The sequence below is a fragment of the Streptomyces sp. NPDC042346 genome (assembly GCF_055581845.1).
Map to the genome: position 1 here is coordinate 1,119,256 of NZ_JBVJEH010000001.1, position 56,400 is coordinate 1,175,655.

General features: G+C 71.3%; 54 protein-coding genes (2 of these 54 cut by a window edge). 35 read left to right on the top strand and 19 right to left on the bottom strand.

Translation table 11 applies throughout. The annotated features are described in order from the left end of the window. The 4 genes in view from ACZ6K0_RS05365 to ACZ6K0_RS05380 are tightly spaced (at most 45 nt apart) and all read right to left on the bottom strand, a layout consistent with a single transcriptional unit that may run on beyond the window. Positions 1–103, bottom strand: partial view of a glycoside hydrolase family 1 protein gene (locus tag ACZ6K0_RS05365; protein WP_469227792.1) — the beginning only. 1,106 nt of this gene lie to the left of the window's left edge; 103 of the gene's 1,209 nt are visible here — the first part of the coding sequence; its start codon is at positions 101–103; its stop codon lies off the left edge, out of view. A 45-nt stretch (positions 104–148) separates the two neighbouring features. Beyond that, positions 149–1,018 carry a carbohydrate ABC transporter permease gene (locus tag ACZ6K0_RS05370; protein WP_469227791.1) on the bottom strand — a complete coding sequence of 290 codons (870 nt, stop codon included), beginning with the start codon at positions 1,016–1,018 and terminating at the stop codon, positions 149–151. Beyond that, on the bottom strand, positions 1,015–2,049 hold the full coding sequence (locus ACZ6K0_RS05375) for a carbohydrate ABC transporter permease (RefSeq protein WP_469227789.1): 1,035 nt from the start codon (positions 2,047–2,049) through the stop codon (positions 1,015–1,017). The genes ACZ6K0_RS05370 and ACZ6K0_RS05375 overlap by 4 nt, the downstream gene beginning before the upstream one ends. A gap of 5 nt (positions 2,050–2,054) precedes the next feature. Continuing rightward, positions 2,055–3,299 carry a sugar ABC transporter substrate-binding protein gene (locus ACZ6K0_RS05380; RefSeq protein ID WP_469227788.1) on the bottom strand — a complete coding sequence of 415 codons (1,245 nt, stop codon included), beginning with the start codon at positions 3,297–3,299 and terminating at the stop codon, positions 2,055–2,057. A gap of 224 nt (positions 3,300–3,523) precedes the next feature. Here ACZ6K0_RS05380 and ACZ6K0_RS05385 point away from each other — a divergent pair, with 224 nt between their 5' ends. Then, complete coding sequence (locus ACZ6K0_RS05385; protein ID WP_469227786.1) at positions 3,524–4,525, top strand: acetylxylan esterase; 1,002 nt, start codon at positions 3,524–3,526, stop codon at positions 4,523–4,525. Positions 4,526–4,592: 67 nt separating this feature from the next. Here ACZ6K0_RS05385 and ACZ6K0_RS05390 read toward each other — a convergent pair whose 3' ends face one another. Next, entirely contained in the window at positions 4,593–5,642 is a 1,050-nt protein-coding gene (locus ACZ6K0_RS05390; RefSeq protein WP_376402323.1) for a LacI family DNA-binding transcriptional regulator, read from the bottom strand. A 189-nt stretch (positions 5,643–5,831) separates the two neighbouring features. Here ACZ6K0_RS05390 and ACZ6K0_RS05395 point away from each other — a divergent pair, with 189 nt between their 5' ends. Further along, positions 5,832–6,707 carry a transglutaminase domain-containing protein gene (locus ACZ6K0_RS05395; RefSeq protein ID WP_469227785.1) on the top strand — a complete coding sequence of 292 codons (876 nt, stop codon included), beginning with the start codon at positions 5,832–5,834 and terminating at the stop codon, positions 6,705–6,707. On the opposite strand, the gene ACZ6K0_RS05400 is transcribed toward ACZ6K0_RS05395, so the two are convergent. From ACZ6K0_RS05400 to ACZ6K0_RS05415, 4 genes are read right to left on the bottom strand one after another with little or no spacing between them, the layout of a single operon-like run. After that, positions 6,688–7,458, bottom strand: coding sequence for a succinate dehydrogenase/fumarate reductase iron-sulfur subunit (locus tag ACZ6K0_RS05400; protein ID WP_376402328.1), 771 nt, complete (start codon positions 7,456–7,458; stop codon positions 6,688–6,690). The two genes, ACZ6K0_RS05395 and ACZ6K0_RS05400, sit on opposite strands and share 20 nt — an antisense overlap. Then, a complete protein-coding gene (locus ACZ6K0_RS05405) occupies positions 7,455–9,350 on the bottom strand; it encodes a fumarate reductase/succinate dehydrogenase flavoprotein subunit (RefSeq protein ID WP_376402331.1) in 1,896 nt (631 codons plus the stop codon). Before ACZ6K0_RS05405 ends, ACZ6K0_RS05400 begins: the two co-directional genes overlap by 4 nt. Before the next feature lie 17 nt (positions 9,351–9,367). Then, positions 9,368–10,189 carry a hypothetical protein gene (locus tag ACZ6K0_RS05410; protein WP_469227783.1) on the bottom strand — a complete coding sequence of 274 codons (822 nt, stop codon included), beginning with the start codon at positions 10,187–10,189 and terminating at the stop codon, positions 9,368–9,370. A gap of 32 nt (positions 10,190–10,221) precedes the next feature. Then, positions 10,222–10,449, bottom strand: a complete 228-nt coding sequence (locus ACZ6K0_RS05415; protein ID WP_376402336.1) for a hypothetical protein — start codon at positions 10,447–10,449, stop codon at positions 10,222–10,224. Positions 10,450–10,697: 248 nt separating this feature from the next. Here ACZ6K0_RS05415 and ACZ6K0_RS05420 point away from each other — a divergent pair, with 248 nt between their 5' ends. From ACZ6K0_RS05420 to ACZ6K0_RS05515, 20 genes are all read left to right on the top strand, one after another. After that, positions 10,698–13,142 (top strand): ABC transporter family substrate-binding protein, encoded by a 2,445-nt coding sequence (locus tag ACZ6K0_RS05420; RefSeq protein WP_469227782.1) that lies wholly within the window; start codon positions 10,698–10,700, stop codon positions 13,140–13,142. Between the two features lie 360 nt (positions 13,143–13,502). Then, the gene (gene typA / locus ACZ6K0_RS05425; RefSeq protein WP_187622338.1) at positions 13,503–15,404 is read left to right on the top strand and encodes a translational GTPase TypA; all 1,902 of its coding nucleotides are present in this window, start codon (positions 13,503–13,505) and stop codon (positions 15,402–15,404) included. Positions 15,405–15,883: 479 nt separating this feature from the next. After that, complete coding sequence (locus ACZ6K0_RS05430; protein WP_376402342.1) at positions 15,884–17,524, top strand: peptide ABC transporter substrate-binding protein; 1,641 nt, start codon at positions 15,884–15,886, stop codon at positions 17,522–17,524. 174 nt (positions 17,525–17,698) lie between these two features. After that, complete coding sequence (locus ACZ6K0_RS05435; RefSeq protein WP_376402396.1) at positions 17,699–18,631, top strand: ABC transporter permease; 933 nt, start codon at positions 17,699–17,701, stop codon at positions 18,629–18,631. Continuing rightward, the gene (locus ACZ6K0_RS05440; RefSeq protein ID WP_376402344.1) at positions 18,624–19,577 is read left to right on the top strand and encodes an ABC transporter permease; all 954 of its coding nucleotides are present in this window, start codon (positions 18,624–18,626) and stop codon (positions 19,575–19,577) included. Before ACZ6K0_RS05435 ends, ACZ6K0_RS05440 begins: the two co-directional genes overlap by 8 nt. A gap of 14 nt (positions 19,578–19,591) precedes the next feature. After that, positions 19,592–20,650, top strand: a complete 1,059-nt coding sequence (locus tag ACZ6K0_RS05445) for an ABC transporter ATP-binding protein (RefSeq protein WP_376402347.1) — start codon at positions 19,592–19,594, stop codon at positions 20,648–20,650. Beyond that, the gene (locus ACZ6K0_RS05450) at positions 20,643–21,731 is read left to right on the top strand and encodes an ABC transporter ATP-binding protein (RefSeq protein WP_376402350.1); all 1,089 of its coding nucleotides are present in this window, start codon (positions 20,643–20,645) and stop codon (positions 21,729–21,731) included. The genes ACZ6K0_RS05445 and ACZ6K0_RS05450 overlap by 8 nt, the downstream gene beginning before the upstream one ends. Positions 21,732–22,049: 318 nt before the next feature. Next, complete coding sequence (locus ACZ6K0_RS05455; RefSeq protein WP_376402353.1) at positions 22,050–22,481, top strand: DUF2690 domain-containing protein; 432 nt, start codon at positions 22,050–22,052, stop codon at positions 22,479–22,481. 80 nt (positions 22,482–22,561) lie between these two features. Then, entirely contained in the window at positions 22,562–22,975 is a 414-nt protein-coding gene (locus ACZ6K0_RS05460) for a DUF2690 domain-containing protein (protein WP_469227777.1), read from the top strand. Positions 22,976–23,039: 64 nt separating this feature from the next. Continuing rightward, on the top strand, positions 23,040–23,453 hold the full coding sequence (locus tag ACZ6K0_RS05465; protein ID WP_376412674.1) for a DUF2690 domain-containing protein: 414 nt from the start codon (positions 23,040–23,042) through the stop codon (positions 23,451–23,453). A gap of 30 nt (positions 23,454–23,483) precedes the next feature. Continuing rightward, positions 23,484–23,909 (top strand): DUF2690 domain-containing protein, encoded by a 426-nt coding sequence (locus tag ACZ6K0_RS05470; protein ID WP_469227775.1) that lies wholly within the window; start codon positions 23,484–23,486, stop codon positions 23,907–23,909. A 12-nt stretch (positions 23,910–23,921) separates the two neighbouring features. Further along, complete coding sequence (locus ACZ6K0_RS05475) at positions 23,922–24,998, top strand: peptidoglycan recognition protein family protein (RefSeq protein WP_469227773.1); 1,077 nt, start codon at positions 23,922–23,924, stop codon at positions 24,996–24,998. Between the two features lie 47 nt (positions 24,999–25,045). Continuing rightward, on the top strand, positions 25,046–26,035 hold the full coding sequence (locus tag ACZ6K0_RS05480) for a peptidoglycan-binding domain-containing protein (RefSeq protein ID WP_469227771.1): 990 nt from the start codon (positions 25,046–25,048) through the stop codon (positions 26,033–26,035). 43 nt (positions 26,036–26,078) lie between these two features. Then, positions 26,079–27,002, top strand: coding sequence for a peptidoglycan-binding domain-containing protein (locus ACZ6K0_RS05485; RefSeq protein ID WP_469227769.1), 924 nt, complete (start codon positions 26,079–26,081; stop codon positions 27,000–27,002). A 245-nt stretch (positions 27,003–27,247) separates the two neighbouring features. Continuing rightward, positions 27,248–28,876 (top strand): peptide ABC transporter substrate-binding protein, encoded by a 1,629-nt coding sequence (locus tag ACZ6K0_RS05490; protein ID WP_376412660.1) that lies wholly within the window; start codon positions 27,248–27,250, stop codon positions 28,874–28,876. 122 nt (positions 28,877–28,998) lie between these two features. After that, positions 28,999–29,922 carry an ABC transporter permease gene (locus ACZ6K0_RS05495; RefSeq protein ID WP_376412657.1) on the top strand — a complete coding sequence of 308 codons (924 nt, stop codon included), beginning with the start codon at positions 28,999–29,001 and terminating at the stop codon, positions 29,920–29,922. Beyond that, a complete protein-coding gene (locus tag ACZ6K0_RS05500) occupies positions 29,915–30,901 on the top strand; it encodes an ABC transporter permease (RefSeq protein ID WP_469227765.1) in 987 nt (328 codons plus the stop codon). Before ACZ6K0_RS05495 ends, ACZ6K0_RS05500 begins: the two co-directional genes overlap by 8 nt. Before the next feature lie 6 nt (positions 30,902–30,907). Next, a complete protein-coding gene (locus tag ACZ6K0_RS05505) occupies positions 30,908–31,891 on the top strand; it encodes an ABC transporter ATP-binding protein (RefSeq protein ID WP_376412651.1) in 984 nt (327 codons plus the stop codon). Further along, positions 31,884–33,020: an ABC transporter ATP-binding protein gene (locus ACZ6K0_RS05510; RefSeq protein WP_469227764.1), complete on the top strand. Its 1,137-nt coding sequence runs from the start codon at positions 31,884–31,886 to the stop codon at positions 33,018–33,020. Before ACZ6K0_RS05505 ends, ACZ6K0_RS05510 begins: the two co-directional genes overlap by 8 nt. Before the next feature lie 191 nt (positions 33,021–33,211). Further along, positions 33,212–34,174 (top strand): hypothetical protein, encoded by a 963-nt coding sequence (locus ACZ6K0_RS05515; RefSeq protein WP_469227762.1) that lies wholly within the window; start codon positions 33,212–33,214, stop codon positions 34,172–34,174. 1 nt (position 34,175) lies between these two features. On the opposite strand, the gene ACZ6K0_RS05520 is transcribed toward ACZ6K0_RS05515, so the two are convergent. Beyond that, complete coding sequence (locus tag ACZ6K0_RS05520) at positions 34,176–36,365, bottom strand: S9 family peptidase (RefSeq protein WP_469227760.1); 2,190 nt, start codon at positions 36,363–36,365, stop codon at positions 34,176–34,178. Positions 36,366–36,534: 169 nt separating this feature from the next. On the opposite strand from ACZ6K0_RS05520, the gene ACZ6K0_RS05525 reads away from it, so the two are divergent. The 4 genes from ACZ6K0_RS05525 to ACZ6K0_RS05540 all read left to right on the top strand — a co-directional run bounded on the left by ACZ6K0_RS05525 (position 36,535) and on the right by ACZ6K0_RS05540 (position 40,465). Continuing rightward, positions 36,535–36,729, top strand: coding sequence for a hypothetical protein (locus ACZ6K0_RS05525; RefSeq protein ID WP_024756440.1), 195 nt, complete (start codon positions 36,535–36,537; stop codon positions 36,727–36,729). Between the two features lie 37 nt (positions 36,730–36,766). Further along, positions 36,767–37,657 (top strand): N-acetyl-1-D-myo-inositol-2-amino-2-deoxy-alpha-D-glucopyranoside deacetylase, encoded by an 891-nt coding sequence (gene mshB, locus ACZ6K0_RS05530; protein WP_376412639.1) that lies wholly within the window; start codon positions 36,767–36,769, stop codon positions 37,655–37,657. Continuing rightward, the gene (locus tag ACZ6K0_RS05535; protein ID WP_469227758.1) at positions 37,654–38,079 is read left to right on the top strand and encodes a DUF6113 family protein; all 426 of its coding nucleotides are present in this window, start codon (positions 37,654–37,656) and stop codon (positions 38,077–38,079) included. The genes mshB and ACZ6K0_RS05535 overlap by 4 nt, the downstream gene beginning before the upstream one ends. 175 nt (positions 38,080–38,254) lie before the next feature. Further along, positions 38,255–40,465, top strand: coding sequence for a peptidoglycan binding domain-containing protein (locus tag ACZ6K0_RS05540; protein WP_469227756.1), 2,211 nt, complete (start codon positions 38,255–38,257; stop codon positions 40,463–40,465). 73 nt (positions 40,466–40,538) lie between these two features. On the opposite strand, the gene ACZ6K0_RS05545 is transcribed toward ACZ6K0_RS05540, so the two are convergent. The 4 genes from ACZ6K0_RS05545 to ACZ6K0_RS05560 form a co-directional block, all read right to left on the bottom strand. Next, positions 40,539–42,113, bottom strand: a complete 1,575-nt coding sequence (locus ACZ6K0_RS05545; RefSeq protein ID WP_469227753.1) for a serine/threonine-protein kinase — start codon at positions 42,111–42,113, stop codon at positions 40,539–40,541. Further along, on the bottom strand, positions 42,110–43,675 hold the full coding sequence (locus ACZ6K0_RS05550) for a serine/threonine-protein kinase (RefSeq protein ID WP_469227752.1): 1,566 nt from the start codon (positions 43,673–43,675) through the stop codon (positions 42,110–42,112). Before ACZ6K0_RS05550 ends, ACZ6K0_RS05545 begins: the two co-directional genes overlap by 4 nt. A 100-nt stretch (positions 43,676–43,775) precedes the next feature. After that, positions 43,776–44,603 carry a transglutaminase-like and tetratricopeptide repeat-containing protein gene (locus ACZ6K0_RS05555; RefSeq protein WP_376412683.1) on the bottom strand — a complete coding sequence of 276 codons (828 nt, stop codon included), beginning with the start codon at positions 44,601–44,603 and terminating at the stop codon, positions 43,776–43,778. A gap of 64 nt (positions 44,604–44,667) precedes the next feature. After that, positions 44,668–45,669 carry a GNAT family N-acetyltransferase gene (locus ACZ6K0_RS05560; RefSeq protein WP_376412626.1) on the bottom strand — a complete coding sequence of 334 codons (1,002 nt, stop codon included), beginning with the start codon at positions 45,667–45,669 and terminating at the stop codon, positions 44,668–44,670. Between the two features lie 112 nt (positions 45,670–45,781). On the opposite strand from ACZ6K0_RS05560, the gene fdxA reads away from it, so the two are divergent. Both fdxA and ACZ6K0_RS05570 read left to right on the top strand, forming a co-directional pair. After that, on the top strand, positions 45,782–46,102 hold the full coding sequence (gene fdxA / locus ACZ6K0_RS05565) for a ferredoxin (RefSeq protein ID WP_015035968.1): 321 nt from the start codon (positions 45,782–45,784) through the stop codon (positions 46,100–46,102). An 85-nt stretch (positions 46,103–46,187) separates the two neighbouring features. Then, entirely contained in the window at positions 46,188–47,282 is a 1,095-nt protein-coding gene (locus tag ACZ6K0_RS05570) for a bifunctional succinyldiaminopimelate transaminase/glutamate-prephenate aminotransferase (RefSeq protein WP_376412623.1), read from the top strand. 126 nt (positions 47,283–47,408) lie between these two features. On the opposite strand, the gene ACZ6K0_RS05575 is transcribed toward ACZ6K0_RS05570, so the two are convergent. Continuing rightward, positions 47,409–47,858 carry an ATP-binding protein gene (locus tag ACZ6K0_RS05575; protein ID WP_376412620.1) on the bottom strand — a complete coding sequence of 150 codons (450 nt, stop codon included), beginning with the start codon at positions 47,856–47,858 and terminating at the stop codon, positions 47,409–47,411. A 302-nt stretch (positions 47,859–48,160) separates the two neighbouring features. Continuing rightward, positions 48,161–49,159 carry a VldE C-terminal domain-containing protein gene (locus ACZ6K0_RS05580; protein ID WP_469227750.1) on the bottom strand — a complete coding sequence of 333 codons (999 nt, stop codon included), beginning with the start codon at positions 49,157–49,159 and terminating at the stop codon, positions 48,161–48,163. Between the two features lie 29 nt (positions 49,160–49,188). Here ACZ6K0_RS05580 and dapE point away from each other — a divergent pair, with 29 nt between their 5' ends. Beyond that, on the top strand, positions 49,189–50,283 hold the full coding sequence (gene dapE / locus ACZ6K0_RS05585) for a succinyl-diaminopimelate desuccinylase (protein ID WP_376412615.1): 1,095 nt from the start codon (positions 49,189–49,191) through the stop codon (positions 50,281–50,283). Positions 50,284–50,368: 85 nt separating this feature from the next. Further along, positions 50,369–51,118 (top strand): LOG family protein, encoded by a 750-nt coding sequence (locus ACZ6K0_RS05590; RefSeq protein ID WP_376412613.1) that lies wholly within the window; start codon positions 50,369–50,371, stop codon positions 51,116–51,118. Between the two features lie 154 nt (positions 51,119–51,272). Here the strand turns inward: ACZ6K0_RS05590 and folP are convergent, their stop codons facing one another. After that, positions 51,273–52,133, bottom strand: a complete 861-nt coding sequence (gene folP / locus ACZ6K0_RS05595; protein WP_469227748.1) for a dihydropteroate synthase — start codon at positions 52,131–52,133, stop codon at positions 51,273–51,275. 102 nt (positions 52,134–52,235) lie between these two features. Between folP and ACZ6K0_RS05600 the strand changes: the two genes are divergently transcribed. After that, positions 52,236–52,559, top strand: coding sequence for a hypothetical protein (locus ACZ6K0_RS05600; protein WP_469227746.1), 324 nt, complete (start codon positions 52,236–52,238; stop codon positions 52,557–52,559). Continuing rightward, on the top strand, positions 52,556–53,143 hold the full coding sequence (locus ACZ6K0_RS05605) for a DNA-3-methyladenine glycosylase I (RefSeq protein WP_376412607.1): 588 nt from the start codon (positions 52,556–52,558) through the stop codon (positions 53,141–53,143). The genes ACZ6K0_RS05600 and ACZ6K0_RS05605 overlap by 4 nt, the downstream gene beginning before the upstream one ends. Before the next feature lie 37 nt (positions 53,144–53,180). Here ACZ6K0_RS05605 and chcB read toward each other — a convergent pair whose 3' ends face one another. Next, the gene (chcB, locus tag ACZ6K0_RS05610) at positions 53,181–53,984 is read right to left on the bottom strand and encodes a 2-cyclohexenylcarbonyl CoA isomerase (RefSeq protein ID WP_376412599.1); all 804 of its coding nucleotides are present in this window, start codon (positions 53,982–53,984) and stop codon (positions 53,181–53,183) included. Positions 53,985–54,296: 312 nt separating this feature from the next. On the opposite strand from chcB, the gene ACZ6K0_RS05615 reads away from it, so the two are divergent. Then, positions 54,297–54,464 (top strand): DUF3117 domain-containing protein, encoded by a 168-nt coding sequence (locus ACZ6K0_RS05615; RefSeq protein ID WP_017239934.1) that lies wholly within the window; start codon positions 54,297–54,299, stop codon positions 54,462–54,464. A gap of 136 nt (positions 54,465–54,600) precedes the next feature. Here the strand turns inward: ACZ6K0_RS05615 and ACZ6K0_RS05620 are convergent, their stop codons facing one another. Beyond that, positions 54,601–55,266: an O-methyltransferase gene (locus tag ACZ6K0_RS05620; RefSeq protein ID WP_024759307.1), complete on the bottom strand. Its 666-nt coding sequence runs from the start codon at positions 55,264–55,266 to the stop codon at positions 54,601–54,603. A 142-nt stretch (positions 55,267–55,408) separates the two neighbouring features. On the opposite strand from ACZ6K0_RS05620, the gene sigE reads away from it, so the two are divergent. Next, positions 55,409–56,167 carry an RNA polymerase sigma factor SigE gene (sigE, locus tag ACZ6K0_RS05625; protein ID WP_125745465.1) on the top strand — a complete coding sequence of 253 codons (759 nt, stop codon included), beginning with the start codon at positions 55,409–55,411 and terminating at the stop codon, positions 56,165–56,167. After that, on the top strand, positions 56,164–56,400 hold the 5' end (the start) of the coding sequence (locus tag ACZ6K0_RS05630; protein ID WP_469227743.1) for an anti-sigma factor family protein. The gene runs 699 nt beyond the window's last position; the window shows 237 of its 936 coding nt (coding positions 1–237); its start codon is at positions 56,164–56,166; its stop codon lies beyond the right edge, outside the window. Before sigE ends, ACZ6K0_RS05630 begins: the two co-directional genes overlap by 4 nt.

A 56,400-nucleotide genomic window follows, 5' to 3' on the forward strand; every position in this document is an offset into this window, starting at 1 on the left:
TCACCCACCAGTCGCTGTTGGTGTTGTTGCCCTCGATCTGGTGGGCCGCGGTCGAGGCGCCCCACAGAAAGCCCTCGGGGAACGGGTACGGGGTGTGCGTCATCGGCATGTCTCTCTGAGGGGATGTGCGTACGTCGGAAGGGGGCGGCTACTTCATGCCGGCGGTGGCGATGCCCTGGGTGAAGTGGCGCTGCATCACGAGGAAGAGCAGCAGGACCGGCAGGACGACCAGGAGAGACCCGGCCATGAGCATGCCGTTGGAGCCCGCCGACTTGTTGGGGTCCGTGGCGAAGGTCGCCAGCGCCACCGGAAGCGTGTACTTGTCGGGGTCGTTGGTCGCGATCAGCGGCCAGACGAAGTTGTTCCAGGACCCGAGGAACGTGAAGATCGACAGGGCCGCGAGGGCCGGTTTCACCAGCGGCATCACGATCCGCCAGAAGATGTACCACTCGCGGGCCCCGTCCATCCGGGCCGCTTCGATGAGCTCGTCGGGGATCGACTGCATGAACTGGCGCATGAGGAAGACCCCGAAGGCCCCGGCGGCGAAGGGCAGCACCAGACCCGCGTAGGTGTCGATCAGCTGGAGCTTGCTCATCAGGACGAAGAGCGGCAGCAGCATCAGATTGCCCGGCACCATGAGGGCGCCGAGGACGAGCCCGAAGAGCTTGTTGCGGCCGGCGAACCTCAGCTTGGCCAGGGCGTAGCCGAGCATCGAGCAGAAGACGAGGTTCGCGACGGTGACGAGCACGGCCACGATCAGCGAGTTCATGAAGTACAGCGGCAGGTCCAGCTTGTCGAGCAGCCGCGAGAAGTTGTCGAGCGTCCACTCGGTGGGGATCCACACCGGGGGACTGGCCGTCAGCTCGCTGCTGGTCTTGAAGGCCGAGAGGGCCATCCACAGGAACGGGGCGGAGAAGACGAGCAGGCCGAGGGAGAGCAGCAGATAGACGAGGGACTTCTTGAGCCGGGAGGCCGGGGCCGGGGCCGGGGCGGGCGCGGAGGCGCGGGTGAGGCTCATTCGGTGTTGTCCTTCAGCAGACGGAGCTGGAGCACCGTGACGGCCATGATCACGACGAAGAGCACGTAGGCCATCGCGCTCGCGTAGCCCATGTGGAAGAAGTTGAAGCCCTCGCGGTACATGTGGAGCGAGACGGTGAGGGTGGAGTCCGACGGGCCGCCCTGCATCATCACGAAGGGCTCCTCGAAGACGTTGAGGTAGCCGATGGTGGTGATCACCGTGGCGTAGAGCAGCGTCGGCCGCAGCAGCGGGACGGTGATGTGGCGGAACTCCCGCCAGCCGCCGGCGCCGTCGAGCCGGGCGGCCTCCCTGACCTCGGTCGGGATGGCCTGGAGTCCGGCGATGATCAGCACCATGACCGTGCCCGTGTTCCGCCACACGGCCATGGCGATCATCGACGGCATGGCGAGTTTCTCGGAACCGAGGAAGTCGGGTGAGGTGAGCCCCACTTCGCTGAGGAGCCCGGCGATCAGGCCGTCGGAGGGGTCCAGGACGAAGCGCCAGACCACGGCCACCGCGACGATCGTGGTGACCACGGGGGCGTAGAAGCCGACCCGGAAGAAGGTCCTCGCCCGGTCGATGCCGTTGTTGAGGAGGACGGCGACGGTCAGACCGAGCAGCAGGGTCAGCGGGACGCCGATCACCACGAAGTACGCGGTGTTGAAGAGCGACTTGAGGAACTTCTCGTCGCCGAACAGCTTGGCGTAGTTCTCGAAGCCGACGAAGTTCGCCTCGAACGGGCGGGTGACGTTGCGGAGCCCGAAGTCGGTGAAGCTCATCGCCAGCGTGGCGACGATCGGGAACGCCATGAAGACCGCGAAGAGAGCGAGGAAGGGAGTGGAGAACAGCCAGCCGGCGCGGTTCTGCGTGCCGAGCGAGGCCCTCCCGGGCCCGCGCCCGGAGCGGGCGGCGGTGGCCGGTCCGCCGGCCGGGGGCGTCGCGGCCCCCGGCACGGCGGCCCCCGGCCCGGCGGGCGCCGGGGTCTTCTGTCCCTTGGCCGCGCGGGCGGCCGGTCCGGTCGTGGTGCCCATGTCTCCTACTTCACGAGGCCTTCGACCTCGGACTGCGCCTTCTCGGCGGCGTCCTCGGCGGAAGCCTTGCCCTGGGTGACGGACTCGATCGCCGCGTCGACCTTGGAGGTGATCTCGGACCACTTGGGCAGGGCGGGGGAGACCTTGGCCGTCTCCATCTGCTTGCGGAAGACCTGGAGGCCGGCGTCCTCGGCCAGCGCGCCGGTCTTCCAGGCGGCGGTGTTGGCGGGGAGGTCGCTGGTGCGCTCGTACCAGTCGGCCTGGCCCTTGGCGTCGGTCAGGTAGCGGATGAACTCCTTGGCGGCGGCCTTGTGCTCGCTGTCCTTGGAGATCACCAGGCTGGACCCGCCGGCCATGGAGACGGACGTCTTGTCGGAGGGCACGGGGCCGACGGCCCACTTGCCGTCGAGCTGCGGGTACTGCTCCTTGAGGATCGACATGATCCAGGGGCCGGAGAAGAACATCGGGACGTCACCGGTGTTGAAGTCCTTCAGGACGTCGTAGCCGGGCTGGACGCTCTTCTTGGTGAGGCCCTTGTCGAAGTAGGAGCCGTACTCCTTGAGGGCGCGGACCGAGGCGGGGCTGTCGAGGACCGCCTTCCCGTCCTTGTCGACGATCTCGCCGCCGGCGGAGTAGAGGAAGGGGTAGAAGCTCTGGACGGTGTCGAGGCCGTTCCCCTGGACGTAGAGGCCCCACTTGGTGCCGGCCTTCTTCTGGTAGCCGGTGGCGGCGGCCTGGAGGTCGGACCAGTTGGCCGGGGCTTTGGTGACGCCGGCCTTCTGGGCGAGGTCGGTGCGGTAGTAGAGGACGCGGGTGTCGACGTACCAGGGGACGCCGTAGGCGGTGCCGTCGACCTCGCCCTGCTCCCAGCCGGCCGGGAAGAAGTCGGCCTTGTGGAAGGCCTGGGTGTCGACGGGTTCGAGGACGCCGAGCTCGGCGAACTCGCCCAGGTAGGAGCCGCCCATCTGGGCCACGTCGGGGAGGGTGCCGGCCGCGGCGGCGGAGACCAGCTTCTGATGGGCGACGTCCCAGCCGACCGGGGTGACCTGGACGGTCACGTTCGGGTGGGCCTTCTGGTACTCCTTCGCCACGTCGCCGAGCTTCTCGCCCTCGGCACCCATCGCCCAGACGGTGAGCGTCTGCTTCTCGTCGGCGGCGGCCCCGCCGCCCGACGAGGATCCGCAGGCGGTGATGCCGAAGGCCGTCGCGAGGGCGATGGCTGCCGTGAGGGTTCTGGCGGCGCGATGCATGGACGGCTCCTCCTTGAGCTCCGACCGGATGTATGCGCTGTCTGTAAGCGCATACATCACTGTGCTGCGGCGTCCCGGGGCTTCGCAAGAGGGGGTTGGGTCACATTCCTGCAACATGCGCGACACCCGGATGTGTCGTCCCCGTCGCCCTCCGCACCGTAAGCGTGATGTGTGGCCTATGAAAGTATTTGTGACCCATTCGTCGTCGGCTAGGTTCGTCGCCCGTGGACATCACAGAGACCCCGGGCGCGACGGCGCTCGCGCACGACTTCCCCTTCGATCCGGGCTACGGATACGGGCTCGACCGGCTCCTCCGGGTGCCGGCGCCACCGGAGCCGGAGGGGTTCGAGGCGTACTGGCGCGAGCGGTACGAAGCCGCGCTCGCGGTCGATCCCGCGCCCGAACTCGGGGCGCTTGAGGAGGTGCGGGACGGCGTCCGGATCCACGGGGTGACCTTCGCCTCCGTCGGCGGTGTACGGCTCGGGGGCTGGCTGGCCCTGCCCGAGGAAGGTCCGGCGGAGCGGGGCTTCGTGATCGGGCACGGCTACGGGGGCCGCGACCGGGTCGGGCCGGACGTCCCCCTGCCGCTGCCGCGCTCGGCCGCGATCCTCCCCTGCGTGCGGGGCATGGGCGAGCGGGGCCGGGTGCCGGGCATCCCCGACGTCGCCTTCCGGCACGTCCTGGAGGGCATCACGAGCCGGGAGACGTACGTCGTCGCGGACTGCGCGGCGGACCTGTGGTGCGCGGCGACGGCGCTGCGCGCGCTCGTCCCCGAGGTGGCGGAGCGACCGCTCGGCTATCTCGGCGGGAGCTTCGGCGGCGGGCTCGGCGCGCTCGCCCTGCCCTGGGACGCGCGCTTCGGTGCCGCCCGGCTGACCGTGCCGACCTTCGGCAACCACCCGCTCCGGCTGACCCTGGCGTGCGTGGGCAGCGGGCAGTCGGTACGCGGGTACGCCGCCCGGCATCCCGAGGTGGTCGAGGTCCTGGCGTACGCGGACGCGGCGATCGCGGCGCGGCGGATTCGGGTGCCGGTGCTCGTCGCGGCGGCGCTGTTCGACCCGGCGGTGCCGCCGCCGGGTCAGTTCGCGGTGCACAACGCGCTCGGCGGCCCGAAGGAGCTGCACGTCCTGACGGCGGGCCACTTCGAGCACGCGGGCCTCGCGGAGGAGACGGCGGCGCTCGGCGGGGCGACGACGGCGTTCTTCGAGCGGACGCTGGGGGCGTAGCGCCCGGGGCCTACGCCGGGGGAGTAGAGGCCCCCGGGGGCCCACGCCCCGACCCCTCAGGCGGTGATCAGCAGCCGCAGCTCTGGCGCTTGGCGACGGTCACCGGGAGCATCAGGGACTCCGGGGTCCGCTCGCGGTCGCCCAGGCGCTGGACGAGGAGCTCGACGGCCTCCTCGCCCAGCCGGCGCATCGGCTGGCGGACCGTGGTGAGCGTGGGCCGGACCAGCCGGCTCAGCGGGATCCCGTCGAAGCCGGTCACGGCGATGTCGGCGGGGACCCGCAGCCCCCGCCGCTCCAGCGCCTGGAGCGCGCCGACCGCCATCTGGTCGTTGGCGAAGACCATCGCCTGCGGCGGCTCCCCGCCCCGGTCGAGCAGGGCCTCGGCCGCGCGGGCACCCTCGGCCTGGGTCATCAGGGACGCCCGTACGTCAGGGGCGTCCGGCACCGGGAGCCCGGCGTCGCGGCAGGCGGCGGCGAACCCCGCGAACCGCGCCTCGACGTCCGGCGACTCCTCGGCCGCGCCGACGAAGACCAGGCGCCGCAGCCCGTGGTCCTCGATCAGGTGCCGGGTGAGGGCGCGCTGCCCGTCGGCGTTGGCGACCTCGATGTGGTCGAGGTGGTCGATCTCCCGGGGACCGGCCAGCATCACGACCGGCAGGCGGCGCGAGATGACGTCCAGCTCCTCGGTCGGCACGGTCTGCGCGAGGACCGCGAAGCCGTCGACCCGCCCCGCGACCTGGTTGACGAGCGTCTGCGGCCCGCCCTCCAGGGAGGCGGCGATCAGCAGCGCGTACCCGTGCCGCCGGGCCGCCCGCTCCATGCCGCGGATGATCTGGTCGCTGTAGAGCATGGCCGCGTCGTCGTCCTCGACGCCGTCCTCGATCCCGATCGTGTCCGGGTCGGAGTAGTCGGGGAAGCAGAGCCCGAGCACGCCGGTGGTCCGGCTGGCCAGGCCGCGCGCGCTGCCGCTCGGGACGTAGCCCAGCCCGCGGGCCGCCTCCAGGACCCGGTCGCGGGTCTGCTCGCGTACCGAGTCGGGGTTGCGGTACACCCGCGACACCGTGGCAATGGAGACGCCCGCGCGCTCGGCGACGTCGTACACAGTGGGGGCACTCACCGGCCGACCATCCGTCCTCTTCGTTGCAGTCGTGTTGTCGCAGTCGACTTGTTGCAGTGTGAAAGCGCATTCACACTAGGGCGGCGCGCGCCCGGGCGGCAACTGTGCCCCCGCGCGCCGGTGCTCCGCGGCGCGGAGGAGGATGAGGCCGTCGGCCCACTGAGCCGCCGTACCGAGGGGGAGTACGCCATGACCAGTCGTCTGCTGATGCCCGTCAGGACCGCGAACAGGACCGCGGACCGGACCGCGAACAGGACCGCGAACAGGACCGCGAACAGGACCGCGAACGGGACCGCGGACCGGACCGCCGGCCGGGGCGCGGGCCCCGGGCTCTCGCCGGAGCCCGCCGGGTCCACCCGCCCCACGCCGATCCTGGACCTGGAGCACCCGCGGGTCGTCGCGTTCGTGGCGAGGGTCCTGCGGGAGGCGGACGAGCGGGGCGCGGTGACGGCGCGCGACCGGCTCCGGACGGCCCACGGGATCATCGTCCCGACCGTCCGCCCGGTGTACTCGGTGGAGGACCGGCGCCGTGTGTCCCGGACGCTGCGCCTCGGCCGCGGGTCGTGCAGCCAGCGCATGGCGGTCCTTGAGGCGGTGGCCCGCTCGCTCGGCGTGCCGACCCGCGTGCGGGGCCTGCTGGTCGACGGCACCTTCTGGTACCCGCGCTTCCCGAGGCTGCGTCCGTTCGTGCCCGAGGAAGTCCTGCTGGCCTGGCCGGAGTTCCTGCTCGACGGCGCGTGGGTGCCGGTGGCGGAGCTCTTCGGGACCCAGGACACGCGTACGGCGGACGGCTTCACCAACTCCGGCCCGGAGACGCTCTTCGAGGCCGTGGCCCGGACCTCGGTGGACTGGGACGCGCCGGCCGCGTGCGCGGGCTCCACCGCCCCCTGCGACCTCTCCGCCCACCTCCGTACGGACCTCGGCCGCTTCGACTCGCGCGACGCACTGTTCGCGCGGCACGGCCAGACGCTGTGCCGCCCCGCCCGCGCCCTCGCCGAGCCCGTCCTCGGCCGGTGGAGCGCGGGGGCGGCACCCCTGTCGTCCGCTACCCCTTCCGCCGCCTGATCGTGTTGCCGAGCCACACCAGCGGGTCGTACTTGCGGTCCACGACCCGCTCCTTCAGCGGGATCAGCGCGTTGTCGGTGATCCGGATGGACTCCGGGCACACCTCCGTGCAGCACTTGGTGATGTTGCAGTAGCCGAGCCCGTGCTCCTCCTGCGCGCTCCGCCGCCGGTCGATCCCGGCCTCCTCGGCCGCGTCCAGCGGGTGCATGTCGAGCTCCGCGACCCGCATGAGGAAGCGGGGCCCGGCGAAGGCCTGCTTGTTCTCCTCGTGGTCGCGGACCACATGACAGGTGTCCTGGCACAGGAAGCACTCGATGCACTTCCTGAACTCCTGCGAGCGGTCCACGTCCTCCTGCCGCATCCGGTACTCGCCGGGGCCGAGCCCGGCGGGCGGGACGAAGGCCGGGATCTCCCGGGCCTTCGCGTAGTTGAAGGAGACGTCCGTGACCAGGTCGCGGACGATCGGGAAGGCGCGCATCGGGGTCACGGTGATCACCTCGTCCCGCGCGAAGACCGACATCCGGGTCATGCAGAGCAGCCGGGGCCGTCCGTTGATCTCCGCCGAGCACGAACCGCACTTGCCCGCCTTGCAGTTCCAGCGCACCGCGAGGTCCGGCGCCTGGGTGGCCTGGAGGCGGTGGACGACGTCGAGGACGACCTCCCCGTCGTGCACCTCGACCGTGTAGTCGGTCAGCTCGCCGCCGTCCGTGTCGCCCCGCCACACCCGGAACCGCGCGTCGTACCCACTCATGACCCCAGCTCCCCTTCCAGTTCGCCGTCGGCGAGGTACTTGGCCAGCTCCTCCTGCGCGAAGAGGGCGAGCAGGTCCGGACGGATGGGCTCGGTACGGACCCGTTCGAGCCCGATGCCGTCGCCCTCGGCACGGCACAGCAGGTTCACCGGGCGCCAGTCCCGCACCATCGCGGGGTGGTCCTCACGGGTGTGACCGCCCCGGGACTCGGTGCGCTCCAGGGCCGCCCGGGCCACGCACTCGCCGACGAGGAGCATGTTCCGCAGGTCGAGGGCGAGGTGCCAGCCCGGGTTGAACTGCCGGTGCCCCTCGACGGTGATCCGGCGGGCCCGCTCCCGCAGGGCGGCGATCCGCTCCAGGGCCTCGGCCATCTCGCCCTCCCGCCGGATGATCCCGACGAGGTCGTTCATCGTCTGCTGGAGTTCCTGGTGGAGCGTGTACGGATTCTCCGTGGGTCCCGGGGCGGCGCCGCCGAACGGGGTCAGTGCCTCCACGGCCGCCGCGTCGACCTCGGACGGTACGACTCCGCCGCCCGCCCCGGACATCGCGTACTGCGCCGCGTAGAGCCCGGCGCGCCGGCCGAAGACGAGCAGGTCGGAGAGGGAGTTGCCGCCGAGCCGGTTGGAGCCGTGCATGCCGCCCGCGACCTCGCCGGCCGCGAAGAGCCCCGGCACGCCGACCGTCGCCGCCGTCTCGGAGTCGACGGCCACGCCGCCCATCACGTAGTGGCAGGTCGGCCCGACCTCCATGGCCTCCGCCGTGATGTCGACGTCGGCCAGCTCCTTGAACTGGTGGTACATCGAGGGGAGCCGCCGCCGGATCACCTCCGCCGGCATCCGCGTCGACACGTCGAGGAACACCCCGCCGTGCGGGGAGCCGCGCCCCTCCTTCACCTCGGAGTTGATGGCCCGCGCCACCTCGTCGCGCGGCAGCAGCTCGGGCGGGCGCCGGTTGTGGTCGGGGTCCTCGTACCAGCGGTCGCCCTCCTCCTCCGTCTGCGCGTACTTCTCCTTGAAGACGTCGGGGACGTAGTCGAACATGAACCGCTTGCCCTCGGAGTTCCGCAGCACCCCGCCGTCGCCGCGTACGGACTCGGTGACGAGGATGCCCTTCACCGAGGGCGGCCAGACCATCCCGGTCGGATGGAACTGCACGAACTCCATGTTCACGAGTGGTGCGCCCGCGAGCAGGGCCAGGGCGTGCCCGTCGCCCGTGTACTCCCACGAGTTCGAGGTGACCTTGAAGGACTTGCCGATGCCGCCGGTCGCGAGGACGACCGAGGGCGCCTCCAGGACCAGGAAGCGCCCGCTCTCCCGCTCGTAGCAGAAGACGCCGGCGACCTGCCCGTTCGCGCCCTTGAGGATCCGCGTGACGGTGAACTCCTGGAAGACCTTCAGCCGCGCCTCGTGGTCGCCGGTCTCGCGGTGGTCCTCCTGCTGGAGGCCGACGATCCGCTGCTGGAGGGTCCGGATGAGTTCGAGGCCGGTCCGGTCGCCGACGTGCGCGAGCCGCGGGTACTCGTGCCCGCCGAAGTTGCGCTGCGAGATCCGGCCGTCCGGGGTCCGGTCGAAGAGGGCGCCCCAGGTCTCCAGCTCCCAGACCCGCTCGGGGGCCTCCTGGGCGTGCAGCTCGGCCATCCGCCACTGGTTGAGGAACTTCCCGCCGCGCATGGTGTCGCGGAAGTGCGTCTGCCAGTCGTCGTGCTCGTTGGCGTTGGCCATGGAGGCGGCGATGCCGCCCTCGGCCATGACGGTGTGGGCCTTGCCGAAGAGGGACTTGCAGATCACGGCGGTACGGGCGCCCGCCCGGCGCGCCTCGATCGCGGCCCGCAGCCCGGCCCCGCCGGCCCCCACCACGACCACGTCCCACTGCTGTCGTTCCACCACTGCCATCTCAGAAGAACCTCACGTCAGAAGAACCTCGGGTCGTCGAAGGCGCCGGTCGCGAGCAGGTACACGTACAGGTCGCACACGGCGACGCTGATCAGCGAGGCCCACGCGAGCTGCATGTGCCGTCGGTTCAGCCGCCCGGTCCAGGTCCACAGCCGGTAGCGGACGGGGTGCTTCGAGAAGTGCCGCAGCCGCCCGCCGACGATGTGCCGGCAGGAGTGGCAGGACAGGGTGTACGCCCAGATGAGGACGATGTTCACGAGGAAGACCAGCGTCCCGAGCCCCGCGTGCCCCCAGGCGTACGAGGCGTCGCGGAAGGTCAGCACGGTGTCGTACGTGAGGATTCCGGCGACCGGCACCGCCGCGTAGAAGAAGTACCGGTGGATGTTCTGCAGGATCAGCGGGAAGCGCGTCTCGCCCGTGTACGTGCGGTGGGGCTCGGCGACCGCGCAGGCCGGGGGCGACGCCCAGAAGCCCCGGTAGTACGCCTTGCGGTAGTAGTAGCAGGTCAGCCGGAAGCCGAGCGGGAAGATCAGGATGAGCAGGGCGGGGGAGAGCCCCCACCAGCTACCGAAGATCTCCCAGTTCGGCCCGCCCTTCATGGGGACGCAGTTCGACGCCAGACAGGGCGAGTAGAACGGCGAGACGTAGGGGGCCGCGTAGTAGTCGGCGGCGGCGAAGGCCCGCCAGGTCGAGTACGCGACGAAGGCGAGCAGTCCGGCCGCGGTGGCGGCGGGGGAGAGCCACCAGCGGTCGGTGCGCAGATGGCGGGCGGCGATGGCGGCGCGCCCCGGGGAGCGCACCCCCGTCGCGGAGCCGGGCGGTTCCGTACCTGTGGCCAACAGGCCCTCCTACGGTCGGTTGCCGGTACGTCCTACGGCGCGTGGCGGTCGCTCGCTCCCAGCCCCTCGTCGTCCACGTCCTTCCACAGCCCGCTGTCGTACGGGGCGTCGGGGATGGTCACGAGGCTCTCGGCGCGGCCGGCGGACGGCGTCGGGGGAGTGCCCCGCTCCGCGGCGATGCCGCGCTCCAGCTGGCCGACCGTGCGGACCAGGTCTTCGAGGCAGCGCTTGACGGCCGCCAGATCGTCCTGAACGGACATGGGTTGCCCTCACTTCCGCGAGCGGCTTCCGCAGGAGTGTCGCGCGTCACATCGCGCTTGGGAAGCCATGTGCACCGGATTCCACTCGTCCGGAGCGCACCGGCCCCGGGGTGTTGGGCCGCACGAGTGGGGTTTTCCGGACGTGCCGCCGTGTCGCCGTGGCCGGATCCGATCCGTCCTTTTCAGTGTATGAGCAATAGGTCTGATCATCTCCAAATGGCATAAATCTGGACGAAGGGGTACAAGTCATGTCCCAGTTCGGCGCCCCTCGCGGGAGGACATGCTCCAGGAGCCCCCGCTCCCGCACGCTCCGCTCCGTCGCCACCCTCACCAGTGCGGTCCTCGCCGTCACCGTGCTCGCCGGCTGCAGCTCCGGCGACGACGCCGACGAGGCCCAGGCCGCAGCGCAGGACAACGCCCCCGCCAAGCGCGACGCGGTCGCCGACGGCGGCACCCTGCGCTGGGCCGTCGACGCGCTGCCCACCACCCTCAACAGCTTCCAGGCCGACGCCGACGGCACCACCGCCCGCATCGCCGGAGCCGTGCTCCCCTCCCTCTACACGCTCGACGGGCGGGGTCGGCCGCAGCTGAACCCGGACTACCTGGAGTCAGCGCGGGTCGTCGAGACCGAGCCCAAGCAGGTCGTCCTCTACAAGCTCAACCAGCAGGCCGTGTGGAGCGACGGCCGCGAGCTCGGGGCCCCCGACTTCGTCGCCCAGTGGCGGGCGCTGAGCGGCCGCGACACCGCGTACTGGACCGCCCGCAACTCCGGCTACGAGCGGATCGAGAAGATCGAGCGGGGCAAGAACGACCTGGAGGTGCGGGTCACCTTCTCCAAGCCCTACGCCGACTGGCAGTCCCTCTTCACCCCGCTCTACCCGAAGCAGGTCATGGGGTCCCCGGCCGCCTTCAACGACGGGGCGCGCACCACCCTCAAGGCCACTGCAGGACCGTTCCTGCTGAAGTCGATCGACCGCGGGAGCGGCGACGTCACCCTGGCCCGCAACCCCCGCTGGTGGGGGCAGTCCGCCAAGCTCGACAGCCTCGTCCTCAAGGCCGTCCCCCGCGCCGACCGGGCCGCCGCCCTCGCCGCGGGCAAGCTCGACCTGGCCGAGATCGACCGCTCCACGGCCGAGCGGATCGCCCTCGCGCTCCGGGACGCCCGCGCCGGCCGGAACGGCGCCCAGGCGGCCCTCGCCCACGGCCCCGGCTCGGCGATCACGCCCTCCAAGGCCCTGAAGTCCTGGGCCCTCGCGTACGGCTCCGACGAGGAGAAGGCGGAGGAGGTCCAGGCCGCCCGCCAGAAGAACCAGCAGGCCATCGCCCAGTACGCGAGCCAGCAGAACACCCTCGCCGGCTTCGTCGTCCGCAAGTCCCTGGAGCCCGCCTACACCCAGCTCTCGCTGAACGGCGAGTCCGGCGCGCTCGCCGACGAGCGGGTACGACGGGCGGTGGCCCGCGCGATCAACCGCCAGGAACTGGCCGAATCCGTACTCAAGCCGCTCGGCCTCCCGGCGACGCCCCCCGGCAGCCACCTGGCCCTCGCCGGGCAGGCGGCGTACGCGGACAGCAGCGACGCGCTCGGCGACCAGGACACCAAGGAGGCGAGGGCACTCCTCGCCGACGCGGGCTGGGTCCCGGGCGGGGCGGTCCGGAAGCCGGCCGGCACGAAGGACGGCGCCGAGGCCGGCAGCGAGGCCGAGAAGGCGGAGAAGGCCAAGAAGGAGAAGACGGAGCAGGAGAAGAAGGCGGAGCAGGAGAAGAAGGGGACCAAGCCCGGCGAGAAGGCCGACGGCTCCTCCACCGACGCCAAGAAGAAAGCGAACGACACCGCCTCCGACGAGGGCCTCTACATCGTCGGCGACGACAAGCCCGGCGACCCCAGGGCCCTCCCCGCCCCCGTCATCGGTGCCGCCGGCCCCGAGAACGGCACCGGCATCCTCACCCCGGCCCCCGCCGCCGCGCGCCAGAGCGCCGCACTCCTCGCCCGGGCCGAGGCACTCGACACCGGGGCGGGCTCCGGCGCCCAGGCCGCCCACCCGGTCGCGAAGCCGGACCGGGGAGCGGCCGGGGCCTACGCCCCGCTCGGCACCGCCGCCCCCGTGACCGCGCCGCAGGCCACGCGGGCCCTCGGCAAGGACGGCAAGGAGCTCAGCCTCCGCTTCGTCCTGCCCTCCGGGCCCGGCTCCGAGGCGCTGCGCGCCGTCGGCGACCGGATCGTCCGGATGCTCGACGCGGTGGGGATCCGTACGCAGGTCACCAAGGTCTCCGACGACAGCTTCTTCAAGGACCACGTCGCCGCGGGCGACTACGACCTGGCCCTCTACTCCTGGCCCGCCTCCGCCTTCCCGGCGACCGACGCCCGGCCCATCTTCGCCAAGCCCGAGCCCGCCTCGGACGGCTCGCTCCTGGTCGAGCAGAACTACTCGCGGGTCGGCACCGACCGCATCGACCAGCTCTTCGACCAGGCGGCCGGGACGCTCGACGAGGAGGAGTCCCGCGAACTCGTCCGCCAGGCGGACGCCCGGATCTGGGCCGCGGCCGGATCCATCCCCCTCTACCAGCGCCCGCAGCTCGTCGCGGCGAAGGCCGAGATCGTGAACGCGGGGGCCTGGGGCCTCGCCGCGCCCCGCTACCAGGACATCGGATTCAAGAAGCCCGAATCCTCCAAGGGAGCAGAGCGAAACCGCTGAAAGCTCCAAAGTCTCCGAAACCGCTGGTCACAACCTCAGAAGCAGCTCAAGTTCCTTGCCCGCCGGTGACCCCGGCGGGCAGGATCGCGTCGGCCGCTTGACCCGGCCAGTCCGCTGTCACACCGCAGTCGCACCACAGCACGTTCAGACGCGGTGCCCGGAGCGTCCCCAGCGCGGCCGGGCACACAACGAAGCCCCCTGAACACCCACCGAAACCCCCTAGTAGACCCTCTCGGATCCGGGCGGGGAAGCCCCTTGCGCGGCAGCCCCGTACCATAGGACATAGCCGTGGCGCGTCCGCCCGGCGGGCGTACGAGGAACTGACGCCAATCCCACGATCCGAGAGAAGCGCAAGCACCCATGCCCACGCGCCACGACATCCGTAACGTCGCCATCGTCGCCCACGTCGACCATGGAAAGACGACCATCGTCGACGCCATGCTCAAGCAGGCCGGTGCCTTCGCCGCCCACCAGCAGCTCGACGACCGCATGATGGACTCGAACGACCTGGAGCGTGAGAAGGGCATCACGATCCTCGCCAAGAACACGGCGGTGAAGTATCACCCCAAGGACGGCGGGGCCCCGATCACGATCAACATCATCGACACCCCGGGCCACGCCGACTTCGGTGGCGAGGTCGAGCGCGGTCTCTCGATGGTGGACGCGGTCGTCCTCCTCGTGGACGCCTCCGAGGGTCCGCTCCCGCAGACCCGCTTCGTGCTGCGCAAGGCCCTCCAGCAGCGCAAGCCCGTCATCCTCTGCATCAACAAGACGGACCGCCCGGACTCCCGGATCGACGAGGTCGTCAACGAGACCTACGACCTGTTCCTCGACCTGGACGCGGACGAGGACCAGATCGAGTTCCCGATCGTCTACGCCTGCGGCCGTGACGGCATCGCCTCGCTGACCAAGCCGGAGAACGGCACGGTCCCCGCGGACAGCGACAGCCTGGAGCCGTTCTTCTCCGCCATCCTGGAGCACGTCCCGGCCCCGGTGTACGACGAGGAGGCGCCCCTCCAGGCGCACGTCACCAACCTGGACGCCGACAACTTCCTCGGCCGCATCGCGCTGCTCCGCGTCGAGCAGGGCGAGCTCCGCAAGGGCCAGACGGTCGCGTGGATCAAGCGTGACGGCACGATCTCCAACGTCCGCATCACCGAGCTGATGATGACCGAGGCGCTCACCCGCAAGCCCGCCGAGGTCGCCGGCCCCGGTGACATCTGCGCCGTCGCCGGTATCCCCGACATCATGATCGGCGAGACCCTGGCCGACCCGGAGAACCCGATCGCGCTGCCGCTGATCACGGTCGACCAGCCGGCCATCTCCATGACCATCGGCACCAACACCTCGCCGCTCGTCGGCCGCGGTGGCACGGGCAAGGGCGCGGAGGCCAAGTCCGCGGTCAAGCAGCGCAAGGTCACCGCCCGCCAGGTCAAGGACCGTCTGGACCGCGAGCTCATCGGTAACGTCTCGCTCCGCGTGCTCGACACCGAGCGCCCGGACGCCTGGGAGGTCCAGGGCCGTGGTGAGCTCGCGCTCGCCATCCTGGTCGAGCAGATGCGCCGCGAGGGCTTCGAGCTCACCATCGGCAAGCCGCAGGTCGTCACCAAGCAGGTCGACGGCAAGACGCACGAGCCCGTCGAGCGCCTCACGGTCGACGTCCCCGAGGAGCACATGGGCGCCGTCACGCAGCTCATGGGTGTCCGCAAGGGCCGCATGGACAACATGTCGAACCACGGCTCCGGCTGGGTCCGCATGGAGTTCGTCGTTCCGTCCCGTGGCCTCATCGGCTTCCGTACGGAGTTCCTCACCAACACCCGTGGCACGGGCATCGCCCACTCGATCCACGAGGGCCACGAGCCGTGGTTCGGCACGCTGACGACCCGTAACAACGGTTCGCTGGTCGCCGACCGCGCCGGCGCCGTCACCGCCTTCGCGATGACGAACCTCCAGGAGCGCGGCGTCCTGTTCACCGACCCCGGCACCGAGGTGTACGAGGGCATGATCGTCGGCGAGAACTCGCGCTCCGACGACATGGACGTGAACATCACCAAGGAGAAGAAGCTCACCAACATGCGCTCCGCCTCCGCCGACTCCTTCGAGGCGATCGTCCCGCCGCGGAAGCTCTCCCTGGAGCAGTCCCTGGAGTTCTGCCGCGACGACGAGTGCGTCGAGGTCACCCCGGAGGCCGTGCGTATCCGCAAGGTCATCCTGGACCAGAACGCGCGTGGTCGTGCGTCTTCCCGCGCCAAGAACGGCTGAGTAAGGTCGCATACGGCCGAGCGCGGCGGGGTAGGTCATCGACCTGTGATCTTCGCCGCTCTCGACTGACATAGCGTCAGCACCAGAGCCCGGGCCCCCACAGATATCTGTGGGGGCCCGGGCTTTTCGTCAAGTTCAGTCAACTCCATTTCGACGGCCAGGTGTCCGGATATCGGCCATCGCTCTCCGGTACGTGTGTTAACGGTCCGTTTCGGGGGTGTCTGTCTGTGCTCAGTTTGTCCGGATTTCGGTATCTGGGGCCTTGGTGATGTTGTCAAAACGAGACCACTTAAGTGTGGTTTACAGCCCGGGCGTACTTAATAGTTGGCTCCATTGAGCTCGGGTCAATGGGTCACGCACTGTGGGGAGTGCCGACTCACGAGCACACTCGGGGCACTTGAGTGCTAGCCGTCAGGGGTGTCGGCAAAACTCGGAGTGCCCCTCTTGTAGTGACAAAGTGGACTCATGAGGAGGAACCCATGCGCGGTGCCAAGAGCGCCAAGTGGGTAACGGGCGCGATCATCGTCGCCCTTGCTGCGACCGCCTGTGGCGGGGGTAAGAGCGACGGCGGCAGCGACGCCAAGGGCGCTGTTGACCCGAACGGAATTTTCTCCATCGAGCTGGGCGAGCCTGAGAAGCCCCTGCTCACCGGTGACACGATGGAGTCCAACGGCTCCGCGGTCATGGCCGGCCTGTTCTCGACCCTGGTCGACTACAAGGCCGACGGCTCGCTGGAGATGATCAACGCCGAATCGGTCACCACGACCGACTCGAAGACGTGGACCGTCAAGCTCAAGCCGGGCTGGACCTTCCACGACGGCACCCCGGTGACCTCCAAGTCCTACGTGGACGCGTGGAACTGGAACGCCAGCCTGAAGAACGCCCAGGGCCTCGCGTCCTGGTTCGGGGACATCAAGGGCTACGACAAGGTCCACCCGGACGCCGAGGGTGCGAAGCAGACCGCCGACAAGCTCGAGGGTCTGAAGGTCGTCGACGAGACCACCTTCAAGATCGAGCTCTCGAAGGCCGTCCCGTACTTCGGTCACAAGCTCGCCTACATCGTCTTCGCGCCGATGGCCGAGTCCTTCTACAAGGACCCGACCGCGGGCGGCCAGAAGCCGGTCGGCAACGGTCCCTACAAGTTCAAGAGCTGGGACCACAAGAAGAAGATCGAGATCACGCGGTTCGACGGCTACAAGGGCCCGAACAAGGCGAAGAACGGCGGTGTGGTCTTCAAGAACTACACCACCCTCGAGGCCGCGTACGAGGACCTGAAGTCGGGCAACGTCGACGTTCTGCGTCAGATCGCGCCGAAGGACCTCCCGGTCTACCGCCAGGACCTCGGCGACCGCGCCGTGGACCAGCCGTACTCCGCGATCCAGACCATCGCCATCGCCTTCTACGCGGACCAGTGGAAGAAGCCGAAGGCGATCGACCCCAAGGTCATCCAGGGTCTGTCGATGGCGATCGACCGTGCCACCATCACCAAGACGGTGCTGCAGGGTACGCGTGAGCCCGCGACCGGCTGGGTCGCCAAGGGTGTCCTGGGCTTCCAGGAGGACGGTGGCGCCGGCGTCACCAAGTTCGACCCGGCGAAGGCCAAGGAGCTCATCACGGCCGGCGGCGGCGTCCCCGGCAACAAGATCTCCATCCAGTTCAACGCCGACGGTGGCCACAAGGAGTGGGTGGACGCTGTCTGCAACTCCATCACCCAGGCCACCAGCGTCCAGTGCGTCGGCGACGGCAAGCCGGACTTCCAGGCCGACCTGACCGCTCGCAAGACCAAGCAGGTCAAGTCGATCTACCGCTCCGGCTGGGTGCTCGACTACCCGGTGAACGCCAACTTCATCTCCGACCTGTTCCGCACGGGTGCGGCGGGTAACCAGGGCGACTTCTCCAACAAGACGCTGGACGCGAAGATCGCCAAGGCCGACTCGGCCGCGACGCTCGACGAGTCCGTGAAGCAGTTCCAGGCCATCGAGAAGGACCTGGTCAACTACATGCCGTCGATCCCGCTCTGGTACTACAAGGTCAACGCGGGCTACTCCGAGAAGGTTTCGGGCGTGGCTTACGGTCAGGACGGCGACCCGATCCTGACCGGCGTCGAGGTCAAGAAGTAATCACCCAAGCGTAGTCCGCACGCCGTCACGGGACTGACGGATCGTCAGTCCCGTCTCGGTGCCTTACGCAGTGGCTGGGGGGCCCTTCCACGACATAGCCGTGCCCGATCGAGGGCATAGCTGTGCCATGGGAGGGCCCGTCGGTTGCCGCTGTCACATCTCAACGGAGGCATGATGGGGCGTTATGTCGCACGACGACTGCTCCAGATGATCCCGGTTTTCCTCGGGACGACCCTGCTGATCTTCCTCATGGTGCACAGCCTGCCCGGTGACCCCGTGCTGGCGATGTTCGGCGACAAGGGCGCCGACCCGGCGACTCTCGCCGCGAAGCGCCATGAGCTCGGTCTCGACAAGCCGGAATGGCAGCAGTACCTGTTCTATATGCGGGACATGATCCTGCACCTGGACTTCGGCACCCAGATCCGCAACGGTCTGCCGGTCACCGAGGTGCTGGGCGACGCGTTCCCCATCACGCTCCAGCTGGCCGCCCTGGCGTTCGCCATCGAGCTGATCTTCGGCATCGGCCTGGGCATCATCGGTGGCCTGCGCGCCGGCCGCTTCGCGGACAACCTGATCCTGATCTTCACCCTGCTGATCATCTCGATCCCGGTGTTCGTCCTCGGCTACATCATCAAGATGGTCTTCGCCTTCAACCTGGGCTGGATCGACCCGAACGTGAGCACCGAGCCGCAGCTGAGCGAGATGCTCGCTCCCGCCATCGTCCTCGGCGGTCTCTCCCTTGCCTATGTGGCGCGGCTCACCCGCACCTCCATGGCGGAGAACCTGCGCGCCGACTACATGCGTACGGCCGTCGCCAAGGGCCTGCCGCGGCGCCGGGTCATCGGCGTCCACCTGATGCGCAACTCGATGATCCCCGTGGTCACCTTCCTCGGCACCGACATCGGCGCCCTCATGGGCGGCGCGGTCGTCACCGAGGCGATCTTCAACATCAAGGGAATCGGTGGCGTCATCGCCGAATCGATCTCCCGTCGCGAAGGCTCCACCCTGGTCGGCCTGGTCACCATCCTGGTGATCGTCTACCTCGTCACCAGCCTGCTCATCGACCTGCTGTACGCGGTCCTGGACCCGAGGATCCGGTATGCCTGACGTGACCAAGACCGCCACCGCAGTCGAGGACGCCGTCGCCACCCCCTCGGTGGACGCGTCCGTCCCGGCGGCAAAGCAGGAGAAGGCCCGCAGCCTCTGGGGCGACGCCTGGGCCGACCTCCGCCGCAACCCGTACTTCATCGTCTCGTCGGTGCTGATCGCGCTGCTGCTGCTGATCTCGGTGTGGCCGACCCTCTTCACCAGCGCGTCCCCGACCGCCGGTGACCTGGTCCACCACTTCCTGAGCAAGCCCGAACTGGGCAACATCGGCTCGCCGGAGTGGCTGGGCTACGACCAGCAGGGCCGCTCCGTCTACGCCCGACTGATCCACGGCACCCGCGCCTCGATCATCGTCGGCGTCTGCGTCACCGCGATCGTCACCGTCGTCGGCGGCATCATGGGCATGATCGCCGGTTACTTCGGCGGCATCGTCGACGCGATCCTCTCCCGGATCACCGACGTCTTCTTCGGCATCCCGTTCCTGCTCGGCGCCATGGTCGTCCTGCAGTCGTTCGTCGAGCGGACCGTCTGGGTCGTCGTCTTCGCCCTCGCGTTCCTCGGCTGGACCCAGATCACCCGCGTCATGCGCGGTGCCGTGATCACCGTCAAGCAGGCCGACTACGTCCACGCGGCGAAGGCCCTCGGCGCCGGCACGATCCGGATCCTCTTCCGGCACATCCTGCCGAACGCCATGGCTCCCGTGATCGTCGTCTCGACCATCGCGCTCGGCGGCTACATCTCGGCCGAGGCCACCCTGTCCTTCCTGGGTCTGGGCCTTGCCGCCCCGACCGTCTCGTGGGGTGTCGACATCTCCGCGGGTGTCGCCCAGATCCGAGTGGCCCCGCACGTCCTGCTCTGGCCCTCGATCATGCTGAGCCTCACCGTTCTGGCGTTCATCATGCTCGGCGAAGCCGTCCGCAACGCCCTCGACCCCAAGCTGCGCTGAGGAGGGCGTAAAAGATGAGCATCATCGACAAGACCGCGACCGTCCCGGCGCCGCGCGGCGGAGCCGACTACAACGGTCCCCTGCTCGAAGTCCGCGACCTGCACGTCGAGTTCCACACCCGTGACGGTGTGGCCAAGGCGGTCAACGGAGTCAACTACTCGGTGAACGCCGGCGAGACCCTCGCCGTCCTCGGCGAGTCCGGCTCCGGCAAGTCCGTCACCGCGCAGGCCATCATGGGCATCCTCGACATGCCGCCGGGCAAGATCCCGCAGGGCGAGATCCTGTTCCGCGGCGAGGACATGCTGAAGATGTCCGAGGAGGAGCGCCGCAAGGTCCGCGGCCGGAAGATCGCCATGATCTTCCAGGACGCGCTGTCCTCCCTCAACCCGGTCCTCACCGTCGGCTACCAGCTCGGCGAGATGTTCCGCGTGCACCACGGCATGTCCAAGAAGGACGCCAAGGTCAAGGCCATCGAGCTGATGGACAAGGTCAAGATCCCCGCCGCCAAGGCGCGGGTCTCCGACTACCCCCACCAGTTCTCCGGCGGTATGCGCCAGCGCATCATGATCGCCATGGCGCTCGCCCTGGAGCCGGACCTGATCATCGCCGACGAGCCCACCACGGCTCTCGACGTGACCGTCCAGGCCCAGGTCATGGACCTCCTCGCGGAGCTCCAGCAGGAATACAACATGGGCCTGATCCTGATCACCCACGACCTCGGCGTCGTCGCCGACGTCGCGGACAAGATCGCCGTGATGTACGCCGGCCGGATCGTCGAGCAGGCTCCGGTGCACGAGCTGTACGGGCGCCCCGCGCACCCGTACACCCGAGGCCTCCTGGACTCGATCCCGCGCCTGGACCAGAAGGGCCAGGAGCTCTACGCGATCAAGGGCCTGCCGCCCAACCTGCTCCGCGTGCCCACCGGCTGTGCCTTCAACCCGCGCTGCCCCAAGGCCGACGACATCTGCCGTACGGAGATCCCGGCCCTGGCGCCGGTCACCGAGCAGGACGGCGCGGATCTCCCGGGCCGTAAGAGCGCCTGCCACTTCTGGAAGGAGACGATCCATGGCTGACCTCAGCAAGAACGACGAGGCCGTGGCCGCCGCCGTCGAGGCCCCCGTGGGCCGCGGCGAGCCGATCCTCCAGGTGCGCAACCTGAAGAAGCACTTCCCGCTGACGCAGGGCATCCTCTTCAAGAAGCAGGTCGGCGCGGTCAAGGCCGTGGACGGGGTCTCCTTCGACCTCTTCCAGGGCGAGACCCTCGGCATCGTGGGCGAGTCCGGCTGTGGCAAGTCCACGGTCGCCAAGCTCCTGATGAACCTGGAGCGGGCCACCGCCGGCGAGGTCTTCTACAAGGGCCAGGACATCACCAAGCTGTCCGGGCGCGCGCTGAAGGCCGTCCGCCGCAACATCCAGATGGTGTTCCAGGACCCGTACACCTCGCTCAACCCGCGGATGACGGTCGGCGACATCATCGGCGAGCCGTACGACATCCACCCCGAGGTGGCCCCGAAGGGCGACCGGCGCCGCAAGGTGCAGGAGCTCCTCGACGTCGTCGGTCTGAACCCGGAGTACATCAACCGGTACCCGCACCAGTTCTCCGGCGGTCAGCGCCAGCGCATCGGCATCGCCCGCGGCCTCGCGCTCAACCCGGAGATCATCATCTGCGACGAGCCGGTCTCGGCCCTGGACGTCTCCGTCCAGGCGCAGGTCATCAACCTGATGGGGAAGCTCCAGGAAGAGTTCAACCTCTCCTACCTCTTCATCGCGCACGACCTGTCGATCGTCCGGCACATCTCGGACCGCGTCGGCGTCATGTACCTCGGCAAGATGGCCGAGATCGGTACGGACGAGCAGATCTACGAGCACCCGACGCACCCGTACACGCAGGCGCTGCTCTCCGCGGTGCCCGTGCCGGACCCGGAGGCCCGCGCGCACCGCGAGCGGATCATCCTCACCGGTGACGTCCCCTCGCCGGCCAACCCGCCGTCGGGCTGCAGCTTCCGCACCCGTTGCTGGAAGGCGCAGGAGAAGTGCTCGCAGGAGACCCCGATCCTCGCGGTCCCGCAGCGCTTCCAGGGCCAGGACACCCCGGCCGCCCACTTCTCGGCGTGCCACTTCGCCGAGGAGAAGCAGGTCGTCCCGGTGCACTGACGCACTGACGCGCCGTCCGGTCCGGTCCGTCCGGACACCGAGAGGCCCCCGCCACCCGCAAGGGTGGCGGGGGCCTCTCGCGTTGCCGGGGAGTCCCGTTCCCGTCCCGCGTCCCACGGCCCGTCCCGTGAGGCCGACGGGATGCCGGCCCCGTCCGGCGCCCCTGCCTCGACCGTCGCCGGCACACCGCCCCACCACGCCCGCCCCGGGACGGGTCCCAGGCGCCGGGACACCCGGGAAGGCCCCCAGGGACTGGCAGCGTGTGCGGCGGCGCAGCCCACCGCGCCGCCCGCCGCCACCTCAGGACAAGGGGTCTCCGTGAACGCACTCACCCGCAGGTTCGCCACCGTCGGTTCGGCTCTCGCGATGGCCGCGTCGAGCCTGCTGCTCGCCACGTCGCCGGCCTCGGCGGCGGAGTCCTGCTACGCGGCCCAGTGCGAGGGCAAGGACCCGGCCGCGACCGTCTGCCAGAGCGACGCGCGCACCGTGGGCACCACCGAATGGAACGTGGAGCTGCGCTACAGCCCCACCTGCCGGACGGCCTGGGCGCGTTACAGCGGCGGCGTGAGCTTCGCCCTCACGGTCACGGTGGAGCGCCGGAACGGCGACGGGTCCTACACGCCGTACTACTCGACGCCCTACCGCGGCAACGGGGCCTCCGTCTGGACACGGATGACCAACGACGCGGGCTACCTGTCGCGTGCCTGCGTCCGCTTCGACTCGGGCTTCAGCTGCACCGCCCCGTATTAGGGAGTGTCGTGTCGATCAAGCCGGGCTCGCGGCGCCTGATGCCCAAGACACCCCCTGGACCGCAGAAGGAGCACGTCACCGTGAACACGCTCACCCGCAAACTCGCGACCGCCGGTTCGGCGCTGGCTCTCGCCGCGTCGAGCCTGCTGCTCGCCTCGTCGCCGGCGTCCGCCGCGGCGTACTGCAACGGGCCCGACTGCACCGGCAAGGACCCGAGCACCACCGTCTGCCAGAGCGACGCCCGCACGGTCGCCAGATCGAGCTTCGGCACCGAGCTGCGCTACAGCCCCACCTGCCGCGCCGCCTGGGCGCGGCAGAGCGGCGACACCGCGATGACGATCTGGGTCGAGAGCAACACCGGCCTGGAGCAGTCCGCTTACCACTCCGGCAACGGCACCGTGTGGACCGCGATGATCGACGACAGGGGCATCATCGCCAGGGCCTGCGGTCACATCATGGGATTCGAGCAGTCGGCGTGCACGACCTGGTACTAGGGCGCTCCCTGATCCGGCCTGATCGACAAGACACCCCCTAGACCCCTCAGAAGGAGCACCCGCCATGAAGGCGCTCACCCGCAAGCTCGCCACCGTCGGTTCGGCGCTGGCCATGGCCGCGAGCGGCCTGCTGTTCGCCTCGTCCCCCGCCTCCGCCGCCGAGATCTGCCACGCGGAGACCTGCCACGGTCGCGACCCGGCGACGACGATCTGCGCCGACGACGCCCGGACGGTGCTGTGGGACCGCACCGGCAGGGTCGAACTGCGGTACAGCCCGCAGTGCCGGACCGCCTGGGCCCGGCAGGCGTTCGGCGGGGCGGGCCGGATCACGGTCAACAACTCCCAGGGAGCCGTCTTCGCGGCGGACTACGTCGGCATGAACCCCGTGTGGACCCGGATGGTGAACGACAAGAACATCACCGCCTGGGCCTGCGGGAACTGGACCGACGGGCAGTACGGCTGCACGAACAGGTACTGACCCCTCGTCATCCCGCACCCAGGAGCCCTCATGCGCACCTCCGTCGTCTCCCGGCTGGGCGCGTTCGCCTCGGCGTCGGTCCTCGCCGCGACCGCCCTGATCTCGGGCGCATCCCCGGCCTCCGCCGCCACTCCCTGTCAGGGGAGCGGCTGCGCCGGCCTCGACCCCGCCACCACCGTCTGCCAGAGCGACGCCCGCACGGTACGGACCGCCGACTGGGGTGTCGAGCTGCGCTACAGCCCCACCTGCCGGGCCGCCTGGGCGCGCAAGACCTCCGGCGCCTCCTTCGACACGGTCATCCGGGTGCACAACTCCCAAGGGGCCTCGGAGAGTGTCTATTACGGCGGCAACGGAACGGCGTACACCGCGATGGTCAGCGACAAGGACATCCTCGCCTGGGCGTGCGAGGTGCGCGCCTACGAGACCCTCCAGACCCACTGCACCGGCAGTTACTAAGGACGAGCGCCCATGACCACGGTCACCGGACCGAACCCCCGCCGCCGTACCCTCCTCACCGGCGCCTTCGCCCTCGGCGCCGCTACCGTCCTGCCCGTAGGCCTCGCCGACCGGGCGCGGGCCGCCACCGGCGTCCCGGTGATCGCGGACTGCGCCGCCTGGGGCGCCCGCCCCGCGAGCAGCCCCCTCACCATCCTGCCCACCCCGCCCGTCAAGATCATCGTGCACCACACGGCCACGCCCAACGTCACCGACTACTCGCAGGGTCAGGCCTTCCAGCTCGCCCGCTCCATGCAGAACTGGGCGATGGACGACCGGAGTTGGATCGACACCGGGCAGCACTTCACCGTCAGCCGCGGCGCGTACATCACCGAGGGCCGCCACAGCAGCCTCGCCGAACTCCAGCGCGGCACCCGGACCGTCGAGTCCGCGCACTGCACCGGCCAGAACACCGTCGCCATCGGCATCGAGAACGAGGGCACCTACACCTCGGTCGACCCGCGCGGCGCGCAGTACGCGGCGCTGGTCGACCTCTGCGCCCACATCTGCCGCCAGTACGGCCTGCGGGCCTACCAGATCTACGGACACCGGGACTTCAACGCGACCGAATGCCCCGGTGACCGCCTGTACGCGCTGCTCCCGCAGCTCCGGCGGGACGTCGCCGCGCGGATCGGCGGCGACCCGACGGCCCCCGTCTGGCCGCTGCTGCGCACGGGCGACACCGGCGACCGGGTGCGGGCGCTCCAGCACCACCTGATCGGGCGGGGCGCCGTGCTCACCGCCGACGGGTCGTTCGGCCCGGCCACGGAGAAGGCCGTACGCGACGTCCAGAGCCTGACGCGGGCGACGGCCGACGGCCTGGCCGGCAACCAGACCTGGCACCAACTCGTCGCGCCCGTACGGCGGGACGAGTCGGGGGAGGCCGTCAAGGCCGTCCAGGTCCTGCTCGGCGCGCGAGGGGTCCCCACCACGGTGGACGGCGTCTTCGGATCCGGCACCCAGGCGGCGGTCACCACCTTCCAGACGGGCGCGGGACTTCCCGCCGACGGTCTCGTCGACGCCCGTACCTTCGGCCGCCTGCTCGGCTGATCCAAGCGACAGCCGGACTTCCCACCTCGCAGGAGGAGCACTCAGTCATGCCCTCGCACACTCTCCCCGCCGGCCGATGGGCGGTGCTCCTCGCCGCCGTCGTCGCCCTGCTCGTCGGCCTCGTCTCCCCGGCCCAGGCCCTGGGCGGCGCCTTCGCCCCGACCCAGAGCAAGGGCAACCGCGGCTCGGACGTCGCCGCACTCCAGTACCTGCTCAACGCCCAGGGCGCCGGGCTCACCGCCGACGGCGTCTTCGGCGCCGGCACCGACTCGGCGGTCCGTTCCTTCCAGACGGCCAAGAGCCTCGACGCCGACGGGATCGTCGGCCCCAACACCTGGAAGGCGCTCACGCCCACCGTGCGGGAGGGCAACCAGGGCGAGGCGGTGAAGGCCCTCCAGCACCTGCTCAACGCCAAGCGCGGAGCCGGCCTCACCGTCGACGGCGCCTTCGGCCCCGGCACCGCCTCGGCCGTACGGACCTTCCAGGGCCACGCGGGCCTGGGCGCGGACGGCGTCGTGGGCCCGGACACGTGGACGAACCTGCTCTGGCATTACGAAGCCATCGACTACGCCTACAACGCCGGCACGCTCTGCAACCAGAGCCCCGACGGCAACACCTCCGCCGACTGGGGCACCGCGGCCGCCGTCGCCCAGCTCGAAGCCGCCGCCCGCAGCTTCTCGGCCCTCGGCCGCGGCAAGGTGCCCGTCGGCGACGTGGGCTTCGAGCACGGCGGCACCATCAACGGCCACGCCAGCCACCAGGTCGGGCTCGACGCCGACCTCTGGCCCGTCCGTACGGACTCGGCCCAGTGCGGCGGCTCCCGGATCACCTGGCAGTCGGCCGCCTACGACCGCGGCGCGACCCGCGAGCTGGTCAAGGCCCTGCTCGCGGCGGCTCCCGGCCACGTGAAGTTCGTGTACTTCAACGACCCGCAGCTGATCGCGGAGGGGCTGACGGTCCAGTACCCCAACCACGACAACCACCTGCACATCCGGTACTGCGAGCCGGTCCACCCGAACGCCTCCTACCAGTGCTGACCGCTGCCGCCACGGCAGTCGTGACCCCGAGGAAGACGACACGATGAGAAGAATCCCGGGCTTGGCGGCCACGCTGCTCGCCACCCTGATGGCCGCGCTGACGGCCGGGCTGCTCTCGGCGGGCCCCGCCCTCGCCGCCGACTGGCCCCTCGTCCGCAAGGGCGACTCCGGCGTCCAGGTGACGACCGTCCAGCACCTGCTGACGGCCCGCGGCTACGCCACCGGCGCCGACGGCGCCTTCGGCGACGGCACCGAGGGCAAGGTGAAGAGCTTCCAGAGCGCCTCCGGTCTCTCCCCGGTGGACGGCATCGTCGGCGCGGACACCTGGTCCAAGCTGATCGTCACCGTCCGCAAGGGCGACAACGGATCCGCCGTCAAGGCCGTGCAGACGCAGCTCAACCGGTACGGAGCGGGCCTCGCCGTCGACGGCGACTTCGGCGACGGCACCGACGGCAAGGTCAAGAGCTTCCAGGGCTCCAAGGGTCTCGACGCGGACGGCATCGTCGGCCCCGACACCTGGCGCGCCCTGGTCACCGGCACCTCCGGCGGCAGCGGCGGCAACAGCGGCCTGCTGACCCACTCCGGGGCGGCCGCGATCTTCACCTCGGCCGGCGGCATCAACTGGACCTCCTCCGGTAACTGCTCCAACCGCAACAGCACCACCTGCACCTCGTTCGACGGCCTGCGCCGGTCCTCCGCCGACGGCACCGTCACCCTGCGCAGGGCGAGCGGCTGCGCCCTGACCATCACCGGCGGTACGGAGGCCGGGCACATGAGCGGCACGTACAGCCACTGGAACGGCTACAAGATCGACTTCAGCCCGACCGCCTGCCTGAGCAACTACATCACCGGCACCTTCCCCAGGACCGGGACTCGCGCGGCCGACGGCGCGGCGCTCTACACCGCCCCCTCGGGCAACATCTACGCCCGTGAGAGGGACCACTGGGACGTGACCTTCCTCAACTGACGTCACCTCATCCCGAGCGATCCCGAGCGATCCCCAGCGATTCCGAGCGAATTCCGGCGACGGCGGCCGGTCGCGGCGCAGCATGCCGCGGCCGGCCGCCGTCGCGCCATGTCTCCCGTACCGCGTCTCCCGTACCGCCTCCGCGCCGCCTCGCCCCACCAACGGGTGCCGAGAACATGCATGCCTTCTGATTTCGGGTCATATTGAGCTCTAAGTCACACTTAGGGACATATGGGAGGCACTCCATGCGCGGAGCCACGCACGCCAAGTGGGCCGCACTGGCCACCGCAGTCGCCCTCGCGGCGACCGCTTGTGGCGGCGGCGACGACAGCGGCGGCGGCGGAGGGGCCGACGGCATCGTGACCTCCTCGTGGGGAGACCCGCAGAACCCACTGGAGCCGGCCAACACCAACGAGGTGCAGGGCGGCAAGGTCCTCTCCATGATCTTCCGGGGGCTCAAGCAGTACGACCCGAAGACCGGCGAGGCCAAGGACATGCTCGCCGAGAAGATCGAGACCACCGACTCGACCAACTTCACCATCACGGTCAAGGACGGCTGGACCTTCTCCAACGGCGAGGCGGTCACCGCCAAGTCCTTCGTCGACGCCTGGAACTACGGCGCCCACCTGAAGAACAACCAGAAGAACGCCTACTTCTTCGGCCAGATCCAGGGGTACGACCAGGTTCACCCCGAGAAGGGCGAGCCCACGGCCGAGACCATGTCCGGCCTCAAGGTCACCGGCGGCCAGACCTTCACGGTCAAGCTCACCCAGAAGTTCTCCACCTGGCCCATCACCCTCGGCTACGCGGCCTTCTCACCGTTGCCCCAGTCCTTCTTCGACGACCACGCCGCCTGGCTCTCGAAGCCGGTCGGCAACGGCCCGTACACGGTCAACTCGTACTCCAAGGGCTCCGAGATGGCCCTCAAGCGCTGGGACGGCTACCCCGGCACCGACAAGGCCCAGAACGGTGGCATCACCCTCAAGGTCTACACCGACAACAACACGGCCTACACCGACCTGACGGCCGGGAACCTCGACCTCGTCGACGACATCCCCGCCGCCCAGCTCAAGAACGTCTCCGCCGACCTCGGCGACCGGTACATCAACGTCCCCGCCGGCATCATCCAGACCCTGTCGTTCCCCTTCTACGACCCCGCCTGGGACAAGCCCGGCCAGGAGAAGCTCCGCCAGGGCCTCTCCATGGCGATCGACCGCGACCAGATCACCGAGACGATCTTCCAGAAGACCCGCACCCCCGCCGTCGACTGGACCTCCCCGGTCCTCGGCGAGGAGGGCGGCTTCAAGGACATCTGCGGCGACTTCTGCAAGTACGACGCGGCCGAGGCGAAGAAGCTCGTCGCCGAGGGCGGCGGCATCCCCGGCGGCACCATGAAGATCTCGTACAACGCCGACACGGGCTCCCACAAGGAATGGGTCGACGCGGTCTGCAACTCCATCAACCGCGCCCTCGGCAATGACAAGGCCTGCGTCGGCAACCCCGTCGGCACCTTCGCCGACTACCGCAACCAGGTCACCTCGCAGAAGCTCACGGGCCCCTTCCGTGCCGGCTGGCAGATGGACTACCCGCTCATCCAGAACTTCCTGCAGCCGCTGTACTACACGAACGCCTCGTCCAACGACGGCAAGTGGTCGAGCCCCGAGTTCGACAAGCTCGTCAACCAGGCCAATGCCGAGCCCGACATCGCCAAGGCCGTCGGTCTCTTCCAGCAGGCCGAAGGCGTCCTCCGCGACGACATGGGCGCCATCCCGCTCTGGTACCAGAACGGCAGCGCCGGCTACTCGGAGAAGGTCACCAACGTGACCCTGAACCCGTTCAGCGTCCCGGTCTACGACCAGATCAAGGTCAACTGACGTCGTAGGAGGTCGGCGGCGTACGGCCCGGCCCGCGGACACCACCGCGCCGGGCCGTACGCCTTCCCCGCACACCTCCCCGGAGCCATCCCCCTACCCGGAGCCAACCCCCGGAGCCCCCCATGGGTCGTTATGTGATCCGGCGACTGCTGCAGATGATCCCGGTCTTCTTCGGCGCCACGCTGCTGATCTTCCTGATGGTGAACGTGATGGGCGACCCCATCGCCGGTCTGTGCGGCGACCGCCAGTGCGACCCGGCGACCGCGGCGCAGCTCGAGAAGGAGTACGGACTCGACAAGCCCGTCTGGCAGCAATACCTGATCTACATGGGCAACGTCTTCACCGGCGACTTCGGCACGGCCTTCAACGGTCAGGAAGTCACCGAGCTGATGGCCAGCGCCTTCCCGGTCACCATCCGCCTCACCCTCGTCGCCATCTTCTTCGAGATCATCATCGGCATCAGCCTCGGTGTCCTCACCGGCCTCAAGCGCGGCCGCCCCGTCGACACCACCGTGCTGCTGCTGACCCTGGTCGTCATCTCCATCCCGACCTTCGTCACCGGCCTCCTCCTCCAGCTCCTCCTGGGCGTGAACTGGGGCTGGATCAAGCCGGCCGTCTCCAGCGACGCCCCACTGAACGAGCTGATCGTCCCGGGCCTCGTCCTCGCCTCGGTCTCCCTCGCGTACGTCACCCGGCTCACCCGGACCTCGATCGCCGAGAACAAGCGGGCCGACTACGTCCGCACCGCCGTCGCCAAGGGCCTGCCCCGCCACCGGGTCATCACCCGCCACCTGCTGCGCAACAGCCTCATCCCGGTGGTGACCTTCATCGGCACCGACATCGGCGCGCTCATGGGCGGAGCCATCGTCACCGAGCGGATCTTCAACATCCACGGTGTCGGCTACCAGCTCTACCAGGGCATCCTCCGCCAGAACACCCAGACCGTGGTCGGCTTCGTGACCGTCCTCGTCCTGGTCTTCCTGGTGGCGAACCTGCTCGTCGACCTCCTGTACGCCGTCCTTGACCCGAGGATCCGCTATGCCTGAGCAGCCTCAGCCGTTCGACGACGGCCGCGCGATCAACCACACCGGCGCCGGCGGCGGCACCGACCTCGCGATGGACGAGGGTGAGACGCTGGAGAAGACGCCGGGCGGACCCAAGGGCACCGGGCCCGACAAGAAGCCCCGCTCCCTCTGGTCCGACGCCTGGCTCGACCTGCGCCGCAACCCGATCTTCATCATCTCCGGGCTGATCATCATCTTCCTGGTGATCATCTCGATCTGGCCCCAGCTCATCGCCAGCGGCAACCCGCTCGACTGCGACCTCTCCAAGGCGCAGGAGGGCTCCCAGCCCGGCCACCCCTTCGGCTTCAACGGCCAGGGCTGCGACGTCTACACCCGTACCGTCTACGGGGCCAGGGCCTCCCTGGAGGTCGGTCTCTTCGCCACCGTCGGCGTGACCCTCCTCGGCTCCGTCCTCGGCGGCCTCGCCGGCTTCTACGGCGGCGCCTGGGACGGCTTCCTCTCCCGCATCACGGACGTGTTCTTCGCGATCCCCGTCGTCCTCGGCGGCCTCGTCCTGCTCTCCGTCGTCAGCAACAACAGCGTCTGGCCCGTCATCGGCTTCATGGTGCTCCTCGGCTGGCCGCAGATCTCCCGCATCGCCCGCGGCTCCGTCATCACCGCCAAGCAGAACGACTACGTCCACGCCGCCCGCGCGCTCGGGGCCTCCAACAACCGGATGCTGCTCCGCCACATCGCGCCCAACGCCCTCGCGCCCGTCATCGTGGTCGCGACGATCGCCCTCGGCACGTACATCTCGCTCGAAGCCACGCTCTCCTTCCTCGGCGTCGGCCTCAAGCCCCCGACCGTCTCCTGGGGCATCGACATCTCCTCGGCCGCCCCCTACGTGCGCAACGCACCGCAGATGCTGCTCTGGCCCTCCGGCGCGCTCGCCATCACGGTGCTCGCCTTCATCATGCTCGGCGACGCCGTCCGCGACGCCCTCGACCCCAAGCTGAGGTAGGGACCCATGCTGCTCGAAGTGCGCGACCTGCACGTGGAGTTCCACACCAGGGAGGGGGTGGCCAAGGCGGTCAACGGCGTCGACTACTCCGTCGACGCGGGGGAGACCCTCGCCGTCCTCGGCGAGTCCGGCTCCGGCAAGTCCGTCACCGCCCAGGCCGTCATGGGCATCCTCGACATCCCCCCGGGAAAGATCACCCAGGGCGAGATCCTCTTCCAGGGCCAGGACCTCCTGAAGCTCTCGGAGGCCGAACGGCGCAAGATCCGCGGCGCCAAGATGGCGATGGTCTTCCAGGACGCGCTGTCCTCCCTCAACCCCGTCATCAGCGTCGGCGAACAGCTCGGCGAGATGTTCCAGGTCCACAAGGGGATGTCGCGGAAGGACTCCAAGGCCAAGGCCGTCGAACTGATGGACCGGGTCCGCATCCCCGCCGCCAAGGAACGCGTCGGCCAGTACCCCCACCAGTTCTCCGGCGGCATGCGCCAGCGCATCATGATCGCGATGGCGCTCGCCCTCGAACCCGAGCTGATCATCGCCGACGAGCCGACCACCGCCCTCGACGTCACCGTCCAGGCCCAGGTCATGGACCTCCTCGCCGAGCTCCAGCGCGAGCTCAACATGGGGCTCATCCTCATCACCCACGACCTCGGCGTCGTCGCCGACGTCGCCGACAAGATCGCCGTCATGTACGCGGGCCGGATCGTCGAACAGGCCCCCGTCCACGAGATCTACAAGGCCCCCGCCCACCCCTACACCAAGGGCCTCCTCGAATCGATCCCGCGCCTGGACCAGAAGGGCCGGGAGCTGTACGCGATCAAGGGCCTGCCGCCCAACCTCCTGAACATCCCGCCCGGCTGCGCCTTCAACCCCCGCTGCCCCATGGCCCAGGACGTGTGCCGGACCGACGTACCCCCGCTGTACGACGTGACCGAGTCCCCGGTGCCCCGCGCCAGCGCCTGCCACTTCTGGAAGGAGTGCCTCCATGGCTGAGGCGATTCTCGAAGTCCGGGACCTCCACAAGCACTACCCGCTGACCCAGGGCATCCTCTTCAAGAAGCAGGTCGGCGCCGTCAAGGCCGTCGACGGCGTCGACTTCGACCTCGCCGCCGGCGAGACCCTCGGCATCGTCGGCGAGTCCGGCTGCGGCAAGTCGACCGTCGCGAAGATGCTGGTCAACCTGGAGCGGCCGACGTCCGGCACGATCCGCTACAAGGGCGAGGACATCACCAAGCTGTCCCCCCGCGCCCTCAAGGCCGTCCGCCGCAACATCCAGATGGTCTTCCAGGACCCGTACACCTCGCTCAACCCGCGCATGACGGTCGGCGACATCATCGGCGAGCCGTACGAGATCCACCCCGAGGTCGCCCCCAAGGGGGACCGGCGCCGCAAGGTCCAGGACCTCCTCGACGTCGTCGGCCTCAACCCCGAGTACATCAACCGCTATCCCCACCAGTTCTCCGGCGGCCAGCGCCAGCGCATCGGCATCGCCCGCGGCCTCGCGCTCCAGCCCGAGATCATCGTGGCGGACGAACCGGTCTCCGCCCTCGACGTCTCCGTCCAGGCACAGGTCGTCAACCTCCTGGACCAGCTCCAGTCCGAGTTCTCCCTCTCGTACGTGTTCATCGCCCACGACCTGTCGATCGTGCGGCACATCTCCGACCGGGTCGGCGTCATGTACCTCGGCCGGATCGTCGAGATCGGCAGCGACGCCCAGATCTACGACCACCCGACCCACCCGTACACGCAGGCGCTGCTCTCGGCCGTCCCCGTCCCGGACCCGGAGGCGCGCGCCCACCGCGAGCGCATCATCCTCACCGGCGACGTCCCCTCCCCGGCCAACATCCCCTCCGGCTGCCGCTTCCGCACCCGCTGCTGGAAGGCCCAGGAACGCTGCACCCTGGAAGTCCCCCTCCTCGCCGTCCCGGCGGTCTTCCGCCTCACGGACAGCCCGGCGAAGCACGACTCGGCCTGCCACTTCGCGGAGGAGAAGCAGGTGGTCCCGCCGGAGAACGGCACGAACGGCGAGACGGACGAGCAGACGAACGGCGGGGCGGACAAGCAGACGAACGGCGGGGAGAACAAGGAAGCGAACGGCGGGGAAGAGCCCAAGTCGCTTTAACCCGCAGGCAACTCGACCGACTCGGCTCCGATATACGGACACGTCAGGATCGTCCACGTACGGCCGTGCGGGTGCCGTGAGCCGGCCGGGGCGCGCAATGTCGCCCCGGCCGGCTTTTGTGGTCCCCCTCGTCACCCGCGTCCATGCGGAACCGCTTGTTTCGGTCGGTCACGACCGTGAGTATCGGGTCCGTGACTGTGACACGACCGGCACGTCTCACGGGCGCCGCGTTATGCGCCGCGCTCGCCCTCATGGCCGCCGTGTGGATCCTCAAGGACCTCGCCGTGGTCGGCTCACCCGCCGACCTCGCGCTGGCCTGGACCGGGGACCACCTCTTCCTGGTGAGGGGACGGACCGCCACGTCGTTCGTCGACCCCCTGCTCCTCGCCGTCTCCGCCGCAACCGCCGTCGCCGCCCTGCGCTCCCGCCACGCCGCCTCCGCGCTCGTCGCCACCGGCGCCGTCACCCTCGCCGTGCGCCTGCCCGGCCTCTGGGCGCCCGGAAGCGGCGCGCTCGTCACCGCCCTCCTCGAACTCGCCCTCGCCACCGGCCTCGTCGTCACCGCCGCCGCGGGCCGCCGCCGCCCCGACGGCCCGCACGAGCAGCTCCCCACCCGCCCCCGCACCGGCCCCGCCGTCGCCGCCGGTGTCCTCCTCGCGTTCGGCGTCCTCGCCTTCGTCCTGTGGGAGGCGTACTGGGCCGTCGAACTGCCCCTGGAGATCACCGTCGACCGGTTCCTCGGCGGCCGGTCCATCCTCACCCCGGCCCTCGCGCCCCCGCCCGGCTGGCTGTCGGTGACCCTCATCGGGCTGTACGGGACCGCCGCCGTCTCCGCCTTCGCCCGCGCCCGCCACACGCGGGCCTTCGGACTCCTCGCCGGGGCGTGCCTGGCGGCCGACGGCCTCACCGAGTTCGTGCGCGTCGTCCGCTTCGGGCTGCTCACGTACGTCGTGGACGGCTCCACCGTCGAGCAGGCGCAGGTCCTCAGCGCCGTCTTCGGGCTGGCCGGCGGCCTCGCGGTCCTGGTCCTCCTCGCCGGGCGCGGCGTCCCGCCGCCCGCGCCCGCCGCGCCCGCGCGCTACGGCCCGTACAACTCGTACAGCTCGTACGGACCGCCCCCGGCCCCGCCCTACCCGCCGCCGCCCGGCTGGTGACTCACTCCGGCACGGTCATCCCGAGCGACCTCCTCAGGAAGTCCACCTGGAGCAGGAGCAGGTTCTCCGCCACCTGCTCCTGCGGGGTCATGTGCGTGACCCCGGACAGCGGCAGCACCTCGTGCGGCCGGCCCGCCGCGAGCAGCGCCGAGGAGAGCCGCAGCGCGTGCGCGAACACCACGTTGTCGTCGGCGAGACCGTGCACGACCATCATCGGCCGCGCGGGCTCCTCCGGCGCCGTCAGGCCGTCGTCGGTGAGCAGCGACTGCGCCGCGTACACCTCCGGATCGCCCTGCGGGGTGCCGAGGTACCGCTCCGTGTAGTGCGTGTCGTACAGCCGCCAGTCCGTCACCGGCGCCCCGACGACGGCCGCGTGGAAGACGTCAGGACGCTGGAGCACCGCCCTGGCGGCGAGGTAGCCGCCGTACGACCAGCCGCGGATCGCCACCCGCCCCAGGTCCAGCGGGAAGCTCCCGGCCAGCGCCCGCAGCGCCTCCACCTGGTCGTCGAGCGTCGGCGTCAGATCGCGCAGGAGCGCCTTCTCCCAGGCGGGGGAGCGGCCCGGCATGCCGCGCCCGTCCGCCACGATCACCGCGAAGCCCTGGTCGGCGAACCACTGGGACGTCAGATACGGGTTGTGGGCGGCGACCACGCGCTGCCCGTGCGGACCGCCGTACGGATCCATCAGGACCGGCAGTGGCCCGTCCCCCTCCGCGTACCCGGAGGGCAGCAGCACCGCGCACGGGATCCGCCGGGCCCCCGCCTCCGTCAGCCGCACCCCGGCGGAGATCACCGGCTCCTGCGCGTACGAGCCCACCACCGCGACCTGCTCGCCGTCCCGCAGCACCCGCGCCACGCTCCCCGGCGTCCCCGGCCGCGCCGAGACGAGGACCGTCACCGGCCCCGAGCGCACCGCCCCGTGCACCCCGACGCCCTCGGAGAGCCGCTCCGCACCCCGCTCGGACACCCGGTACACATGGACCTCGCCGGTCTCCGGCTCCGCCGCCTCCGCACCCGCCGACGCCGATACGAGGACGTCGTCCTCCCCGAGGCCGAGCACCGCCCGGACGTGCAGCGCCCCGTCCGTGAGGAGCCGCTCGCCGACGGCGAGAGCCCTGGCCCCGCTCTCGTCCGTGACGCGGACGAGCCGCCCGTCCGGAGACCACGCCGGCACCCCCGGCAGCAGCTCCAGCCACGCCGGGTCCTCCTCCGCCCGCACGGTCGAGGTCGCCCCGGACTCCGTGTCCACCGCCAGGTTCAGCTGGGACCGCTGGTCCCGCGCCTGGACGAGCAGCAGCGGCGCCCCGGCCGCCGACCAGTGCACCCGCGCGACGTACGGATACCGCTCGCGGTCCCACACCGCCTCCGTGCGGGCCCCGTCGAGGCCCACGAGGAAGAGCCGCACCTCCGCGTTGGCCGTCCCCGCCGCCGGGTACCCGACCTCCTGCGGCGCCCGCCCGGGATGCGCCGGATCGGCGATCCACCAGCGGCGTACGGCCCGGTCGTCCGCGCGGGCGACCAGCAGCCGGTCGGAACCCGGGGACCACCAGTAACCCCTGTCCCGGCCCATCTCCTCCGAGGCGATGAATTCGGCCAATCCGTAGGAGATGTGACCGTCCTCCGGAACGGCGAGCCCCCGATCCCCGGAACCGTCCGCTCCGACCACCCGCAGCGCGCCCTCCGCCACATACGCGACGAGCCGCCCGTCCGGCGAGGGACGCGGGTCGATCACCGGCCCCGGCACCGCGAGCTCCCGCGCCGTCCCCGCCCGCAGCTCCGCCGCGAACAGCCGCCCCGACAGGGCGAACGCCGCCAGCTCCACGGCCGAGTCCACCGCGTACGCCACGATCCCGCCGGAGCCCTCCCGGCTCCGTTCCCGGCGCGCCCGCTCCTCCGGCGACAGCTCCTCCGCCGCGCCCGCGAGGAGCGTCTCCGGATCGGCGGCCACCCGCTCCACCGGCGGGCCCTCCGCCGGCAGGTCGAGGACCCACAGCCGGTGCGAACGGTCGGTCCCGGAAGCCGATCTGACGAAGACGACGCGCTCCCCGTCGGGGGAGACCGAGAAACCGCGCGGAACGCCCAGCGTGAACCGCTGGGTCCTGGCGTGCTGGCGGGGGAAGGAGAGCGCGGCCCGGGGTGCGGCCGACGGCTGTGGGGACGGCTGGCGGGACGGCTGTCGAGACGAGGTCATGCGGCTGAAACTAGTGCCGTGCGCCCCCCTCGTGCCTCCGTCCGCCGATCGATGCGATGGCACGGATAGTTATGATCCGTAGCGCTAGGTGGGTATGTACTCGCATGGCACATGCTCCCTGCCCGATCCGTTCGAATATCCGACCGAAGAAGTGTGGAGGTGGACCGCCGTGGCACTCTCGATTTCGGTGGTGGTGCTGCTGGCGATCGTCGTCTTCCTGCTGATCCGGAAATCCGGACTCAGGGCGGGACACGCGGCGATCTGCGCGCTCCTGGGCTTCTACCTGGCGAGCTCGTCCATCGCCCCGTCCATCAGCACCCTCACCACCAACGTGGCGAGCATGATCGGCGGCCTCAAGTTCTGACCCCGCCGTAGCGGGAGGGGTCTCGTAGGGTGGGGACATGACCGATCTCCCCGCCCGTCGTCTGCTCCTCGTGCACGCGCACCCGGACGACGAGTCGATCAACAACGGCGCCACCATGGCCAGGTACGCGGCCGAGGGCGCCCTTGTCACGCTGGTCACCTGCACGCTCGGCGAGGAGGGCGAGGTCATCCCGCCCGGGCTCGCCCATCTGGCACCCGACCGGGAGGACCGCCTCGGCCCGCACCGCGTCGGCGAACTCGCCGCCGCGATGACCGAGCTGGGCGTCACCGACCACCGCTTCCTCGGCGGCCCCGGCCGCTTCCGCGACTCCGGAATGATGGGCGCCGAGCAGAACAAGCGGGAGAACGCGTTCTGGAACACGGACGTCGACACCGCCGCGCCCCACCTCGTCGCCGTGATCCGCGAGACCCGCCCGCAGGTCCTCGTCACCTACGACCCCGACGGCGGCTACGGCCACCCCGACCACATCCAGGCCCACCGGGTCGCGACGCGCGCCGCCGAACTCGCCGCCGACCCGGCCTACCGCCCCGACCTCGGACCCGCCCACGCGATCGCCAAGATCTACTGGAACCGCGTGCCCCGCCCGGTCGCCGAGGCCGGATTCGCCCGGCTGCGCGCCGAGGGCTCCGCCTTCCCCGCCGTCGCCGCGATCGACGACGTCCCCGGCGTCGTCGACGAGGACCGGATCACCACCGAGATCGACGCCGGACCGGAGCACACGGCCCGCAAGAGCGCGGCGATGGCCGCGCACGTCACCCAAGTCGCCGTCGACGGCCCCTTCTTCGCCCTCTCCAACGACCTGGGCCAGCCGATCTTCACCACCGAGTACTACGAGTTGGTCCAGGGCACCCCGGGCGCCCCCGCGGGCGTCCGCGAGACGGACCTCTTCGCGGGGGTGACCGCGTGAGCGCCGCCTCCCGGGCCTCCTCGGGCTCCTCGCCCCGCCCGCCCGCCGCGACGGCCCCGGCCGCCCTCCCGACCTCCCGCGGCGCCCGGTACGCCTGGTACGGCGTCCTGGTCGTCCTCGGAGTCCTCGTCGGGACCGCCGGAGCCCTCGTCCAAGCCGCCTGGTTCCCCGGCGGCTTGCTTCTCGCGCTCCTCGCGACCGCCGCCGTCTTCTACGGCGGACTCCGCGCCACCGGCACCCAGGTCGGCGTCGTCGCCGCCGGCTGCGGCTGGCTCCTCGCCGTCGTCCTGCTCAGCTTCGGACGCCCCGAGGGCGACGGGGTGTTCGGCGGAGGCGGCGGCGAGCTGCTGTTCCTCTTCGGCGGCATGGCGGTCGCTGTGATCTGCGCCACGCTGTCCCGGCTGCCGCGACCGGCCCCGTGAACAGGACGACTTGATACCGGAGACGCCCTGACTTCGGCCGGATTGCCCGTCGTCCGCCGCCCATGGGTCGGGTATGCGGCGGCGCTGCCCAGTATGGTGGTGCGCGCCGCCGAACCGCCCGGGTTACACGAGCATCTGCAAGAGCGGGCGGTGGAGCCAACCGGGAGATCCTGCTTTGAGTCGTGAAACTGGTCGAGAGACTGACAGTTCGTCCTCCGGCGCCCAGGGGCGCGGTGGAGCCGCGTACCCCTCGGGTACACCGCCGTACGGATCCCGCCAGTATCCGTCGCTCCACCCCTCGCAGGACGCGCCGGAGGAGACCCCCGTCGCGCCCGCGCCGCCGGAGGAGCCCAAGACCGAGACGACGCTGACGACCCGCATCCGGATCAACATCCCGGGTTCGCGTCCGATCCCGCCGGTCGTGGTCCGTACGCCTGTTGCCGAGGCGCCCGCGGCGGAGAGGGAACCGGAGCCGAGGCGCGCACCAGCGCCCGTCGCGGAGCCGGTGCCCGCGCCGGTGCCCGAGCCGGTCGCGGCTCCGGAGCCGGTGGGCGCCGAGGAGGCGCCGAAGGCGAAGGAGACGAGCGACTGGTTCGCCCCGCGCAAGGCGTCGCCCGCCCCCGCCCCGACCCCGGCACCCGCGCTGCCGTCCGCCCCGGCGGCACCCGGCCCGCTCACCGCCGCGCCGGACGCCCCCGGCACGGGCTTCGCGGGCTCGGCGACCTCCGGCGTCCCGACGGTCGGCACGACCCCGTCGAGCCGCCCGGTGGCGTCGAACCCGGGCGCCGGCAACCCGCTCTACGAGAGCGGCACACCGGCGGGCGGCACGCCCCGGTACGAAGGGACCCCGGGCTACGACGCGACGCCGATGTACGACGGGACGCCCTCGGGCGGGACGCCGATGTACGACGGCACCCCTTCGGGCGGGACGCCGGCGTACGACGGCACCCCGGCGGCGGGCACGCCCCTGTACGACGGGACGCCCTCGGGCGGCACGCCCGCGTACCGAGGCCCGGCCGGGGGCCCGACCGGCCCCACCACCGGCCCGGTCACCGGCATCGCCTCGCTCGGCGGCCCGGCACCGACGGCGCCGTTCCCCGGCACGCCCGGTGCGCCCGGTGCGCAGGGCGGGGCCCCGCGCATGTCCGACGACACGGCGATCCTGACCCCGCAGCCGCCCGCCCCGAAGCCCCCCCAGGGCCAGGGCCAGGGCCCGGCCCAGGGGCCGGGACCGATGCGCCCGCAGGCGCCCGGCCAGGGCATGGCGGCCGACGGCGCCGGCCACATCTCCGGCGACACCCTCACGAGCGGCATCCCGGTCGTCCCGCCGTCGGCGGCCCGCCCGAACCTCACCCCGCGCATCGAGGAGACCCCGGCCCAGGCCCCCGCGCCCGCCGCTCCCCGGCCCGCCCCGGCGCCGAGCCGCGCCCAGGCGAAGAAGGGCCGCTCCAAGCTGGTCCTCGTCGCCGTGGGCGTCGTCGGCCTCGCGGGCGTCGCCTACGGCGCCGGACTGCTCCTCAACCACTCCGACGTCCCCAAGGGCACCACGGTGCTCGGCGTGGACATCGGCGGCGGTACGAAGGAGGAGGGCGTCAACAAGCTGGAGGCCGCCCTCGGCAAGCGCGCCGCCGCGCCGCTCCAGCTCAGCATCGGCGGCAAGAAGGTCCAGATGCCGCCCGAGAAGGCGGGCCTGGCCCTCGACAGCCAGGAGACCGTCCGCGGGGCCGCCGGCAGCGACTACAACCCGGTCTCCGTCATCGGCTCCCTCTTCGGCGGCGAGCGGGTCGCCAAGCCGGTCTTCCCGGTCGACGAGGAGAAGCTCGCCGTCGCCCTGCGGGACCTGGCGGGCGCCTCCGCCTCCGCGACCGAGGCCACGATCCGCTTCGCGCCGAACAAGGTCACCCCCATCGAGGGCAAGCCCGGCGCCGGCATGGACGTCCAGCGCTCGATGATCTCCGTCCGGGACGCGTACCGCGCCCAGGTCGAGACGGGCCAGGGCAAGGTCGTCGACCTCCCCGTCACCACCCTCCGTCCGTCGGTCACGAAGGCCGAGCTGGACCGGGCGATGAGGGAGTTCGCCGAGCCGGCCATGTCCGACCGGATCACGATCATCGCGGGCGGCAAGCAGATCCAGTTCGGCCCCGCGCGCTCGCTGCCGCAGATCCTCTCCATGAAGGCCGTCGACGGCCGCCTGATCGAGGTCTACGACAAGAAGGCGATCGAGCGGCTCCTCGACGGCGCCTTCGACGGCGTCATGATCACCAAGGGCGACGGCGCCAAGCACCAGGTCTCCGCCGACGACGTGGCCTTCGTGATGCGCGACGCCCTGATGGGCAAGACGAAGGCCGAACGCACCAAGGTCATCAACCTGAGCGGCAACGGCTGACGTTCAGGGACCCCGGCACCCCCGTCCGACGACCGTCGGGCGGGGGTGTTCCGTTCACCGCGTCAAGGACTCCTCAGGCGCTCGGCATCGCCGTGAAGGCCGCCGAGGAGAGGGAGGTGGCCTCCTGTTCGCAGGTGGCGGCCGGGTGTCTCTTGCCGCCCAGGGAGACGACGACCACCAGGTTGCCCTTGCGGGCGTAGAGCGTGCAGGTGGTCTGTTCGTCGCTCGGGGCGCTCCAGAAGGCCTCGTCGGCGAAGGCGAGGCCGGATGCCTGGCGTTCGCCCTCCGCGTCGTCGGCGAACTCGTTCTCCTGGCGGTCCGTGGCGTTCTCGTCGGTGCCCGCGCTGCGGCGCAGTTCCCAGCGGATCATGGCGTGGGAGTAGAAGTTCCAGCCGTCGGCCTGCGGCTCGTCCTTGTCGTTCCAGGAGCAGCTGGTCGTGGCCGTGTCCGAGTACTCGGTGTACGCGTCCCGGGCCGGGTTCCGTCCCGGGAGCGGGAGCTTCGGGGCCACGTCCGCGCAGACCGGCATCGTCACGTAGGCGTCCGGCGGGCCGTCCGCCAGTCCGCCGTCCTTCAGGGCCCACCACCCGCCGGCGCCGAGGACGCACAGGGCGACGGCTGCGGCGACGGCCATGGGGCCCCGGCGGCGGCGGACCGGCGGAGCGGCGGGGGAGAACTGGGTGACCGCGGCCGTCGGGGCCGTGTGGGCCCTTCCGGGCGGTACCACCATCGTGCGTTCGGGGTCCCCGTCGAGCGGGCTGAGCAGGTGGTCGACGGCCCGCTGCTGGTCGGTGATCATCGCGTGGACGGCCGGCGGCCACGGCCGGGCCGTCGGGGCCGCCGGGCCGAGCGCGGCGAGGAGCCGGCCGGGGGTGGGGCGGGCCGCCGGATCCTTGGCCAGGCACCAGGCCAGGAGGCCGGTCAGCTCCGGCGGTACGGCGGCGAGGTCGGGTTCCGTGTGGACGACGTTGTAGAGGGACTGGAGCGTCGACGGGCCCGCGAACGGGCTCGTACCCGTCGCGGCCATGGCCAGGACCGAGCCGAGGGAGAAGACGTCGCTCGCCGGGGTGAGCTCCTTCCCCTCGGCCTGTTCGGGCGACATGAACGCGGGCGAGCCGACGACCAGACCGGTCCCGGTCAGCTCGGTGACGTTCCCCGCCTCGGCGATCCGGGCGATGCCGAAGTCGATGACCCTGGCGCCGTCCCCCGAGAGCAGGACGTTCTCCGGCTTCAGGTCGCGGTGCACGATCCCCGCCCGGTGGATCTCCTCCAGGGCCGTCGCCAGCTGTACGGCCAGCCGCCGCACCGTCTCGGCGGGCAGGGTGCCGGACCGTTCCACCGCCGCTCCGAGCGAGGGGCCCGCGACGAACACGGAGGCCAGCCAGGGCACGGGGGCGTCCGCGTCGGCGGCCAGCACGGCCGCCGTGCAGGCGCCGGACACCTTCCGCGAGGCGTCGACCTCCCGCCGGAACCGGGCGCGGAAGTCCTCGTCGTGGGCGAACCGGGCGTGCACCTGCTTCACGGCGGCGAGCCGCCCGTCGGGCGCGGCGCCGAGGTAGACGCGGCCCATGCCGCCGCGTCCGAGCTCGGCGAGGAGCCGGTACGGCCCGGCCTCGCGGGGGTCGGTGGGGCCCAGGGGTCTCGTCACTGTGCCGCCGCCTTCGTCTTGACGAGCGCGAAGGCCTGCCTCGCGCTCTCCTCGGTCAGGGCCTCGCACGTGCCCAGGGGGTAGTTGGGGCCCTTCACCTGGACGAAGAGCTCCAGGTTGACGTCCCGGGCGTACAGCACGCAGTGGCCGTCGTGTTTGTACCAGAGGGCCTCCTCGGCGAAGTCGAGCGTGGAGACCCGCTCGGTGGCGCCGCGGATGTACATGCCCTCGTAGCGCTTCTTCGCGCCTTCGGCGCCGGTGGGGCCGCCCGGCTTGCTGCGGTAGAGGTCCCAGACGAGGACGATCTGGTCGCCGGAGCGGGTGTTCCAGGTGCACTGGTTCGACGTGGCGCCGTCGTACTGGGTGTGCGGGGGCCCGCCGTCCTGGACCCGCTGCTGGGTGAACCCGGCCGGCACCTTCACCTTCGGGCGCAGCTGTACGCAGGAGGGGAGGGGCCCCGCGTACGTGTCGGCCACCTGGCTCAGCGGGACGTTCCCCGGCGTCGGGACGGGCTCGTCCGCGAACGCGTAGTACACGTCGTCCGCCCAGCCGTTGACCGCGACCAGTGCCCCGGTGACGACCAGGACCCCGGCGGCGACGGCGGCGGCCGTCCAGAGCCGGCGGCCCCGGCTCCGTACCCGGGGGAGGGGCGCCGGTGGCGGCGCCGCGGGCGCCGGCGCCGCGCCCACCAGCCGGTCGATCTCCGCCGACTGCTCCGCGATCCGCCGGTGCACGGCCTCCGGCCACGGCCGCGCCGACGGCGGCACCGGCCCGATGAGGGCGAGGATGTCCTGCGGGGACGGGCGCAGAGCGGGGTCCTTGGCGAGGCAGGCCGCGAGGAGCCCGCGCAGCCCCGGCGGTACGGCGCCGAGGTCGGGTTCCTCGTGGGCGATGCTGTACATCAGCGCGGGCGCAGAGGCGCCGTTGAACGGCGTCTTCCCCGTACAGGCCACGACCAGGGTCGCGCCGAGCGCGAAGACGTCGGCCGCGAGGGCCGGCGCCCCGCCCGTGATCTGCTCGGGCGCCATGAACGCGGGGGAGCCGATGAGCGCGCCCGTGTGCGTGAGCTTCGTCAGGTGGTCGCCCGCGCGGGCGATGCCGAAGTCGATCACCCGGACGCCGTCGCCGGTGAGCATCACGTTCGACGGCTTCAGGTCCCGGTGGACGAGGCCCACCCGGTGGATGTCGGCCAGCGCCTGGGCGAGGCCCGCGGCCAGCTGCCGTACCGCCTGCTCCGGCAGGAAGCCCTCCGCGAGGACGTCGCTCAGCGGGAGCCCGGGGAGGAAGAGCGACGCGAGCCACGGTGTCGGGGCGTCCGGGTCGGCGTCGACCACGGGTGCCGTGTAGGCACCGGACACCCGCCGCGAGGCGTCCACCTCGCGGCGGAACCGCGACCGGAAGCCCTCGTCGTCGGCCAGGTCGGCGTGCACCTGCTTGACGGCCACGAGGCTGCCGTTCGGCGCGACGCCGAGCAGCACCCGGCCCATCCCGCCCTGCCCGAGCACCGCGACCGTACGGAACGGCCCCACCTCTGTCGGGTCGTTCGGCGTCCAGGGACGCATGTGATCACCCTCCCCCGTGAATGCGGAAGGGATCCTAATCGGGGCGGCGGCGGATCACTCCGGATTCCCCGCGTGATCCACAAGACATCCACGAGCAGGGTCAGTTCAGGCGCGCTCTCGCCGCCAGGGCCCGGCGGCGGATGGTCGTCGCCGCCTCCGGGTCCACCGCGTCCATCACCCGCGCGTACGCCTCCATCTCCACCGCCCCCGCGAGGAACTCACCGCGCTGGACGAGCAGCTCCGCGCGCTCGTAGCGCAGCCGCGCCGGGTGGGAGGGCAGCAGCAGCGCGAGCTCCACGGCCCACAGGCCCACGTCGGAGCGCTCGGGGCGGGGGGCCGCCCAGGCGCGGATGTTGTTGAGGACGCGCAGCACGATCGCGCCGGGCTCGGCCGGCCGGAGCATGGAGCGGTCGAGGGACTCGCCCGTCGCGCTCGCCACGAGCAGCTCCGCGTCCGCGCCCGTCATCGCCCGGCCGCCGGCGAAGGGGTCGGCGAGGTTCAGGTCGGCGGGGTCGCCGAAGCCGACGACGAAGTGGCCGGGGAGGCCGAGTCCGTACACGGGGGCACCGGCCCGGCGGGCGACCTCCATCCACACGACGGAGAGCAGGATCGGCAGGCCCCGGCGGCGGCGCAGCACCTCGTGCAGGAGCGAGGACTCCAGACGCTGGTAGTCGGCGGGCACGCCCTCGAAGCCCTCGCGGTCGCCGAGGAGCGCGGCGAGCTCGCCGGCCCAGTCGCCGGTGGTGCGGGTCGCGTAGGGGACGAGTCCGGCGAGGCGGTCCAGCTCGATCTCGGCCTCGTCGATGGCGTGCCGGGTGACGGTCGGGTCGGCGACCGCTCCGACGAGCAGACAGAGCCGGGCGAGGTCGGGCCGCTCGGCCCGGGCCTCCTCCGCGAATTCGCGCCGCCAGTCGGGCACGTCCTCCAGCGGTTCGTCGCCCGCCCCTTCGTCCGGTCCGTCGGACCCGGCTCCGTGCTCCGTCACGCCTCCGTCACGCCTCCGACCATCGGTAGTGGTGGTAGTGGTGGTGGACCGCGAAGCCCATCCGGTCGTACAACGCCAGGGCGCCGTCGTTGTCCGCCTCCACCTGGAGCCAGGCCGCCGACGCGCCCTCGTCGAGCGCCTGCCGGGCGAGCGCCGTCATGACGGTCGTCGCCAGGCCCTGCCGCCGGAGGGCGGGGTCGACCTCGACGGCCATGAAGCCCGCCCAGCGGCCGTCGACGACGCAGCGTCCGATCGCCGCCGGTACCTCTCCCGTGCCCGCCACGGACGCGAACCACACACTGGGGCCGGAGGTGAGGACGGGCCGTACCGCGGGGCTCGGTTCCCCGAAGCGCTGGTAGCGGCCCAGCCAGGCCTCGTCGACCGTGCGGGAGAGGCGTACGGCGGAGACGTCGGCGTCCAGGTCGCCGATCGGGGCGAGCGCTCCGATCCGGACCTGGGCGGAGACCTCGCGCCGCCAGCCGTGCCGGTCGAGCGCCGCGCACAGCAGTTCCTGGGTGCCCTCGGCGCCGGTCGCGGTCTGGATGTACGCGGGGAGCTTCCGGGCCGCGTACCAGTCCCGTACGCGGGTCAGCGCGTCCTCCACCGGGAGCCCCGGATCGCCGAGCGGCAGCGCGGAGTTGGCCCGGCGGGTGAATCCGTCGGCGGCCCGCAGGGTCCACTCGCCGAGCGGCTCGCTCTCGACCGGCTGCCAGGCGCGCGCGGTGGCCCGGGCCAGCTCCGGGAAGGTGGCCGACGGGCCCCTGCGGCGGGCCGGAGCGGGGGGTACGACCTTGCCCGCGACCAGAGCGGTTTCCGCGATCCGGACGGTTTCACCGCTCTTTCGTGTGATCAGCAGCACACCGGAATCCCATGATGTGAGAACTCCGACCGCGTCGGTGAACTTCTCGCCCGCTGCGGCCGAGTCTGTCACGTACCGAACGGAGACACGTTTTCCCACGTCAGCGCTGGTGATTCGGACCTCGACGAGTCCTCCGCCGATCAATTCCACAGCTTCTCCGCCCCTCCTGTTCGGATCGCCCCCAAGAACGGAGATACTAGGTGCGGGCATCGACGACGCCGCGCTCCCGCGCAGACCAGCCCTATCGAGGAGGAACGACAGCGTGACCTACGTCATCGCGCAGCCTTGTGTCGACGTGAAGGACAAGGCGTGCATCGAGGAGTGCCCCGTCGACTGCATCTACGAGGGCAAGCGGTCCTTGTACATCCACCCGGACGAATGCGTCGACTGCGGGGCCTGTGAGCCGGTCTGCCCGGTTGAGGCGATCTTCTACGAGGACGACACCCCGGAGGAGTGGAAGGACTACTACAAGGCGAACGTCGAGTTCTTCGACGAGCTCGGTTCGCCCGGTGGTGCCTCCAAGCTCGGCGAGATCGAGCGCGACCACCCCTTCATCGCCGCCCTGCCGCCGCAGAACGGCTGATCGACCGCATCCGGTCCCGTACGGCGTCGGTCGCCGTGCGGGACCGAGGCGTTTTCCCGTACGTACAGGAAGTGAGAGCCAACCCGTGAGCGCAGTCTCTTCGCGCCTGCCCGTCTTCCCCTGGGACAAGCTGGAGCCGTACAAGAAGACGGCCGTGGCGCACCCGGACGGAATCGTGGACCTCTCGGTCGGCACGCCCGTCGACCCGGTCCCCGCGCTGATCCAGGACGCCCTGGTCGCGGCGGCGGACTCGCCGGGCTATCCCACGGTGTGGGGGACGAAAGAGCTGCGGGACGCGCTCACCGGCTGGTGCGAACGCCGTCTCGGCGCCGTGGACTTCGCCCACGAGAACGTCCTGCCGGTGGTCGGCTCCAAGGAGCTCGTCGCCTGGCTGCCGACGCAGCTCGGGCTCGGCGCCGGCGACCGGGTCGCGTACCCGCGCCTCGCCTACCCGACGTACGAGGTCGGCGCGCGGCTCTGCGGCGCGGAGCCGGTCGTCTACGACGACCCGACGGAGCTCGACCCGGCGGGTCTGAAGCTGCTCTGGCTGAACTCCCCGTCCAACCCGACCGGCAAGGTCCTGGGCAAGGACGAGCTGACCCGGATCGTGGCCTGGGCGCGCGAGCACGGCGTGCTCGTCTTCTCCGACGAGTGCTACCTGGAGCTGGGCTGGGAGGCCGACCCGGTCTCCGTCCTGCACCCGGACGTCTGCGGCGGTTCGTACGAGGGGATCGTCGCCGTCCACTCGCTCTCCAAGCGCTCCAACCTGGCCGGCTACCGCGCCGCGTTCATCGCGGGCGACGCGGCCGTGCTCGGCGAGCTGCTCCTGATCCGCAAGCACGGCGGCATGATGACCGCGGCCCCGGTGCAGGCGGCGACGGTCGCGGCGCTCGGCGACGACGCGCACGTGGCCGAGCAGCGGGCGCGGTACGCGGCCCGCCGGGCGTCGCTGCGGGCGGCCCTGGAGGCGCACGGCTTCCGGATCGAGCACAGCGAGGCGAGCCTGTACCTGTGGGCGACCCGGGACGAGCCGTGCTGGGAGACCGTGGCGTACCTGGCGGACAAGGGCATCCTCGTGGCGCCCGGCGACTTCTACGGCGAGGCCGGGGAGCGGTTCGTGCGGGTGGCGTTCACGGCGACGGACGAGCGGGTCGAGGCGGCGGTCAAGCGGCTCGGCTAGGGCCTGTCCGGCGGGACATGCGGGAGGGCCCGGGGAGCATCACCTGCTCCCCGGGCCCTCCCGCGTTTCTGCGTTCTCGCGTTCTCGCGTTTCCGTGGTTTCGCGTTTCCGCGCTTCCGTGCGGGATCAGCCGATCGGCAGGCCGCCCAGGGACGGGGCGGCCGGGAGGCCGCCGCCCAGGGCGCCGGCGGCCGGGCCCTGCGCGCTCTCGCCGGCGGCGCCGGCGGTCTTGCCGACGACCTCTCCGGTGCTGCCGGCGGCCTCGCCGGCCAGCTCCTGCGCGGCCGGGGTGGCGGTCTTGCCCGCCGCGCCCGCGGTCTTGCCGACGGCCGGGACGGCCGTGCCGACGGCCTGGCTGCCGGTCGCGCCGACGACGCCGGTGGCGGCCTGCGCGCCGCTGTCGACGGCGTCGCCCGCACCGGCGGCGTCCAGGGCGGTGACGCCGCCGAGGGCGTTGGTCGGCGCGATGCCGTGGTCCAGGGCGCTCGCGGAACCGGCCGCACCGACCACGGGGGCTGCTCCGGCCGCGATGAGGAGGGCGGCGCGGGCGATCCGACGGGTCAGGGGGAGGGACATGGTGCTCCTTCGACGGGGTGCGACGAGTGGTGTTCGGACGCAGTGACAACCGGCTCCGGGGTGGGAGAGGTTGCGGCGGTCGAAGGTAAAGGATTGGCAATGCGTCGTATTGTCGGGTGGGGAGGAAAATGGACGAACGTCTCATTGTCGGTCGCCTGCCGAACCGTCACTTCCCTTGCGCCGCAAGGGAGTTGAGGTGTCACGGCCCGACGCGGAAATGCGCCCCCGAACTGCGCCCGAATTCCCCGGCATTCCGTCCGGGCGAATGCCACGAAGGAGTGAACGACCGTACGGGCGACCGGCTACCGAGCGAGCCGGAGACGGACCGAACCCGCATCGGACGAGGCACCGGAAGCCCCGTCGGAGCCCGCCTCGGAGGCGCCCGACGAGGTCTTCTCCCAGCCGCCGGACGAGTCGCTCGCGCGCCACACCCGGCTTCCGTACGCGACCTCCGTGACGCGCAGCTCGTCCGCCCGCGCCACCGCCCACTGCGCCACTTCCCAGCCGCGCCGCTCGTCCGACCCGACCCCCGGGGCCCTGTCCGCGCCGGGCGCCGTCCGGACCGGCACCACGAGCACCGGCGGCTCCGCGGCCGACCGGCCCGCGCTCGCCCCGCCCGTGACCGCCTTCGGCGCCGCCTTCTCGCCGAAGGCCCGCACCAGCTCCGTACGCACCCGCTCCGGATCGCCCGGCGGGCCCTCCAGGTCGCTCGCCGTACAGGTCAGCGCGGCCGGCGCCCGGCCCGTCAGCGCCGCCGAGAGCAGGGTGGCGTCCGGCTCGTGCTTGGCGTACGCCTGCGGGAAACCGCTCCGCTGCACCTTCTGCGCCGCCACCGTCAGCGGCAGCCGCGAGTACCCCGGGACCTTCTCCAGACCCTCGTAGAACTTCCCCGCCGAGTACACCGGGTCCATGATCTGCGCCGGCGTCCCCCAGCCCTGCGAGGGCCGCTGCTGGAACAGGCCGAGCGAGTCCCGGTCACCGTGCTGGATGTTCCGCAGCGCCGACTCCTGGAGCGCCGTCGCGAGCGCGATCGTCACCGCCCGCTCCGGCAGCCCCCGGGTGGTGCCGACCGCCGAGATCGTCGCCGCGTTCGACGCCTGCTCCGGCGTGAACTCGTACCGGCTCTCGCCGGTGCCGACACTGCACCGAGGCGTGCCCTTGCTCCCTGTCACCTGGTGGAAGGCCACGTACGAGGCCAGGCCGAGGAGCGCGGCGAGGGTGGCCGCGGAACGGGCGAGACGGCCGCGGCGGGCGGGGCGGCCGCGACGTGCGGGGCGGGTGGGCTCGGACACGGGGCCCACCGTACTGGAGGCCGGGTTAGGGTCGGCACATGGCTGACATCACTCCTCGCGAGACCCGGCTGGACCTCTCCCAGGACGGGGCCGCGCTCACCGCCGCCCTCGTCGACTTCCCGTCCGTGAGCGGGACGGAGCAGCCCCTCGCGGACGCCATCGAGGAGGCCCTGCGGGCCCTGCCGCACCTCACCGTCGACCGTTACGGCAACAACGTCGTCGCCCGGACGCGCCTCGGCCGCGCCGAGCGGGTCGTCCTCGCCGGCCACATCGACACCGTGCCGATCGCCGACAACGTCCCCTCGCGCCTCGACGAGGACGGCATCCTCTGGGGCTGCGGCACGAGCGACATGAAGTCCGGCGTCGCCGTCCAGCTCCGGATCGCCGCCACCGTGCCCGAGCCCAACCGCGACCTCACCTTCGTCTTCTACGACAACGAGGAGGTCGCCGCCGACCTCAACGGCCTCGGGAAGATCGCCGCCGCGCACCCCGACTGGCTGGAGGGCGACTTCGCCGTCCTCCTGGAGCCCTCCGACGCCCAGGTCGAGGGCGGCTGCCAGGGCACCCTGCGCGTCATCCTGCACACCGCGGGCGAGCGCGCCCACTCCGCGCGCTCCTGGATGGGCTCCAACGCCATCCACACCGCCGCCCCGATCCTCGCCCGCCTCGCCGCGTACGAGCCGCGCAAGCCGGTCATCGACGGCCTGGAGTACCACGAGGGCCTCAACGCGGTCGCGATCCAGGGCGGCGTCGCCACCAACGTCATCCCCGACGCGTGCACGGTCACCGTCAACTACCGGTACGCCCCCGACCGCTCCCCGGCCGAGGCGCTGGCGTACGTCCGTGAGTTCTTCGCCGACTGCGAGATCTCCGAGTTCGTCGTCGACGACGAGAGCCCCGGCGCGCTGCCCGGCCTCTCCCACCCGGCCGCCGAGGCCTTCATGAAGGCCGTCGGCGGCAGCGCGCAGCCCAAGTTCGGCTGGACCGACGTGTCGCGCTTCAGCGCCCTCGGAGTGCCCGCCGTCAACTACGGTCCCGGCGACCCGATCTACGCGCACAAGCGCGACGAGCACGTCCCCGTCGACAGGATCCACCACTGCGAGGCACGTCTCCGCGACTGGCTGACCGCCTGACTTCCGTAATTTCGCGTTTCGTCACCTCTGTCGTCCTACGCTGACCGGACCAAGAAGATCAGTGGATCGGCGGAGGGAGCAGGCCATGGGCATTCCCGAGGGAATGGCGAAGCCCGAGGAGCAGCGTCTGGGGCCGGTGCTGAGGCGCAGGGACCAGGTCCAGTCGGGCACCACGGACCAGCGGCTGCTCGACACCGAGGGCGACTCGGAGTGGGTGCACACGGACCCCTGGAGGGTCATGCGCATCCAGTCCGAGTTCGTCGAGGGCTTCGGAGCACTCGCCGAACTGCCGAGCGCGATCAGCGTCTTCGGCTCGGCCCGCACGAAGCCGGACTCGCCGGAGTACGAGGCGGGCGTGCGGATCGGCCGGGCGCTCGTCGAGGCCGGTTTCGCGGTCATCACGGGTGGCGGCCCGGGCGCCATGGAGGCGGCCAACAAGGGGGCCCGCGAGGCCAAGGGCGTCTCGGTGGGCCTCGGGATCGAGCTCCCCTTCGAGCAGGGGCTCAACCCGCACGTCGACATCGGCGTGAACTTCCGCTACTTCTTCGTCCGCAAGACGATGTTCGTGAAGTACGCGCAGGGCTTCGTCGTCCTGCCCGGCGGCCTCGGCACCCTCGACGAGCTCTTCGAGGCGCTGACCCTGGTCCAGACCCGCAAGGTCACCCGCTTCCCGATCGTCCTCTTCGGCACGGAGTACTGGAAGGGCCTCGTCGACTGGCTGCGCGACTCGGTCGTCGCGGGCGGCAAGGCCTCGGAGCGCGACCTGCTCCTCTTCCACGTCACGGACGACGTGGAAGAGGCGGTCGCGCTGGTGACCAAGGAGACCGGCAAGTAGGGAAACCCAGCCCGTCCGGGGGTCCCCCCCACGCCCTCCGGGCGTAGGGGGAGTTCGAGGGCCGGGGTCCGGGGCAGAGCCCCGGTTTCGGGAAGGGGCGGGGTGGGGGAGAGCCCGCCGCAGGCGCCCCCACCCCCTCCCGCACCCGGCCCGCCTACGCCAGCCCGCGCCGCGCGACGGCCGGCGGCCGGTGCCCGGCGATGGACGCCACCATGTCGAGCACCTGGCGGGTCTCGGCGACCTCGTGCACCCGGTAGACCTGCGCCCCCAGCCACGCCGACACGGCCGTCGTCGCCAGCGTTCCGAGCACCCGCTCCTTGACCGGCCGGTCGAGCGTCTCGCCGACGAAGTCCTTGTTGGAAAGGGAAACCAGCACCGGCCACCCGGTCTCCGCCATCTCGCCGAGCCGCCGCGTCGCCTCCAGGCTGTGCCGGGTGTTCTTCCCGAAGTCGTGCCCGGGGTCGATCATGATCCCGTCGCGCCGCACCCCCAGGGCCACCGCCCGCTCCGCGAGCCCCACGGTCACCCGCAGGATGTCGGCCATCACGTCCTCGTACGCGACCCGGTGCGGCCGCGTCCGCGGCTCCGCGCCGCCCGCGTGCGTACACACCAGCCCCGCGCCGTACTTGGCGGCCACCTCCGCGAGCCCGGGGTCGACCCCGCCCCACGCGTCGTTCAGGAGGTCCGCCCCGGCCTCGCAGACCGCCGCGCCGACATCCGCCCGCCAGGTGTCCACGCTGATCACCACGTCGGGGTGACGCCTGCGGACCTCCGCGACGAAACCGACCGTCCGCCGGGCCTCCTCCTCGGCCGTGACCTCCTCGCCGGGGCCCGCCTTCACCCCGCCGATGTCGATGATCGCCGCGCCCTCGGCCACGGCCCGCTCCACGCGGGCGAGCGCCGGCTCGTCCCGGAAGGTGGCGCCCTGGTCGTAGAAAGAATCCGGGGTCCGGTTCACGATCGCCATGATCACCGGCTCGTGCGGCCCGAATTCACGCCGTCCCAAGCGCAGCATCCCTTTTGTCCTCCCTCGCGTACGTTCGCTGCGACCCTAACCGTCAGTGGCGCATGGCACGATCGGCACGGGACGAATTCCACTCCGGGAAGAGGCGCGCAGGTGTTCTGGTTTCTGCTCATCACGATGGTCGTGGTCGTGGCCGCGGTGACTCTGGCGGTGGTCGGCGGAGGCGACAGCGAGGTGCTGCCGGAGGTGGCGCCCGAGCAGCTCGTCGACCCCCTCCCGGCGGCCCGCCCGGTCGACCGCGCCGACGTCGAGGCGCTCCGCCTCCCCGTCGCGGTCCGCGGCTACCGGATGGCTGACGTGGACGACGTCCTCGTCCGTCTCGGCGCCGAACTCGCCGAGCGGGACTCCCGGATCGCCGAGCTGGAGGAGGCGCTCGCGGGCGCGTCCGCCGGCGACGGAGAGGACGACGGCTCATGACGGACGGCGGACCGGTCCCGGGTCCCGACGGACGGCTGCGCTGCCCCTGGGGCCTGTCGGCCGAGGACTACGTGGCGTACCACGACGAGGAGTGGGGCCGCCCGGTCCACGGCGACGACGAGCTCTTCGAGCGGCTCTGCCTGGAGGCCTTCCAGTCGGGCCTGTCCTGGATCACGATCCTGCGCCGCCGCGAGGGCTTCCGGCGGGCCTTCGACGGCTTCCGCATCGCCTCCGTCGCCGGCTTCGGCGAGGCCGACCGGGAGCGGCTCCTCGCCGACGAGGGCATCATCCGCAACCGCGCCAAGGTCGACGCGACCCTGGCCAACGCCAAGCTGCTGGCCACCTGGTCCCCGGGCGAGCTCGACGCCCTGATCTGGTCCCACGCCCCCGACCCCGCCGGCCGCCCCGCCCCGCGCTCGGTCTCCGACGTCCCGGCGGTCACGGACGAGTCCACGGCCCTCGCCAAGGCCCTCAAGAAGCGCGGCATCCGCTTCGTCGGCCCCACCACGGCCTACGCCCTGATGCAGGCCTGCGGCCTGGTCGACGACCACGTGGAGGGCTGCGTGGCCCGGGGCGGCCGGTAGAGCACCGCCCCGGGGTCGTGGGGCCGTCGGACAGGTCCTAGCGGCCCAGGTACTTCGGCTTCTCCTTGGCGATGAAGGCGCGGACGGCGATCGTGTGGTCCTCCGAGGCGCCCGCGAGGGACTGGAGTTCGTCCTCCTTCTCCAGGGCCTCGGCGAGGGAGTGGTCCGCGCCGTAGGCCAGGGACTCCTTCAGGGCCGCGTAGGCCACCGTGGGGCCCTCCGCGAGGGCGCGGGCGACCTTCGTGGCCTCGGCGGTGAGGTCGGCGGCCGGGACCAGGCGGTTCACGATGCCGAGCTCGTACGCCTCCTGGGCGGTGATCGAGCGCGGGAAGAGCAGCAGGTCCGACGCCCGGCTCGCGCCGATCAGCCGGGGCAGCGTCCAGGACATGCCCGAGTCCGAGGTGAGCGCGACGCCCGCGAAGGACGTGTTGAACGCGGCCGTGTCCGCGACGACCCGGTAGTCCGCCGCCAGCGCGAAGCCGAAGCCCGCCCCCGCCGCGACGCCGTTCACGCCCGCCACGACCGGCTTCCGCATGCCGGTGAGCGCCCTGACGATCGGGTTGTAGTGGTCCCGGACCGTGTTCATGGTGTCGCGCGTGCCGGACTCCTTGTCCGCCATCAGCAGACCCACGTGCTCCTTGAGGTCCTGGCCGACGCAGAACGCCCGGTCGCCCGCCGCCGTGAGCAGGACGGCCCGTACGGCGGTGTCCGCCGCGGCCGTTTCCACGGCGTCCCGGAGGGCGACCTTCGCCGCCACGTTCATCGCGTTCATGGCCTCGGGCCGGTTGAGCGTGATGGTGGCGAGCCCGTCGCTCACCTCGTACAGCACCGTGTCGGCCATGGGGTTCCCTTCGCCTCTTTGCGTGGTTGACCTGCTCAGCATGGCGGAGATCACCCGCACCGCACATGTGAGCTGCGTCAAACAATTCCGGCCGTCGAGGCGATCCGGGGCGGCGCAGTATCGCAGCCCGATCGCCGAAATGTGGGGTTTTGCGAGAGCGCGTTGCGCAAGCGATGCAGATCGATGTTGGTCATCGGGTCCTGCGATGCGGGATAATGACCTGGAAGCAATGTGTTCGAAGCCGGTGAAGCGTGCTCCGCATCAAAGAGCTGCCCGGCTGACGATGAGCTGGTTTCAGGAAGGGGAACAAGCATGGCGGCCATGAAGCCGCGGACGGGTGACGGCCCGCTCGAGGTGACCAAGGAGGGGCGGGGCATCGTCATGCGCGTTCCGCTCGAAGGCGGCGGTCGGCTTGTCGTCGAGCTGACCCCGGGTGAGGCCGAGGCGCTGGGCGACGCCCTGAAGAAGGTCGTCGGCTGACCTGACCCTCGACGATTCCTCGCCACTGCCCCGGGACGGTTTCACCGTGCCGGGGCAGCGGTGTGTCCGGGGGCGGGCGCCAGGGCCCTGAGGAGATGCCGGGCGTCAGGGGACGCGCGTCGGCGGATGCGAGGCGTCAGCCCCGGCGTACGGCGCAGAGCAGGCCGTCGCCCACCGGCAGCAGCGAGGGCAGCAGCTCCTGGCTCTCCCGCACCGTGCGCAGCAGCTCGCGGACCCGCAGGACCTCCGCCGGCTGGGCCGCCGAGTCGACCGTACGGCCGTCCGCGAAGACGCCCTCGAAGCAGACGAGACCGCCAGGTCGGAGCAGGCGCAACGATTCAGCGAGGTAGTCCAGGTACTCCAGACGGTCCCCGTCGCAGAAGACGAGGTCGTATCCGCCGTCCGCGAGACGCGGCAGGACGTCGAGGGCGCGGCCGGGGATGAACCGGGCCCGGTTGCCGGCGAAGCCCGCCGCGCGGAACGCCGTCTTCGCGAACTGCTGGCGCTCCGGCTGGAGGTCCACCGTGGTCAGGACACCGTCGGGCCGCATCCCGAGCAGCAGGTAGATGCCCGACACGCCCGTGCCGGTACCGATCTCCGCCACCGCCTTGGCGTCCGCCGTGGCCGCGAGCAGGCGCAGCGCGCCACCGGTGCCGGGCGACACCGAGGGCAGCCCTGCCTCCCGGGCCCGGTCCCGGGCCCAGCGCAGAGCTTCGTCCTCGGCGACAAAGGCGTCGGCGAACGACCAGCTCGTCTGCCGGTTGGCGGTAATGGCCCTCTCCTGTCCCCGTAGTTGACGCAACGGTGACTGTATCCGCTGTCAGCGGGAACCCGCAGATGGGACCGCGCGTTCACTGGAGGCAGGACGCGCCCGGCGGCAGTCGGGCGAGCCGGTTCCAAATTCGCGTAAAGATTCTTATCCGGAGCTAACGGGCGAGGTGGCTATGGTAGGGGCTCCACTGGACACCACCAGAGCCGACAGGGGAGGTGCGGCTGCGCCTGTGGATCGGGGAGGAGTGCTTCGGCGTCTTCTCAGGTCGGCGGGTGAGCCGAAATCCGTGACCGACACCGCTGACCGAATCCGCACCACCGACTCCGCTCCCACCACCGCGACCTTCGCATCGGATGCGGAATCGCAGGCGTGGACTCCGCCCACCTGGGAGGAGATCGTCAGCACGCACAGTGGCCGGGTCTACCGCCTCGCCTACCGCCTCACCGGCAACCAGCACGACGCCGAGGACCTCACCCAGGAGGTCTTCGTCCGCGTTTTCCGCTCGCTGTCGACGTACACGCCGGGCACCTTCGAGGGCTGGCTCCACCGCATCACCACCAATCTCTTCCTCGACATGGTCCGTCGCAAGCAGCGCATCCGTTTCGACGCGCTCGCCGACGACGCCGCCGAGCGGCTGCCCAGCCGTGAGCCGTCGCCGCAGCAGGTGTTCAACGACACCCACTTCGACGCCGACGTGCAGCAGGCCCTCGACACCCTCGCGCCCGAGTTCCGCGCCGCGGTCGTCCTCTGCGACATCGAAGGACTGTCGTACGAGGAGATCGCCGCGACCCTCGGCGTGAAGCTCGGCACCGTCCGCAGCCGGATCCACCGCGGGCGTTCCCACCTGCGCAAGGCGCTCAAGCACCGCTCGCCCGAGGCCCGGGCGGAGCGTGCGCTCGCCTCCGTCGGATGGGAGGCAGGGACAGCGTGAGCGGCACACGTCCCTCGTCGCCGACCCCCGCGGAACACCACCTCGGGGACCGGCTCGCTGCGCTCGTCGACGGCGAGCTCGGCCACGACGCCCGGGAGCGGGTGCTCGCGCACCTCGCGACCTGCGCGCGCTGCAAGGCCGAGGCCGACGCCCAGCGCACCGTCAAGAGCGTCTTCGCCTCCGCGGCGCCCCCGCCGCCCTCGGAGGGCTTCCTCGCCCGGCTCCAGGGGCTC

Coding starts and splice junctions, on each gene's coding strand:
- ACZ6K0_RS05370 (WP_469227791.1), bottom strand. CDS start 1,018: ATGAGCCTCACCCGCGCCTCCGCGCCCGCCCCGGCCCCGGCCCCGGCC.
- ACZ6K0_RS05375 (WP_469227789.1), bottom strand. CDS start 2,049: ATGGGCACCACGACCGGACCGGCCGCCCGCGCGGCCAAGGGACAGAAG.
- ACZ6K0_RS05380 (WP_469227788.1), bottom strand. CDS start 3,299: ATGCATCGCGCCGCCAGAACCCTCACGGCAGCCATCGCCCTCGCGACG.
- ACZ6K0_RS05395 (WP_469227785.1), top strand. CDS start 5,832: ATGACCAGTCGTCTGCTGATGCCCGTCAGGACCGCGAACAGGACCGCG.
- ACZ6K0_RS05400 (WP_376402328.1), bottom strand. CDS start 7,458: ATGAGTGGGTACGACGCGCGGTTCCGGGTGTGGCGGGGCGACACGGAC.
- ACZ6K0_RS05405 (WP_376402331.1), bottom strand. CDS start 9,350: ATGGCAGTGGTGGAACGACAGCAGTGGGACGTGGTCGTGGTGGGGGCC.
- ACZ6K0_RS05415 (WP_376402336.1), bottom strand. CDS start 10,449: ATGTCCGTTCAGGACGATCTGGCGGCCGTCAAGCGCTGCCTCGAAGAC.
- ACZ6K0_RS05420 (WP_469227782.1), top strand. CDS start 10,698: ATGTCCCAGTTCGGCGCCCCTCGCGGGAGGACATGCTCCAGGAGCCCC.
- typA (WP_187622338.1), top strand. CDS start 13,503: ATGCCCACGCGCCACGACATCCGTAACGTCGCCATCGTCGCCCACGTC.
- ACZ6K0_RS05430 (WP_376402342.1), top strand. CDS start 15,884: ATGCGCGGTGCCAAGAGCGCCAAGTGGGTAACGGGCGCGATCATCGTC.
- ACZ6K0_RS05435 (WP_376402396.1), top strand. CDS start 17,699: ATGGGGCGTTATGTCGCACGACGACTGCTCCAGATGATCCCGGTTTTC.
- ACZ6K0_RS05440 (WP_376402344.1), top strand. CDS start 18,624: ATGCCTGACGTGACCAAGACCGCCACCGCAGTCGAGGACGCCGTCGCC.
- ACZ6K0_RS05445 (WP_376402347.1), top strand. CDS start 19,592: ATGAGCATCATCGACAAGACCGCGACCGTCCCGGCGCCGCGCGGCGGA.
- ACZ6K0_RS05450 (WP_376402350.1), top strand. CDS start 20,643: ATGGCTGACCTCAGCAAGAACGACGAGGCCGTGGCCGCCGCCGTCGAG.
- ACZ6K0_RS05465 (WP_376412674.1), top strand. CDS start 23,040: ATGAAGGCGCTCACCCGCAAGCTCGCCACCGTCGGTTCGGCGCTGGCC.
- ACZ6K0_RS05470 (WP_469227775.1), top strand. CDS start 23,484: ATGCGCACCTCCGTCGTCTCCCGGCTGGGCGCGTTCGCCTCGGCGTCG.
- ACZ6K0_RS05475 (WP_469227773.1), top strand. CDS start 23,922: ATGACCACGGTCACCGGACCGAACCCCCGCCGCCGTACCCTCCTCACC.
- ACZ6K0_RS05480 (WP_469227771.1), top strand. CDS start 25,046: ATGCCCTCGCACACTCTCCCCGCCGGCCGATGGGCGGTGCTCCTCGCC.
- ACZ6K0_RS05485 (WP_469227769.1), top strand. CDS start 26,079: ATGAGAAGAATCCCGGGCTTGGCGGCCACGCTGCTCGCCACCCTGATG.
- ACZ6K0_RS05490 (WP_376412660.1), top strand. CDS start 27,248: ATGCGCGGAGCCACGCACGCCAAGTGGGCCGCACTGGCCACCGCAGTC.
- ACZ6K0_RS05495 (WP_376412657.1), top strand. CDS start 28,999: ATGGGTCGTTATGTGATCCGGCGACTGCTGCAGATGATCCCGGTCTTC.
- ACZ6K0_RS05500 (WP_469227765.1), top strand. CDS start 29,915: ATGCCTGAGCAGCCTCAGCCGTTCGACGACGGCCGCGCGATCAACCAC.
- ACZ6K0_RS05505 (WP_376412651.1), top strand. CDS start 30,908: ATGCTGCTCGAAGTGCGCGACCTGCACGTGGAGTTCCACACCAGGGAG.
- ACZ6K0_RS05510 (WP_469227764.1), top strand. CDS start 31,884: ATGGCTGAGGCGATTCTCGAAGTCCGGGACCTCCACAAGCACTACCCG.
- ACZ6K0_RS05520 (WP_469227760.1), bottom strand. CDS start 36,365: ATGACCTCGTCTCGACAGCCGTCCCGCCAGCCGTCCCCACAGCCGTCG.
- mshB (WP_376412639.1), top strand. CDS start 36,767: ATGACCGATCTCCCCGCCCGTCGTCTGCTCCTCGTGCACGCGCACCCG.
- ACZ6K0_RS05550 (WP_469227752.1), bottom strand. CDS start 43,675: ATGCGTCCCTGGACGCCGAACGACCCGACAGAGGTGGGGCCGTTCCGT.
- ACZ6K0_RS05575 (WP_376412620.1), bottom strand. CDS start 47,858: ATGTCCCTCCCCCTGACCCGTCGGATCGCCCGCGCCGCCCTCCTCATC.
- dapE (WP_376412615.1), top strand. CDS start 49,189: ATGGCTGACATCACTCCTCGCGAGACCCGGCTGGACCTCTCCCAGGAC.
- ACZ6K0_RS05590 (WP_376412613.1), top strand. CDS start 50,369: ATGGGCATTCCCGAGGGAATGGCGAAGCCCGAGGAGCAGCGTCTGGGG.
- folP (WP_469227748.1), bottom strand. CDS start 52,133: ATGCTGCGCTTGGGACGGCGTGAATTCGGGCCGCACGAGCCGGTGATC.
- ACZ6K0_RS05605 (WP_376412607.1), top strand. CDS start 52,556: ATGACGGACGGCGGACCGGTCCCGGGTCCCGACGGACGGCTGCGCTGC.
- chcB (WP_376412599.1), bottom strand. CDS start 53,984: ATGGCCGACACGGTGCTGTACGAGGTGAGCGACGGGCTCGCCACCATC.
- ACZ6K0_RS05615 (WP_017239934.1), top strand. CDS start 54,297: ATGGCGGCCATGAAGCCGCGGACGGGTGACGGCCCGCTCGAGGTGACC.
- sigE (WP_125745465.1), top strand. CDS start 55,409: ATGGTAGGGGCTCCACTGGACACCACCAGAGCCGACAGGGGAGGTGCG.